We start from the raw sequence: 56479 nt of genomic DNA, 5'->3' as shown, positions 1-56479 counted from the left end.
CGGCTTGAGCGGGGTCTTCACCGCCGCGTAGGCGTCGACGATCCCGTAGCCGTAGAAGCCGTTGAAGTTGACCCCACCGGCGCAGTACGCGTCGTAGGTCTCGTCCCGGCCCTCGTTGCGGTACTGCTGGAGGCGCGGCTCCGGGCACGCGTGCTCGGCGGCCGTGCGGTAGAGGTGCTGCTCGACCTGGTCCGGCGACATCCCGAAGCCAGTCCGACCCTGCGCCTTGCCGTACCGGCTGACGATCAGCGCGGCGACACCAGCGGCGTGCGGGGACGCCATCGAGGTGCCCTGAAGGTACGTGTAGTAGCCGCACTCACCGTTGGCCTTGCACTGCTTGAAGACAGAATTCTCGAAGCCGGCGACGATGTTGCCGTCGGCGTCGACCGATTCCTCCTCCTGAAGCACGTGCTTCGGGTACGAGGAGAGGATCATGTTGGCGTCGGTACGGTAGGTGTCGGTGCCGAAGCCGTCCCGGAACCAACCTCCCGGCGCGGCGACCGAGATCTGCTCGGTGCCGTAGTTGGAGAAGTCCGACTTCTTGCCGGACGGGCCAACCGACGACACACCGATCACGTGCGGGCCCTCCGTGGGCAGGTCCCAGCAGCTCTCGTTGTCGATCGGTCGGGGGTACGGGTCGGCGCCGTAGTCGGGGCTCGTGACGTCGGTGCGCGGGGCGCCCAGGTCCTCGTTGTTGTTGCCGAGCGCACCGACGAGGGTGACGCCCTTGTTGTGCGCGAAGATCAGCGCGCGCTTCATCGCCTTGATGATGGCCCGCTGCTCGGCCTGGTCCTCGGGCGAGTCGGCCGGGTTGGCAGTGCAGTTGTACAGCCACGGGTCGACGTAGAACGACATGTTGACCACGTCGATCCCGGACCGGCCGGCGTAGACCAGGGCGTTGACGACCGGGTCGAGGAAGAAGTAGCCGGAGTCCTGGCCACCCTTGAGCTCGACCAGCGAGACGTTCGGGGCGACGCCGGAGAGGCCGAAGCCGTTGGCCGCGGCGCCGATGGTGCCGGCCACGTGGGTGCCGTGCCCGCCGTCGTCGGTGCCGACGGGGTCGAGGCAGCTCTGCACCTCGCAGGGGCCGTCCACGTCGGTCAGGTCGGGGGCGAAGTTGCGCGACAGCGACCAGTTGAAGTTCGGCGCGATGTCCGGGTTGCTGGCGTCGACGCCAGTGTCCAGTACGCCGACGGTCACCCGACGGTCACCCGGTTCGATCTTGCGGGCCTTGTCGGCCCGGATCATCTCCAGGCCCCACAGCTTGTCGTCGAGCGGGTCGAGCTTGGCGCCCTTCTTGGCAGCACCGGCAGCACCGGCACGAGCACCGGCAGCGGCCAGGAGGTGCTCCTGCTCAACCCGGTCCAGCTTCGGCTTGCGGCCGATGGCCTTCTGCTCGGCGGCGCCGATCAGCGTCGGCGCGGCGGTCGCCCTGGCCGCGAAGTCGGCCCGGTCGCTGCTGACCTGGAACATGCCGACCTCGTCGGACCGGGACACCACAGTGCCGCCAGCTGCCCGGATCGCGGCGACGGCCGTGTCGGTGGCGACGCCATCCTCGGCGACGACCGTGAAGGTGCGGGAGTCGCTCGGCGCGGCGTTCGCCGGCACACCCAACCCCGTAGCCGTGAGTGCCAGCACAGCCGCGGTCGCGACAGTGCGGGCGGTGAAGCGCTTGCTCACCACATCGGATCCTCTCGTTGAGGGACGTGGCAGCCATCACACAACAACGATCCGGATTACGCCAGCTGAGCGCCCGTTATGGCAGTGAATCCCGCCAGTTCGAGCCGCCCCTCGGCCGCTCACACACAGGCCACACGGAGACGGGCCGCGCAGAAACAGGGCGGCCCGACACCGACAGCACAGACACACGCACCGGTCGCGTCGACTCACACACCTACCGCGTCGACACCCAGATTCGCCAGCGCGGCCGGCAGCTCGGCCAAGCTGGAAACCTCGGCGTCGGGCGGGCAGCCGAGGGGGCGTGGCAGGCCGAGCCGGTTCAGCCACACCGACCGCAGGCCGGCCCGCTGGGGCGCCACCACGTCGTGCTCCCACGAGTCGCCGACGTACACGATCTGCTCGGCTGGCACCCCGGCCGCCGTGACCACAGCGGCGTAGAACTCCGGGGCAGGCTTCTTGGGCAGGCCGTTCTCGTGCGCGTACAGCTCGAAGGTGAACCCGCCGGCGAGCCCGCACCGTTCGGCGCGGCTGTTGCCATTGGTGGCGAAGCCCAGCGTGTACCGGCTGCGAAGCGTGGCCAGCGCCGGTGCTACGTCCGGAAACGGTCGGGTGAGAGCGAAGCGCTGGGCGAAGAAGATGTCCGCGATCTCGTCCAGGTGGTCGACCAGCGCGGCGCGGGCCAGCGACCGGGCCAGTGCGGCGCGCCGGATCTCCACCACCGGGGCGGCCTTCAGCTCGCCGAAGACCACGCCCCAGTCCGACTCCAGTTCGGCGAGCGTCACCCCGGCCGCCGCAGATGTGCGTCGCCGCATCTCGTCGAGCACCGCCACCAGCCCGCCCGTGACCGCTGGACGCAGGTCCAACAGCGTTTCGTCAGCGTCGAACACCACAGTGGTCAGCACGACACCCACTCTCTCACCGACCGCCGAACCTCACCGACCGTCGAAGTCGCCGACCATCGGGGGCACAACGACCGCCGAACCTCACCGACCGTCGAGCGCCAACTCGGGCTCGGGCGTGACCGGCGCGGGCGTCGAGGGCGACCCGCGCAGTTCGTCGAGGCGTACCAGGGCGACGCCGGCGACGATCAGCGCACCGCCGAACAACTGCCAGCCGGTGGGCAGCTCGTTCAGGAACAGCCAGGCGATCAGCACCGCGAAGAGCACTTCGGTCAGCCCGACGAACGACGACAGGCGGGGTCCGAGGATCCGGGTGCCGGCGATGCCAGCGAGATACGCGATGACGGCGGCCACCAGCGACAGCCCGGCGATGGGCACTAACCAGCTGGTGGGCTGCCCGGCGAAGGTGACCTCGCCGAAGGTGGCGTGCAGCGGCAGCAGGCCGGTCAGCCCGATGAGGAGCAGCACTGCGGCGCCGACGGCCATTCCACCGCTGGCCATGGCGACCGAGGGCAGTCGGGGGTCGACCCGACCGGCGAGCACGAAATATCCGGCCAGGCCGAACGCCGCGCCCAACCCCCAGACCACGCCCACCGGGTGGAAGTCGGCGGTGCCGGCGAGGTCGAGCACGAACGCCAGCCCGGCCAACGCGGCCACCGACCCGGCGACGGTGAGCCGGCGGGGCGGCTGCCCGTGCCGCAGCCACATCCAGACCACGACGAGGATGATGCCCAGGTATTCCAGCAGCAGCGCGACACCGACCGGCAGGTAGCGCACGGCGTTGAAGAAGCAGACCTGGGCCAGCGCCACCCCGAGGAGCCCGAACAGCCCGATGGCCGTGGCGTTGCTACGCAGCACGTGCCATTTGCCCCGCAGTGACAGCAGGGCGGGGATCGCCAGCACCAGGGCGGCCACGCCGACGCGGGCGATCACCGCGGACTCGGCTGACCAGCCGGCCTCGATGAGCGATCGCGCGAAGGTGCCGGAGGTGGCGAAGGTGACTGCGGAGAGCAGCGCCAACCCGACGCCGGCAGCAGGTCGTGAGTGCATGTCGCGCTCCTCGCAATGGGCACCGTGTCATGGGCAAACTATCCTTGTGCTGATGACGCTAGGCGGAAGCCATGACAGGAGTCAAGTTGCTATTCGCTCATGACACCGAGTGTTCGCTGATCGCCGCCGCGGCGCTGGTCAACACCGCAGGTCGGGACGGCGAGTTGCTGCCCGACATCGCGGCGCTGGACGCGTTCTTCGTCCGCTACTCCTACAGCGGCCGGCACGAGCACACCGACGCCGAGCTGCACGCCGTCCGGGAGCTTCGCCCCCAACTGCGCCGCATCTGGTACGCCGAGCCACCCGAGATCGTCGCGGTGGTCAACGGCCTGCTGCTGGAACACAAGGCGCTGCCCCAGCTCATCGAGCACGACGACGAGCCGTACCACCTGCACGCCGTGCCCCGCGACGCGCCGCTGGCCACCCGGATCGCTGTCGAGGCCGCCATGGCGATGGCCGACCTGGTCCGCACCGGCGAGCTGAGCCGGCTGCGGATCTGCGAATACCCGGACTGCGACAACGTGGTCGTCGACCTGTCCCGCAACCGGTCCCGACGGTTCTGCGAGGCCGGCTGCGGCAACCGCGCGGCGGTGACCGCCTACCGCGCCCGCCGGGCCGCCGGCCAGTCCTGACCGACGATCGCCCACTCCTCGGCCCGCACCTCGTACTCCACCTCGCCCTGCTCGGTGCCCGGAATCGGGTGGTCCCACTGGAGGTGGAAGGTCCGCACGTGGTGCAGCCCGGCCTTCACCATCACCCGCTGGGAGCGCTCGTTGACCGTCATCGTCTCGGCCCAGACCCGACGCACCCCGACGATGTCGAAGGCGTACCGGACCAGCGAACGCGATCCCTCGGTGGCCAACCCTCGCCCCCACGTCGAGCGGCGCAGCCGGTAGCCCAACTCGGCCTCCGTCCCGTCCGCCGACGGGTCCAACGCGAACCAGCCCAGGAACTCGCCGGACTCCCGATCATGCGCCGCCCACCGACCCAGCCCGGGATGCCTGTCGTACTGGGCCAGCAGCCTCGGCAACTGCTCGTCGCGCACTGTGGCCGGCGGAGTCGCCACGCCACCGTTGAGGAAACGCATCACCTCGGGGTCGCTGTCCAACTCGACCAGCGCGTCCACGTCGGCCATGGTCAGCCGCCGCAACCGCAGCCGCTCGGTCCCCGCCGGCACACCCGCGCCATCGTCACCCATAGCCCGGATCATCCGTCCTGCTCAAGACCCCGTCGAGCTGTTATCCGGGCCAGGTGCGCGGAACCCCGACCGCCGTCGCGGGCGAGGCGGTCGCGTCAGCGCGGGGGCGCGACCACGAAGAGCCGCCAGGAGTACGCGTCGACAACGAGCACGGGCCCGTCCGAGTCCTTGCTGTCTCGCACCCCGACGACCTCGCCAAGATTCGTCGCCACCTCGACGCACTGATCGTTGGAACCACTCCGACTGCTTTTACGCCACCGGGCACGGGTCAACTCCACGACTCTGCCACTTCCCTCAGCAACTCGATCGACTCCTGCGGTGGCAACGCCTGCCCGAGGGTAGCTTCCCAGGTCCGTTGTAGACGTAACAGATCCGCAGGCCGATCGAGTTCCTGACCGCCGATCTGGCCACCAAGGTAGGCGAGATCGCTATGGTCGGCCACGGTGGCGAGAATGAATGGCCCGTTCAAGCCGGGATACTCCTCGGCCGAGCGAGGCACCACATGGAGCTGGACCCGCGGATGCTCGGTCGCCAAGCGCGCCAGGTGCAGAGACTGCTCGCACATGACCTTCCGGCCGCCGACGCGTCGCCTCAGCACCGACTCGTCAAGGACCGCGACTACGTGCGGCGGGCGATCCCCGTAGAGGACCCGCTGGCTGTCCATCCGGTCCGTCAGCCGACGCTCGACCTCATCGGTGTCGAGCAGTCGGTCCGACTCGAAGATGGCACGGGCATAGCCTTCGGTTTGCAGCAGCCCGGGGACGTGTAACGGGTCGAACCATCGCAGCGCCCGCGCCTCAGCGAGAATCGCACGCCAGCCGCGCAGCCAGACCTGGGCCTTGTCCAGGCTGACCAGTTCGGTGGACATCCGACCGAAGAGGCCGCCGGTGTCCAGGGCGCGGTCGACGAGTTCCAGGTACTTGGCGGTGGGCGGCTGCTGACCCAGCTCGACGGCGCTGACCATCGACGCCGAGTAGTTGACCGCCTTGGCCAGCTCGTCCTGACTCCAGCCGCGCCGAGCCCGTGCCCGCCGTAGCTCAGCGATCAGGAACGCCGCCGCCGTCATCTGTCCATCGGCCATGCCGTGCCCGCCCTCCACCCCGCCGACGATCATCTCCAGCCGGCCGCCAGCGGCAGTGCCACCCAGAACAGGGCGACTATGACGACGCGGCCAAACCCTTCCGACCGTAGTCGCCTGATCACCAGACTGTGAAGCGCGGCGCCCCACCACTCTCAGCCCTCGCCGGGATCTGCCGGCACCACACAAATCGCCCATCCCCGCGAGCTCCCGCGCGCCGCCCCGCCGATCATGGAGTCGTGGTGGGCAACAGAACGCCCGAAAGATGCCAAGCCGGGCACCACAAATCCATGATCGCCGAAACCAGGCCGTCTTCACTCCGCGATCTTGCACTTTCTGCGCCGACACAAGGGACATCGCACCCATGTCAGCAACCACAACTGCAAGATCGACGCAGCCCAGCCTGGCGCAGCCCGGCCCAGCGCAGCCCAGCCCGGCCCAGCCCGGCCCAGCCCGGCCCAGCCCGGCCCGGCCCGGCCCGGCCCGGCCTCTCACGGAAGGCCTCAGCATGTCCCGGATCGCCCCGGACAACCGCGCGACGACGCCACGTCGACAGCACCTGCCGCTGCGCCCGCTCTGGCTCTGCCGGGTCTGCGCCGCGCCCTGGCCCTGCCCGGTCGCCCGACTCACACTGTGCCAGGAGTACGCGCACGACCGGATCGGGTTGAGCGTCTATCTGTGCGCGGTACTGCACGAGGCCGCTGCCGACCTGTACCGACTCAACCCGCACGACGGCCCGGACCCCGCCGCGCTCTTCACCCGCTTCCTCGGCTGGGCGAGACCACGACACCTACCCTGACCAGGGAAGACCGCAGCAGGACGAGGCCGGTCGGCGCCGAGCAGGTCGGGGCGAGTCGGGTCAGGGGTGGGTCATCCGCAGCAGGTCCAACGTCTCGTCGAGCTGAGTCTCGGTGAGCTTGCCGGAGTCGACGTGGCCCCGGGAGATGACCACCTCGCGGATCGAGGTCTGCTTGGCCAGCGCCTCCTTGGCGATCGACGCGGCCTCGTCGTACCCCAGGTAGCGGTTGAGTGGGGTGACGATCGACGGTGAGCCCTCGGCGTACGCCAGACAGACCTCGGCGTCCGCGACCAGGCCGACCACCAGCCGGTCGGCGAAGAGCCGGCTCACCGCGGAGAGCAGCCGGATCGACTCCAGCAGGTTGCGGCCCATCACCGGGAGCATCACGTTCAGCTCGAAGTCGCCCTGTGAACCGGCGAACCCGACGGTCGCGTCGTTGCCGATCACCTGGGCGCAGACCTGCCGCATCGCCTCGGCGACCACCGGGTTGACCTTGCCCGGCATGATCGACGAGCCGGGCTGGAGGTCCGGGATGCGCAGTTCGCGCAGACCGGCGCGAGGGCCGGAACCCATCCAGCGGATGTCGTTGGCGATCTTGTAGAGGCCGATCGCCACGGTCCGCAGCTGCCCCGAGGTCTCCACCAGCGCGTCCCGCGCGCCCTGCGCCTCGAAGTGGTTACGCGCCTCGCTCAGCGGCAACCCGGTCGATTCACACAGCTTGTCGATCACGGCGGCGGCGAAGCCGAGCGGGGTGTTGATTCCGGTGCCGACGGCGGTGCCGCCCAGCGGCAGCTCAGCCAGTCGGGGCAGCGCGCCCTCCAGCCGTTCGATCCCGTATCGGACCTGGGCGGCGTACCCGCCGAACTCCTGGCCGAGGGTGACCGGGGTGGCGTCCATCAGGTGGGTACGCCCGGCCTTGACCACCGTCTCGAACTCGGTGGCCTTGGCCTCCAATGCCGACGCCAGGTGCGCCAGCGACGGCAGCAGGTCTTCGACGATGAACTGGGTGGCCGCCAGATGGATCGAGGACGGGAAGACGTCGTTGCTCGACTGGGAGGCGTTGACGTGGTCGTTCGGGTGCACCGGCGAGCCCAGCTCACGGCTCGCCAGTGTCGCGATCACCTCGTTGGTGTTCATGTTCGACGAGGTGCCCGAGCCGGTCTGGAACACGTCCACCGGGAACTGGTCGTCGTAACCACCGTCGGCCACGTGCGCGGCGGCGGCGGCGATGGCGGCGGCCACGTTGGCGTCGATCACGCCCAGCTCGCCGTTGACCTCGGCAGCCGCGCCCTTGATCTGCGCGAGGGCCTTGATCTGGGCCGGTTCGAGGCCCCGGCCGGAAATCGGGAAATTCTGCACCGCACGCTGGGTCTGCGCCCGCCACAGCGCCTCGGCGGGCACCTCCACCTCGCCCATCGAGTCGCGTTCGATGCGGTAACCGGTCGCCTCTGGAGTCGTCACGCGTACCATCCTGCCGCGCCCGTGGCCGACTCGCAGATGATCCGTCAGCCCAACTCGGTGAGCAGCCGTTCCACCTCGTGCTGGTCCGGCGACTCGATCTGCCGGAACAGCGCCAGCGCCTGCTCCAGGTGCGCGCGGGCCGCCGCCGGATCGGTGGCCCGTACGCAGCGGGCGATGCCCTCCAACGCCCGGGCCTTCTCGTAGCGGGCGCCGAGCCGGATGGCGGCGGCGAGCACCCGACGGTGCAGGTCGAGCGCGCTAACGGCGTCACCCTGCTCCAGCATCGCCCGGGCCAGCAGATTCCGGGAGGCACACTGTCCGATCCGGTCGCCGGCGTCCACCATCGCCACCAGCGCTTCCCGGTGCAGGGCTGCGGCACGATCCGGCTGTCCGGCGACGCGTTCCATCACGGCGATCTCGTTGAGCACCTCGCCCTCGCCGAACCGATTTCCACCCAGCCGTTTGAGGTACAGCGCCGACCGCAGCAGACGGCGGGCCGGGCCCAGGTCACCCATCCGGTGCCGGACCATGGCGAGGTGCCCCATCGCGTTGTTGGTCTGCCGGAGGTCCTTTGTCTGCCGGGCCAGCAGGAGGTGCAGCCGGGCCAGGCGCAACGCCTCGTCGTACCGACCCCAGCCGATCAACGTGTAGGACCGGTTGTTCAACAGATTGGTCAGCGCGTCTGCGTCCTCCGGACCCCGGATCAGGCCGAACGCCTCGTCGAACTTCACCTCAGCCTGCCGCAGGTCGCCGTTCGCGGCGTACGAGACGCCCAGGTTCCAGAGTGTGGTGAGCAGATCGCCGCGTAGCCCGATGCGGCGGCGCAGACTGAGCGCCACCTCCATCGCTCTGATCGCCTCCGGAAGCCGGGCCAGTCGGAAGTACGCCGAGGAGACGTAGTTCAACATGGTGGCGATGGCCGCCTCGTCGCCCAGCCGCTCGGCGACACGAAGCCCGATCGTGTGGGTCTCGATCAGCTCATCGAGGTGCCCACCGTCGAAGTTGAGCCGCCAGCAGGCCCGGGCCAACTGCCAGCACTGAACCGGAAAGTCCTCCTCCTCGGCCACCCGGACCAGGGCGGTGAGACCGGCGTGGTTCTCCTCGAACCACGCCCGCCCCTCGAACACCGGGGCGGCCAGCAGATCGGGTCGGCCGGGCGTGTGCGCGGGGATGCTGCGGCGACTGCCCGCCGCCTCGAGCATCCGGGCGATCGCCAACGTGACGGACAGGTGATGGTCCAGCAGCCGCTCCAGGGCGGCGCGGCGCTCCGGCTGCCGTTCCGGCGCGGCGAGCAGCAGCCGGGCGTACTCCCGGAGTAGATCGTGTAACCGGTACCGACCGGGCTGCACCTCCTCCACCAGGTGGACGTCGACCAGCTCGTCCAACAGTTCCTGGGTGTCGGTCAGGGGCAGCCCGGCGAGGGCCGCGGCCACCCGACTGTCCAGGCGTCCGCTCGGGTACAGGCCGAGCAGCGGGAACAGCCGCTGCGCCGACGGTGAGATCTGCGCGTACGACAGGGCGAACGCCTGCCCGACCGAACGTTGCCCCGCGGTCAGCTCGGCCAGCGGGCCCGCCCCGGCGACCAGCCGCTCGGCGAGGTCGGCGACCTGCCAGCGAGGCCGGTGTGCCAGCCGCGCGCCGGCCAGACGGATGGCGAGGGGTAGGTGGCCGCAGCGGCGCGCCACCTCGGCCGCGGCTTCCGGTTCGGCGGCGATCCGCTCCATGCCGGCCACCCGACCGAGCAGTTCGATCGCCTCGTCGGCGTCGAGGACCGGCAGCGACGACGGCCGGCCCTCGTCGAGCCCGACCAGCCGACGACGACTGGTGATGAGCACCAGGCAGTGCGAGCCGTTGGGCAGCAGGGGCGCCACCTGGTCGGCGCTGGCCGCGTTGTCCAGCACCACCAGAGCCCGCCGGCCGGCCAGCTCGATTCGCCAGAGCGCCAGCCGGTCGTCCAGGTTTTCCGGCACCCGTTCGGCCGGCACACCGAGCTGACGGAGCAGGGCCGCCACAGCGGTCGCGGGTGTCAACGGCCGACGTTCGCTGTGCCCGTGCAGGTCGATGAAGAGCTGGGCGTCGGGATAGCGGTCGGCGAGCGCGCTGGCGACGTGTACGGCAAGCGTGGTCTTGCCGCTTCCCGGCATCCCGTCGACCACCTGGATGCGGGTGCCGTCCTCCTCGATCTCCTTGACCAGGCGGGCCACGGTCTCCTGCCGACCGACGAAGTCCCCGATCGCTCGAGGCAGCGAGCGGACCGCTCCGGCGGGTCCGGCCGGTCGGCCGGCCATGGCCAGGTCACCGGCGAGCACCCGCTGGTGCAGCTCCTGCAACTCGACGCCCGGCTCGATGCCCAACTCGTCGGCGTAGAACCGCCGGCCCTCCCGGTAGACGGCGAGCGCGTCGGCCTGCCGCCCGACAGCGGACAGCGCCAGCATCAGTTGGCCGCGCAGCCGCTCCCGCAACGGGTGCCGGTCGACGCTCTCCGCCAACTCCTCGATGAGCTCCGCAGCCTGCCCGATGCGCAGCTCGACGTCGACGCACTCCTCCAGGGCGGTGAGGCGCTGCTCGTCGAGTGCCTGGGCACGACGGCGGACGCTCCGGCTCGGGATCCCGCCGAGCGCCGGCCCGCGCCACAACGCCAGGGCAGCGCGGAATTCGGCACGGGCGTCGACGAGGCGACCGGCCGTGGCGGCGGCTCGGGCCGCCTCCACGCCCCGGGTGAAGACCTCGGCGTCCAGGTCGGTTGTTCCGGTACGCACGCCGTACCCGGCCGGGTCGGTGACGATGAGGTCCGGTGCCAGTCCCAGCTCGGTGAACCGGCGGCGCAACCGCGACACGCAGGTCTGTAGCTGGGCCCGGGCGGTGGCCGGCGGGCGGTCCTCCCAGACCGCGTCGACCAACTCCTCGACGGGCACCAGCCGGCCGGCCCGCAGCAACAGCATGGCGAGCACGATCCGGTCGCGCCCGGCGGTGACAGTGGACTCGCCACCGCCCACCCGCAGGGGCCCCAGGATCCCGAACCGCATCTGCTCTCCCGCTTCAATGGTGCAACTTCCAGCAGAGTAGTCCGGTGGTAACAGATCGCCTCGGTCAGGCGATAGTGATCTGAGAGCGGATCGACAGCGGTGCGCAGCACACTCATTCCGGGTTGTCGGTGACGGCATCCGACGGGGGCGGTGCGCCCGTCCCACCCCAGCGGGGCGGGCGTACCGATGTCGGCAGAGCACGGACGACAGGACGGGCGTCGGGCGAGTTCGCCCGACGCCCGTTCGCGTACCTGTCGCGTCAGCGGCGGCCGACGGTGAGCACCGGCTTGGTGACCTCGGCGAAGAAGTCGTTGCCCTTGTCGTCGACCACGATGAAGGCGGGGAAGTCCTCCACCTCGATCTTCCAGACCGCCTCCATGCCCAGCTCCGCGTATTCGAGCACCTCGACGTGCTTGATGCAGTCCTGGGCGAGGCGGGCCGCGGGGCCGCCGATCGAGCCGAGGTAGAAGCCGCCGTGCTGCTGGCAGGAGCGGGTGACCTGACCCGACCGGTTGCCCTTGGCCAGCATCACCTGGGAGCCGCCGGCGGCCTGGAACTTCTCCACGTAGGCGTCCATCCGGCCGGCGGTGGTCGGGCCGAACGAGCCGGACGCGTACCCCTCGGGGGTCTTCGCCGGGCCGGCGTAGTAGACCGCGTGGTCCCGCAGGTACTGCGGCATCGGCTCACCGGCGTCCAACCGCTCGGCGATCTTGGCGTGGGCGATGTCCCGGGCGACCACGAGCGGCCCGGAGAGCGAGAGGCGCGTCTTCACCGGGTACTTCGACAGCTCGGCGCGGATCTCGTCCATCGGCCGGTTCAGGTCGACCCGGACCACCAGCTCGGCGTCGAGCGAATTGTCGGTGACGTCGGGCAGGAACCGCGCCGGGTCGGTTTCGAGGCGCTCCAGCCACACGCCCGACGGGGTGATCTTGGCGACGGCCTGGCGGTCCGCCGAGCAGGAGACGGCGATCGCCACCGGGCAGGACGCGCCGTGCCGGGGCAACCGGACCACCCGTACGTCGTGGCAGAAGTACCGCCCACCGAACTGCGCGCCGATGCCGAAGTTGCGGGTCAGCTCCAGCACCTCCGCCTCCAGCTCCAGGTCGCGGAAGCCGTGCGCGCTCATCGAACCCGCGGTCGGCAGCGCGTCGAGGTACTTGGCGCTGGCGTACTTCGCGGTCTTCAACGCGTACTCGGCGGAGGTGCCGCCGATGACGATGGCCAGGTGGTACGGCGGGCAGGCGGCGGTGCCGATCAGCCGCAGCTTCTCCTCCAGGAACTGCATCATCCGCGTTGGGTTGAGCAGCGCCTTCGTCTCCTGGTAGAGGTACGACTTGTTGGCCGAGCCACCGCCCTTGGCCATGAAGAGGAACTTGTACGCGTCGGGGTGCCCGTCCGGGTCCTCGGCGTACAGGTCCACCTGGGCGGGCAGGTTGCTGCCGGTGTTCCGTTCGTCCCACATGGTCAGCGGGGCGAGCTGGGAGTAGCGCAGGTTGAGCTTGGTGTACGCCTGGTAGACGCCCCGGGAGATGGCCTCCGCGTCGGCACCGTCGGTCAGCACGTGCCGGCCGCGTTTGCCCATCACGATGGCGGTGCCGGTGTCCTGGCACATGGGCAGGACACCGCCGGCGGCGATGTTGGCGTTGCGCAGCAGATCCAGCGCGACGAACCGGTCGTTCGGCGAGGCGGCCGGATCGTCGATGATCGCCCGGAGCTGCGCCAGGTGCGCGGGGCGCAGGAAGTGCGCGATGTCGTGCATCGCCTCGGCGGTCAGCGCGGTGAGCGCGGCCGGCTCCACGGTGAGGAACCGGCGGCCTCCCGGGCCGTGTACGACGTCCACGCCCTCGTCGGTGACCAGGCGATAGTCCGTCTGGTCCGGGCCGGTCGGCAGCAGAGGGGCGTACGAGAATGCGGCGGCACTGCTCATGAGCGGCAAGCCTAGGGCAGACCGGTCGATCACTCCCACCCGCCGGGCGGGTCCTGGGACGCCGCTCTCATCCACCAGGTGTGCCGGGCCCGGCCGTCCTCCGGATCATGAGGCGAACCGCCGGCTCAGCCGTCCTTGCCGCCGCCCGGGTCGGGGCAGAGTTCGCCCTTCGGCCCGCAGTCGCCGTTGTTCGGCCCGCCGGGGCCGGGGCCGCCCGGCCCGGGATTCCCACCGTCGCCGGGCGGTCGGGTGGGCGAGCTTCCGGACGCGCCGAAGCGGACGTACCCGATCTCCCGCCCCTCGCCGATGATCATGCCCTGCGAGCCGACGGCGAGGGCGTTCGCCGAGGTACGCAGGGCGGCCAGCTCCCGGCCGGTGCGCGGGTCCAGTGCCGCCAGCCGGGACGGCTTCTCGTCGGCCACCACGGCCGCGTACGGGGTGAGCGCCGCCCCGGCCTTGCCGCTGGCCTGTCGTGTCCAGAGCACCTTCTCGGTGCCCAGCTCACGGGCGATGACCGAGCGTTTGTCGGCAGCCCGGAACACCGCGTAACGGTCGTCCACAGCGATCAGCTTGGTGCCCGGCTCGCCGACCCAGAGCAGCCGTCCGTCGTACCCGTCGATGACCGTCTCGCGGCCGTCCGGGGCGACGCCGATCAGCACGTTCCGCGCACCCTGCGGGTCCTCGCGTTGCACGCAGCCGGCGGAGTCGGCGGTACGCAGGTTGATGCCGGCCCGCTGCCATGCCTCCTGCCCGGTCGCCGAGTCCCGGGCGGAGATGGCGAAGTAACAGGTGCCGTCCTGGGAGCGGGCGTTGATTCGCAGCAGCCGACCACCCACCACGGAGAGCCGCTCCTCCCGGCCGGGCTCGACGTTCTGCAACACCCGGCCGGTGGCGGTGTCGACCACGTGGACCCGACCGTCGACCGGGAAGCCGAGCAGCGGTGGCGCGGCCTCCGCCCCGGCCACGCCGTCGTCGATCCGGGTGGCGGTGAGCCGGCGGGTGCCGCGCAGACCCGGGTTGTCGGCGAGCAGGCCGCTGTGCACCCCGGGCAGGAAGGCCGTCCAGAGCGGCGCGGTGCCACGCGGGTCCCAGGCGCTCAGGGTGCAGTCGGTGGCGTCCGTGCACCGGGCGTCGAGGAGCAGGTTGCGATACGTCCAGACAGCTACCGCGTCATCGTCGCGTCGCCGGGTCACCCCGGTCGTCGGGTCGAGCAGCTCGTACCCCTTGACCAGGAGCTTGCCCACCGCCACCACCGGGTCGCGGTCGCCGCCGGCGACCGCCGCCCAGTCCGCCTTGCGCTCCCAGAGCTGGGTGCCGGTGGCCAGGCTGCGAGCCTCGACCCGGGTGCGCTGCTCGACCACGACGGCGTCGCCGGCGATGGTCACGCTGCGCGGGGTGCCGCCGATCCGTTGCTGCCAGACCACGTCGGGCTCGGAGATGGGATCACTGCGGTCCACCCAGTCCCACAGGCCGGGGAACGGGTTCCACACGCCGGTCGCGGCGAGCGCGACGACCACGGCGAGACCGAGCAGCAGCCCACCGCGCACGCTCCCCTTCGCCACCCGCACACCGTAGCCACGATCACGGATCTTCCGTACGCCCGCGCCGCCGTGTCGCCGCGCTTTCTGGGCTCGGAGGTGTTACAGCGCCCTTCCCTCGGCCCGAACAGCGCTGCGCACCAACGGAAGCGTGCGGTAGGGGATCTGCTCGGCCAGCGCGATGATCGTCGAGGCACGGGTGATGCCGGCGGACGAGACGATCTGGTCGATGACCCGTTGCAGGTCGGTGTTGGAGCGGGCCACGATCCGGCAGAGCAGGTCGCTGGAGCCGGTGATGGTGTGCGCCTCCAGCACCTCGGGGATGGCGGCGAGGTGAGCGGTGACCGGGTCGTGGCCGTGCCGCTGACTGATCTCCAGGGTCACGAAGCTGGTCACCCCGAACCCGATCGCGGCCGGCGCGATCTCGGGGCCGAAGCCCTCGATGACCCGCCGCTCGACGAGCTTGTCCAGCCTCGCCTGCACTGTGCCCCGGGCCACCCCGAGCCGCCGGGAGCACTCCAGCACCCCGATCCTCGGCTCCTCGGCGAGCAGTTCGATCAAGCGCACGTCGAGCGCGTCGAGCTGTACATTCTGCTCACCATTCATGAGTGAACACCATACCAAATGCGCAACCTGACCAGCATTTCTGCCAACAGTTGCCCAGCCGGTGCCGGGGCAGCGATCCTCGCCACAAGAACCGACCACGGCGGCCCACAAGGCCGGCCGGTACGCGAGGGAGCCCACCATGACCCAGGCGATCGACCGACCCCAGTCGACCGAGGACGTCGACGTCGACCGGCTCGTCGGAGCTGTCGACCACGACATCAGCCACGACCCGTTCCCGGTCCGGGGCCTCGACCACGTGCACTTCCTGGTCGGCAACGCCAAGCAGGCCGCCCACTACTACTCCACCGCCTTCGGCATGACCTGCGTGGCGTACCGCGGCCCCGAGCAGGGCTACCGGGACCACGCCCAGTACGTGCTGACCAGCGGCTCGGCCCGGTTCGTGCTCACCGGCGCGGTGCGCCCGGACGCCGAGGGCGCCGAGCACGTGGCCCGGCACAGCGACGGGATCAGCGACATCGCGCTGGAGGTCCCGAACGTGGACGCCGCGTACGCGCACGCCATCGCGCAGGGCGCCGCCAGCGTCGTCGAGCCGCACGAGGTGACCGACGAGCACGGCACCGTCCGGATGGCCGCCATCGCCGCGTACGGCGACACCCGGCACACGCTTGTCGACAGGTCCCGCTACACCGGCCCGTTCCTGCCCGGCTTCGTGGCCCGGGGCCCGATCGTGGACCGGCAGCCGATGATCGACGCCGGCATCCAGCCGAAGCGCTTCTTCCAGGCCGTCGACCACGTGGTCGGCAACGTGGAGCTGGGCCGGATGGACGAGTGGGTCGAGTTCTACAAGCGGGTGATGGGCTTCTCCAACATGGCGGAGTTCGTCGGAGACGACATCGCCACCGACTACTCGGCGCTGATGAGCAAGGTCGTGGCGAACGGCACCCGCAAGGTGAAGTTCCCGCTCAACGAGCCGGCGATCGCCCGCAAGAAGTCCCAGATCGACGAGTACCTGGAGTTCTACCAGGGCCCCGGCGCGCAGCACATCGCCGTCGCCACCAACGACATCCTGGCCAGCGTCGACGCGATGCGCGCCGCCGGTGTCGACTTCCTCGACACCCCGGACTCGTACTACGACGACCCGGAGCTGCGCGAGCGGATCGGCAAGGTGCGGGTGTCGATCGAGGAGCTGAAGTCCCGCAAGATCCTGGTCGACCGGGACGAGGACGGCTACCTGCTCCAGATCTTCACCAAGCCGGTGCAGGACCGTCCCACCGTCTTCTTCGAGCTGATCGAGCGGCACGGCTCGCTGGGCTTCGGCAAGGGCAACTTCAAGGCGCTCTTCCAGGCGATCGAGCGGGAGCAGGAAGCCCGCGGCAACCTGTAACACTTGCGAGCGTGACGCAACCTTCGTCGTACCCGATGCCGCCGGCCGGTGGGCCCCCACCCACCGCCGGCGGCATCGCGCCGCAACCCGGCCCACACCCGCAGGGGTACGCCCCGCAGCACCGCCATACCGAGTTCGCGGCAACAGTCGTCGTTAAGGTGTCCCCGTGAGCAAGCGAAGCGGAGCGACGGCGTGAGCGTTCAACCTGGTTGGTACGTCGACCCCGCCGACACCGAGACCCGGCGTTACTGGGACGGCGAGGGCTGGCTCGGTGCGCCCATTTCCGTCGACGCGACTCCGCCGGACGGCCCGCCGCCGGCCGAGCCACCGCCCGCGCCGGTCACCCCGGCCGCGCCCGCGGCGTCCACGACCCCCGACTCGGCGACCGGGGCACCGGGCTGGTCGCCGCAGCAGGGCCCGCCCCCGGGGCACGGCCCGCAACCGGGACACGGCCCGGGCTGGGGACCACAGGCCGGCCCTCCCGGCTGGGGCCCGCAGGGCGGCCCGCCGGGCTGGACCCCGCCGGGTGCCCCTCCCGGCTGGGCGCCGTCGGCCGGCCACCCCGGCTGGCCCGGACGACCGCCCGAGCCGCGACCGCACGGTCTCAGGCTGGCCGGCTACGGCCGCCGGTTCGTCGCCCGGCTGATCGACTTCGGCCTGCTCTTCGCACTGAACGTGGTCGTCAACGGCTGGTTCGTCTGGCGCTGGGCGCAGGAGTGGGCGCCGTACTGGCAGGAGGTCTTCCGGCGCGCGTCGCGCGGCGACACCTCCGCCGACGGCCTTCCGATCCCCAGTGAGCAGGCAAGTTCTCTGCTGGTGGCGATCCTGCTGATCGCCACCGCGCTCTGGCTGGCCTACGAGGTGCCGACCATGGCCTCCGGCGGGCAGACCGTCGGCAAGCGGGTGATGCGGATCCGGGCGGTGCCGATGGCCGCCGACCAGCCGCTGGGCGTGCGCCGGGCGCTGAGCCGGTGGAGCACGATGGGCCTGCCGACTCTGCTCTGGTACTGCGCCGGGCTCGGCCTGGTGCTGCAACTGGTCGACGCTCTCTCCCCCCTCTTCGACCACCCCCTGCGTCAGGCGCTGCACGACAGGCGCGCGCAGACGGTGGTCGTCGAAGTCCCCCACCACACCGATACCGCCCCCTCGAACGACAGTAACCAGCCCCCGGGAGACACCCCATGACCGACTCCGGACGTCACCAGCCGGCGCTGCGGCTGACCCGCGTCGACCTGGACGCGCTGCCCAGCTACGTGCCGGGGCGCAGCCCCGCCGACCTGGCCCGGGAGTTGGGCCTGCCGGAGGCCATCAAGCTGGCCAGCAACGAGGTGCCGTACGGGCCGTTGCCCGGCGTGGTCGAGGCGGTCACCGAGGCGATCACCACCTCGCACCGCTACCCGGACATGGGCGTGGTCGCGCTGCGGGACGCGCTGGCCGAGCGGTACGGGGTGGACGCCGACCGGATCGCCACCGGATGCGGGTCGGTGGCGCTCGCCGAGCACCTGGTGCGGGCCACCTGCCTGCCGGGCGACGAGGTGCTCTACTCGTGGCGGTCCTTCGAGGCGTACCCGATCATCGTGGCGACCAGCGGCGCGACCAGCGTGCGGGTGCCCAACGACGCCGGGCACGGGCACGACCTGGCGGCGATGGCCGCGGCGGTGACCGACCGCACCCGCGTGATCTTCGTCTGCAACCCGAACAACCCCACGGGTACGGCGCTGCGCCGGGCCGAGTTGGACCGGTTCCTCGACGCGGTGCCGGACGACGTGCTGGTGGTGATCGACGAGGCGTACCGGGAGTTCGTCACCGACGCGAAGGTACCGGACGGTCTCGACTACCTGGACCGGCCCAACGTGGCGGTGTTGCGCACGCTGTCGAAGGCGTGGGGGCTCGCCGGGCTGCGGATGGGCTGGCTGGTTGCCCAGCCGGTGGTGGCCGCCGCCATCCGCAAGGTGGCGACCCCGTTCTCCAGCAGCACGGCAGCCCAGGCCGGGGCGCTCGCCGCGCTGACCCAGGTGACGGAGATGGAGCGCCGCTGCGCCCTGGTCGTCGCCGAGCGGGACCGGGTCACCGAGTCGCTGCGCAAGTTCGTGCCCGAGGTGCCGACGAGCCAGGCCAACTTCGTCTGGCTGCCGCTGGGCGAGCGGGCCGTGGCGTTCGGCAGGGCGTGCGAGGCGCGCGGCGTGATCGTGCGGCCGTTCGCCGGGGACGGGGTCCGGGTCACCATCGGCACCCCGGCCGAGAACGACGCGTTCCTGTCAGCGGCCGAGGCCGCGCTGGCCTGAGCACGACGCCGAGCCCGTTCAGCTCGGCCGGCTCCGGCGGGCGGCGAACCACCCGGCGACGATCAGGGCTGCGCCCAGCACGGCGAGGAGCAGCGCCGACCCGCCCGCCCCGGTGACCGGCAACTCGCCACCGTGGCTGGGTGTGGGTTGGGGCGGTGCCGTCGGTGTGGACGTGGGTGGCGGCTGGGTTGGGGGCGGGGTCGGCGACGCCGGCAGGATCTCGAAGGTGACGCCGGTGTCCGCCGACGGCTCGGCCCGGACGGCGCTGAACCCGCGCGCCGAGGCGGGGTCGGCGGCCAGCACCGGCGACACCGCCAACGCCAGACTCGCGGTGGCGGCGAGCGCGCCGCCCACGAGGTAGTTGGCTGCTGTCCTGGCCATGCGCCGACCCCTTCCACCGGAAACCTGAACCGTGAAAAACGTACCCTTTTGCGACAAAGGGAATGGAACGGTTCGGTGTTCCGCTGTCGAAGACGCCACGATCAGGTGGCGGCGAGGATCACCGTCTCTCCGGTGTAGTAGTAGCGCCGGTCGTCGCCGGTGGGATCCACCGGCTTGCGGAGCCGCTCGACAGCGACGAACCCGTCCTCGGCCGTCACCGCCCCGGGTGCCCAGCCGGTCCCGTCCGAGCCGACGTTGAGCGCGAAGCGGGACACCTGCCTACCGGTCACCGGATCCAGCGTCACCAGATCGTTCGCCTCGGTCAGCAGGTGCACCCGGCCAGGCTGCCCGGCCAGCACCCGGGCCGCGCCCAGGCTCGTGGACCGCCACAGCTCGCTGCCCGTACGCGCCGATCGACCCACCACGACCCCGTCGAGCACGGCGACGGACTGCTCACCGACCAGCGCGGCGCCGGCCGGGTCCAGCGCGGGGGCGGCGATCGGCGAACCGGGAGCCAACAGCCAACCCCGACCGCCCTCGTCGCCCGGCCCGGCGGTCCGCAGCCCCAGACAGTCCGACCCGCCGGTACGACAGCCGAGCGGGGTCACGACCAACCCGTCCGGGCCGCCCGGCGGGCGCCAACGCTCACGCACGGCACCCGTCGCCGCGTCGCGGAACTCGACGGTGGCCGCCCCGGCGCAGGTGTCCAGACCGATCAGCAGGCCGGTGGCGCTGGTGCCGACATCGCTACGGCACCTACCGGGCAGGTCGACCCGCCACAGCTCCCGGCCGCCGCTCAGCTCGACCCCACGCGCCTGGGAATCCCCGGTCACCACCAGCACGATCCGCCCGTCGGGGAGGTCGGTGAGCTGGAGCCCGGGCGCATCCCAGACGGCCGCCGCCCAGGTACGACGCGCCGGCGCCGTGCTCTCGACGGGCTCCGGGCCGTCGGTTCGCCAGAGCACCCCGCCGGTCCGGGCGTCGAGTGCGACGAGTTGCCCGTCGGACCAGCGGCTGACCACAGTGCTGCCGCTGGCCACCACCCCTGCCAGCTCCGCCGGCCACCGCCGGTACGACCAGTACGGGCTGGTCCGGTACCGCCCGTCGACCGGCCGGTCGGCGTAGACCTGGCGGTGTGCGGCGTACACCCGCAGTCTCCCGTCGACGATCAACGGGGCGACCGGCAACCGACCGATCACTCCGGCGGCCGGCCGGGCCGGGGCCGGATAGTCGGCCCGCGCCACAGTGCTCACCTCTGCCGGTGCGAGGACCCGGTGGACGATGACCGCGACGACCGCCGTCGCGAGCAGCGCCGCGACCGCGATCACGAGCCGTCGCCGGCCTCTCGGGAACCTCATGCCGCACCTCCGCCCGGCACCCTACCCAGCGGATTGGGGCCGACCCCCGTCAGGTCACGGCGAGGGCTGGCCGCCTGACGCTCAGGCGGCTTCGACGGAGCCGGTGGCGCCGGCCGCGACGGCAAGATCGGCGAGATCACGCCAGAGCGCCGCCTCGACCGCCCGTGCGGCGAGCCCGCCGAGCAGTAGCGCCACCACCCGACCGTACGGAGCGGTCGGCACCGCCTCCTGGGTCACGGTGATCGCCGTGCAGCCCCGACGACGGCGGCGGACCGGCCGCAGGCTCCAGGTGATCCGGTAGTCCGCGCCGGTGCCGGAGGAACAGAGCACCAGTCGCTGCGGTGCGAGGGCCTCGACCACCAGGAACTCTTCGGTCAGCGTGCCGCCGCCCGGCTGGACCCGTTCCTCGCGCCAGGAGGTGCCCGGCCCGAACGACCCCGGGGTGAGCACCTCGATGGGGCCGGCTGCGGTCAGCCTGGCCGCGCGGCCGGGCAGGTCGGTCAGCAGACGCCAGACGTCGACAGCGTGCGCCTCGATGATCCCGGTAATCGCCACCGTCGACATGCCACCCTCCCGTGTCCCCGACGGTACGCGGGGTGAGGGCCGGACGGGGCCCCCGGGACGGAATTCCCACCACCCGGGGGCCACGCTGTCCGATTGGCCGGTCGCTCCGGCACCAGTTGTCGTCGACCGGCGCCGAAGCGCCGGTCAGCGCTCGAAGCGACCGGCCCGAATCGCGCCGATGAACGCTGTCCACCCCGGCGGGCTGACCGCCAGTGTGGGACCGGACTGGTCCTTGGAGTCGCGGACTCCGACCAGACCGTGGACGTCGACCAGGTTGTCCGCCACCTCCACGCAGAGCCCCTGGTCGTTTGAACGGCTGCTGGTACGCCAGACCGCGCCCGCAAGATCGTGCATCGTCGTTACCTCCGTGTGCGTCGGGTTGTCCCACAGCTGCGGCCGGGCGTGAGCCCGGCCCGTGTGGGACGACTTGATCCGCGTGACCAACGGCGCAACGAGGGCTCTTGATCGCACCCGCTGTGCGATCAAGAGTCCCGTGGACGAGACGAATGGCGAGTGCCCGCTCAGCGGGCCGGACGAACCGTGCCGGACACCTCACCGAGGGCGATGGTGGTGCCGTCCGGGCCGGGGGCGGTGGCCGTGATGGTCACCGTGTCGCCGTCGTCGAGGAAGGTACGGCTCTCGTCGCCCACAGTGACCGGCTCGGCCCCGCCCCAGCTCAGTTCCAGGAAGGACCCGACCTGCCCGCGGTCCGGGCCGGAGACGGTCCCGGAGGCGTACAGGTCACCGGTACGCAGTGAAGCCCCGTTGACGGTGAGGTGCGCCAACTGCTGCGCGGGGGTCCAGTACATGGTGGCGAACGGGGGCTCGCTGACCTGGTCACCGTTCCACTCGACCGCCAGGCGCAGATCCAGGCCCAGGTGCGGCACGTCCCGCAGGTAGTCCACCACCGGCGGGTCCTGGTCGGGGGCTGGCACGAAGGCGTCGGCGAGGGCGTCCAGCGGCGTCACCCAGGCCGAGACCGAGGTGGCGAACGACTTGCCAAGGAAAGGGCCGAGCGGCTGGTACTCCCATGCCTGGATGTCCCGGGCCGACCAGTCGTTGACCAGCACCACCCCGAAGACGTGCTCGGCGAAGTCGTCCACGGAGACCCGATCGCCCAACGCGCTCGGTACCCCCACCACGAAGCCCACCTCGGCCTCAATGTCGAGGCGTACCGATGGGCCGGTGACCGGGCCCTCGGCGGAGGCCCGCTGCCCGGTCGGCCGGGTCACCGGCGTGCCGGAGACGACAACGGTGCCGGCCCGCCCGTGGTAGCCGATCGGCAGGTGCTTCCAGTTGGGCAGCAGCGGCGGCTGGCCGGGGCGGAAGATCTGCCCGACGTTCGCCGCGTGGTGAACGGATGAGTAGAAGTCGACGTAATCGGCCACCTTGATGGGGAGCAGCAGCTCCACGTCGGCGAGGGGCACCAGCAGCGGCTCCGCCGCGGCCCGGTGCGCCGGGTCGGTCAGCAGCTCGGTGAGCCGCTGCCGCACCGCCGTCCACTGCGGACGACCCAGGGCCATGAAGTCGTTGAGCACGGGCCGGCACAGCGTGCCGGCGGCCAGCACCAGCTCGGCGGCCTCCGCCGCCGCGAGGTCGAAGACCCAGGACCCGATGCGTACGCCGATCCGCGACGGACCCCCGTTCTGCCTGAACACCCCGTACGGCAGGTTCGTCACCCCGTACGGCGAACCGTCGGCGCCGGTTACCCAGGTCATGCGTCGTAGCCCCCGTTCACCAGCCCAAGCCGGATCAGATCGGTCAGTGGTTCCAGGATGCTGCACGAGCCGAAGCCCACCCACAGGGGGCGAGGCCCGTCCAGCCGCGCCGTCGTGCGCTGCACCAGGGGACGCGGGTCGACAACTGTCAGCAACTCGGCGACCGAGCGCACACCGTCACCGTCGGCGGCGGCCAGGGTCGCGGCCAGCACGTTGGCGTAGCCGTGGTGGGTGAACCCGGTCTCCGGGTCCAGGTGTCGGATCGCCTGGTGCAGCCCGGCGGTGAGCTTGAACGGCAGGACCCGGTCCCGGCAGGCGCAGATCACCGTGGCCAGCTCGGTCGGGGTGGGGAAGAGTTCGGCGGCCAGGCCACCGGTGCGGAACTTGGCAGCGATCGGCATCCCGTCGGCCCGGGCGGCGACGAGCGCGTCCAGTGCGGCCATCAGCCCGAAGGTCAGCGGCAGTTCCGCGTAGACGGCCTCCACGCCCGGCAGCTCGTCGGTCAGCCGCAGCAACTCGGCGATGCCGGGCAGCGGGTCCTCGCCGCGCTTGGCGACCGCCACCTCGACCTGACGCGCGGTGACGCCGTCGGGGGCGAGGAACGACAGCGCGAACGGCAGGTTCCCGATCCCGGTGTCACCGATCACGCCGACCACCAGGCCCTCGCCCGGGTCGACGAGACCGCTGAGCTCACCGGCGGCCACGTCCGACGCGGGGATCAGCAGCGGGCCGACCAGGTCGGTGTACCAGGCGGCGCGGTGCTGGCGGTGGGCGGCCAGGGCGTCGGGCAGCGCGGCGCTGCCCGGTGGGAAGACGGCGGCGTCGTCCACCAGGCCGTCCAGGAGTGCGGGCACCTGCGTTGACACGGAACAAGAATGTACGGGACGCTACGAGGAACGGACAACAGCGTCCGACTATCGGACGCCTTCGGCCGGTGAACGGGACCTATCGGGAGGCGAGATGCCGTATTACCGCAGCGTCGGCGAGGTGCCGCGCAAGCGCCACACCCAGTTCCGGCAGCCCGACGGCAGCCTCTACGCCGAGGAGCTGATGGGCCAGGAGGGCTTCTCCTCCGACTCGTCCCTGCTCTACCACCGGCACGCGCCCACAGCGATCCTGGCCGCCGACGAGTTCACCCCGCCCGCGTTCACCCGGGCGCCGAACCTGCCGCTCAAGCCTCGCCACCTGCGCACCCACAAACTGGACACCGGCGGTTCCGACCCCATCCTCGGCCGGCAGTACCTGCTCGCCAACGACGACGTACGGATCGGCTACGTCCTCGCCGACCGGCCCTCACCGTTGTTCCGCGACGCCACCGGCGACCACTGCCTCTACGTCGAGTCCGGCACCCTGCGGGTCGAGTCCCCGTTCGGGGTGCTGGACGCGGTCGCCGGCGACTACGTCGTCATTCCCACGTCGACCATCCACCGGCTGGTGCCCACCGGCGACCAGCCCGTCCGGCTGCTCGCCGTCGAGGCCTCCGGGCACATCGGCCCGCCCAAGCGCTACCTCTCCGTACGCGGCCAGTTCCTGGAGCACTCGCCGTACTGCGAGCGGGACGTCCGCGGCCCCGACGCTCCGCTGCTGGTCGACGGCGAGGAGGTCGAGGTGCTGGTCCGGCACCGGCGCGGATGGACTCGCTACGTCTACGCCCACCATCCGTTCGGCGTGGTCGGCTGGGACGGGCACCTCTACCCGTGGGCGTTCTCCATCCACGACTTCGAGCCGATCACCGGCCGCATCCACCAGCCCCCACCGGTGCACCAGACCTTCCAGGGGCCCAACTTCGTGATCTGCTCGTTCGTGCCCCGCAAGGTCGACTACCACCCGCAGTCGATCCCGGTGCCGTACAACCACCACAACGTCGACTCCGACGAGATGCTCTTCTACACCGGGGGCAACTACGAGGCGCGGCGCGGCTCCGGCATCGAGCAGGGCTCGATCTCCCTGCACCCGTCCGGTTTCACCCACGGCCCCCAGCCGGGTGCCGCCGAGCGTTCCATCGGCGTTGACTACTTCGACGAACTGGCCGTCATGGTCGACACCTTCCGCCCACTGGATCTCTGCGACGCAGCCGGCGCCTGCGAAGACGAGGGGTACGCCTGGACCTGGGCGCGTTCTGTCTAGCGGATGGCGGTTCTGGTGAAGACGGCGAATTCGGCCACCGCCGTGACGGCGATGGCCAGCACCAGGGGCCACGGGGAGCCGACCATGGCGTACACCAGCAGCAGCAGCGGCGCGGCGGCCACGGCGTAGATGGCCAGGGCCATCGCCCGGTCCGAGTGCAGCAGGGTGGGCAGGACGGTCCGGGTCAGCCCGGGCAGCCGGGCCGCGAGCTGCCAGACGACGACCCCGCCGGTGAGCGCGGCGAGCACCGCCAGGACGCGGGAGAACCCGTCGCTCGCCGACGCCGCGAACGCGACCAGCACCGCCGCGACCAGCGACCAGCCCGCGCCGTAGAGCACCAGGCGGTGCAGCCCGTACGCGAGGGTTCGTGGTGAGTCGATCCGGCTCGGGCTGACCGTCACCGCCTCGGCGACGTGCTCCAACGCCTCCGACCAACGGCGCTGCTCCAGCCGCATGACACCCACGTCGTGGCCGGCCCCGCCGATCCGCGGATCGAGCCGCAGCGCCTCGCGGTAGGCCCGCTCGGCCAGGTCGAACAGGTCCAGGCGGGCGGCGACCAGGCTGAGCACCAGGTGCGCCTGCGGCTCCCGCGGGGCCAACTCGACACCGCGCCAGGCCGCGTTCAGAGCCGGCTGACCATTGCGGGCGCCGGCCAGGATCGCCGCCGCGCTCCGCTGGGCGTACGCGTCGGCCGGGCCGAGGGCGAGGATCCGGTCGGCGGTGGCCGCCGACTCGCTGTAGCGCTCCAGGTCGGCCAGGGCCATGCCCCTGGCGACCAGCGGCGGCAGAGCCTCCGGCGCGGCGGCCACTGCCGTGTCGGCGGCGGTGAGCGCCTCGGCGGGGCGGTCGGCGGCCAGGTGCACCCGGGCCAGCATGGTGAGCGCGTCCACGTCTTCCGGCTGAAGGGCCAACCCGTAGGCCAACTCCCCGGCCGCCTCGTCGTAGCGGCCGAGTTCGGCGAGGAGTTGGGCCCGCTGGACGTAGCCGTCGGCGGCGGACTGGTCGGGGGTGGGGTCGCTGGACATCGCGGCGAGCTTAGGCGGCCGGCGCGTCGTACACCAGGGCCACAGCGACCCCGGCCAAGCCTTCCTCACGGCCGGCGAAGCCGAGCCCGTCGGTGGTCGCCGCCGAGACGGTGACCGGGGCGCCGACCGCGGCGGAGAGGACGTCCTGCGCCTCCGCACGGCGCCGGCCGATCTTGGGGCGGTTGCCGATGACCTGGACGGACACGTTGCCGATCTCCAGGCCGGCGGCCCGCACCCGGCGGGCCGTCTCGGTCAGCAGCGCCACCCCGGACGCGCCGGCCCACTCCGGCTGGCCCACCCCGAAGGCGGAACCGAGATCACCGAGACCGGCGGCGGAGAGCAGCGCGTTGCAGGCGGCGTGCGCGGCCACGTCGGCGTCCGAGTGCCCGGCGAGACCGTCCTGGTCGGGCCAGAGCAGCCCGGCCACCCAGCAGGGCCGGCCCGGCGCGAACGCGTGCACGTCGGTGCCGATGGCCACCCGGGGAACGATCATGATCAGAGGGTACGCGTCACCCGGCCGCGGCAAGCAGATGCTCGGCCAGAGCCAGGTCGAACGGTCGGGTGATTTTCACTGCGTACTCCGAGCCGGGCACGCAGCTCACCGCGACGCCCTGCTTCTCGACCAGCCCGGCGTCGTCGGTGAGGGAGTCACCGGCGGCGGCGTGGGCGGCGCTGAGCACGGCCCGACGGAAACCCTGCGGGGTCTGCACCGCACGCAGGGCGGACCGGTCGACGGTGCCGAGCACCACCTCGTCGGCGCCGACTTCCTTGATCGTGTCGACGACCGGCAGGACCGGGATCACCGCGTCACGCCCGCCACGGACCGCCGCCGCGACGGATTCGACCAGCTCGGGTGGGGTGAGCGCCCGGGCGGCATCGTGCACCAGGACGATCGTCGGGCCGGCGGGCACCGCGGCCAGCGCTGCGGCCACCGACGCCTGTCGTTCCGCTCCGCCGGGCACCACGGTCACCGGTGCGACCGGAGCCAACATCTCGCGGACGGCCTGCACCTCGGCGGCCGGCGCGGCCACCACGATCGTGTGCACGGACGGCGCGGCGGCCAGTCGACGCACTGCGTGCACCAACAGCGGTTCACCGGCGAGCAGGCGCAGCGCCTTGGGTCGGCCGGGGCCGAGCCGTACGCCGGCACCCGCCGCAGGCACAAGGACCGCGACGTCACCGCGCGGGTTGAGCTGCGCGGTCACGTCGCGGTCCTTGGTGGTTTCTTCACAATGAAGTGGGTACGACGATGCTGTGCGGACTAGGCCTCGGTGAGGACCTTGTCGAGCAGCGACTCCGCCTCGTCCTTGGTGCTCTTCTCGGCCAGCGCGACCTCGCCGACGAGAATGTCACGGGCCTTGGCGAGCATCCGCTTCTCGCCCGCAGAGAGGCCCCGCTCCCGCTCCCGGCGCCACAGGTCACGCACGACCTCGGCGACCTTCAGCGGGTTGCCGGAAGCCAACTTTTCCAAATTGGCCTTGTAACGCCGCGACCAGTTGGTCGGCTCCTCGGTGTGCGGAGCCCGGAGAACGTCGAAGACCAGGCCGAGGCCTTCTTCGCCGACCACCTCGCGCACGCCCACGATCTCGGCGTTCTCGGCCGGCACCCGGACCGTCAGGTCACCCTGCGCAACCCTCAGGACGAGGTATTTCTTAGGCTCGCCCTTGATGATCCGAGTCTCGATTGCCTCGATGAGTGCGGCCCCGTGGTGGGGGTAGACAACGGTCTCGCCGACACTGAAAACCATAGGTTCGAAACCCCTTTCGCTGTGTCTAGGGTAACACGGTCAGGCACTGATGTCTCTCCGATGTCCTGACCATTGGCGCAGCTCAGGGGCCCTGTGAGAGGTCTTGCTTCAGCTTGACAGGCGGTCAAACCAATGGTTCGAACACGCTCCGTAACGCACAAATGACTGCCCGGTACGGGTGAACAGAACGTCGAGATCAAGGGCTATGCGCTCCTCCCATGGTAGCCCGGCCAGCGGAACCGCGCCCAGATGTAGCGGGAGGAGCCCCTGGTGCGCGACCCTGGAGACCGAGCCGCACTCCGCTCTCGAGACGCTTCCAGGAGGTCCGATGGGCAAGCCGGACGCAGAGGGTCACGGGTCGGCCGACGGCCTGCCCGGCCTTCCGCCCGAATGGGGCCGCGTGGTGGTTCCCGACGACGCTTCCGCGCTGGCCGCCGAGGCCAGCCAGGTCCGCCGTGAGCTGCGCCGGACCCGCGGACTCCCGGGCGGTCACCGGGCTCTGGGCCTGCCGCTGCTGGTCCTGCTGGTAGCGGTCCTCACCACGCTGGCCGGCCTGCTGGTGGTCACCTGGCCCCGCGCCAACCGCGGCACCGACCGGCCGGCCCCGGCCCCCTACGCGCCACCCGCGACCCTCGTCGGTCAGGCGCTGCCCGCACTGGACCTGGTCGACGCGGACGACGCGACAGTGCCACTGCGCGGCCTGCTACCCGCCATGATCATCCTGTTGGACGGCTGCCCCTGCCCGGACCGGGTCACCGACGCCCTTGCGGCAGCCCCTGCCGGCGTCTCAGTGGTCACCGTCACCGGGGGGCGGACGGCCCCGGCCGGGCCCACCATCGGGCGGCAGGCCCGCGCCCTGGCCGACCCCGCCGGAGGGCTCCGCTCGTTCCTCGGTCAACCGGCCCGCCCCGGCGCCGCCACCGCCCTGCTGGTCGATCGAGCCGGCATCGTGACCCGGGTGCTGCCCGCGCTGGGCACCAGCGACTCCTACCGGGGCGACCTGAGCGCCCTGGCCGCCTGACCCGCCGCGCCTAGCGGGGCAGCGCGACGAGCTGCGCCTGGATGTCGATGGGCCGGTCGACGGCCGTCAGCGACACCCGGAACGGCCCGCCACCGGGCAGCACCTCGGCAGTGGCGATCGTGCCGTCGCAGTCGATGCGCGGCCGGCCGACGATCTCGGCCCCGGTGCTCGTCACCGCCATCGTGCCGGGACGGGTGCACCGGTACTGGAGCAGGTAGCGGGCACCGTCGTTGCCGGCCTGCCGGGTCAGCCCCTGGCCGGGAGCGAGCTCACGCTCCTCCCGCCAGATCGTCTCGTTGAACGGGGGCAGGTCACCTGCGGGGAAGAGAACCGCGGGATCGCCCTCGATGTCGCTGATCGAGCCCGTCGCCGGGTCGACCACCGCCCACGGGCGGCTCTCCACCCGGATGACCGCGCCGGTTTTGGGGTCCATCCGCGCCGTGATCCGCTCGTCAGGCTCCTCCGGCAGGAGAAAACGTTCAATTGGGGTGCTGCCGCTCGGCCCGACCGATGGCACCGCCGCCGCCGAAGGGACAGCCGCCCAGGCCGTCGACGCGGGCGCGGCAGCACGCCACCACCAGCCACCGACGGCCAGGACGACCGCCGCAGCACCAAACAGCACCACCGAGCGCAGCCGGTCGTCCGCCGTCGCATCCACCCCGCGAGCGTACCGGCCGGGCCGACGCGGTTCAGTCCTGTCGATCGAGCAGGGCGGCGTACAGGGTGAGGCCTGGGCCGAAGGCCAGCATGACGATGCGCCGGGCCGCCGGTGTCGCCCGACCCAACCGGTCCAGGATCAGCAGCACTGTCGGCGACGAGCAGTTGCCGTGCTCGTCCAGCGTCGCCCGGGACGCCGCCAGCCCCAGCGGGGGCAACGCCAGCTCCCGCTCGACCACGTTGAGGATCCGCGGCCCGCCCGGGTGCACCGCCCAACCGTCCACCTCGGAACTGGAGACACCGTGCCGGGCCAAGAGATCGTCGACCAGCCCGCGGACGTGCCTCGACAGCACCTGCGGCACCTTCGGCGACAGCCCCATCCGGAACCCCGTGTCGGTGACGTCCCAGCTCATGTGGTCGGCGGTCGAGGTGTCGGTGACGGCGGTGACCTCGCGCACCGCGTACCCCGAGCCGCCCGGCACGACCACGGCGGCGACCGCCGCGTCCGAGAAGAGCGCGTGGGAGACGATCTGCTGGGTGTCCACCCGGGCGCTGGACGGCTGGATGTGCAGGCTGGTCAGCTCCGCGCAGAGCAGTAGCGCCGGCCGCCCCCGGGCGGTGACGAAATCACTTGCCGCGCCGAGGCCGGGCAACGCCGCGTAACAGCCCATGTGGCCGATGAACATCCGCTGGGTGTCCGCAGCCATGCCCAGGTCCCGGGCGAGCAGGATGTCCAGTCCGGGGGTGGCGTACCCGGTGCAGGAGCAGACGACGAACAGCCCGATGTCGCCGGCGCTCAGCCCGGCCGCTGTCAACGCCCGGCCCACCGCCTCCTTGCCCAGCGGCAGCGCCTCCACCTGGTAGCGGCGCATCCGGCGCTCGGTCGGCCAGTCCGAGACGTCCTCCAGCAGCGGGTTGACCGCGGCCTGCCGCCGGGTCACCCCCGAGTTGGCGAAGATTCGCTGGGCCAACGACCGGGTGGTTCCGGTGAAGTGCCGGGAGAAGAAGCCCTCCCACAAATCGTCCTGCGAAGCGGACGGCGGCTGCGCTGTCCCGAGCCCCGCGATCACTGGTACGGACACGATCCCCACCTCTCGTCAGATGCTGTCCTCCCCCTGGCCGTCCCACCAGCCACCTCGGCTGGTCGTCCTTCCGTGCGCGCCCGGTGCGGCGGGCTCACCAACGCGGTGCCGATCCGTCACGATCCGGGTCGCCGCCCAGCGTGGCAATGCCGAGCCAGTCGGCGCAGACATCCGACGTGGCCGGATGAAGTGAGCCGCAGCGGGCGTCGCGGTAGAGCCGCTCCAACGGATGACCACGGCGGGTTGCCGAGGTGCCCGCCGCCTCCAGCACCGACGCCGCCACCTCGGCGGCAGTGGTGCCGGCGAGCAGCTTCGCCCGCCACACCCAGCGGTTGGTCTCCTCGTCACCGGGCGCCTCGTCCACCCGGCGGGCCGCCTCGGCCACCACCAGCTGCGCGGCGGCCGTCGCCGCGTCCGCCCGACCCAGCCGGGCCCGCACCGCCGGCAGACCGGCCAGGTTGCGGGCGTTGAGGTGCTCGGCCGCCGCGTCGATCGCCGCGCGAGCCACCCCCACGTAGACGGCCGCGTAGCTGGCGACCAGCCAGTGCGGCATCAGCTGGGCCACCACCAGCGCCAGCCCCTCCACCCCACCCAGCAGCCGGTCGGCGGGCACTGTGACGTCCAGGTGCAGGTCGTGCGAGGAGGTGGCGCGCATGCCGAGCGAGTCCCAGGTCGGCTCCACAGTCAACCCGTCGCCGGCCGGCACCAGGAACTGTGAGACCACCGACTGGTCGGCCGCGCTGCGCGCCGCCACCAGATAGCCGTCCGCGTGCCCGGCGCCGGAGCAGAAGGTCTTGCTGCCCTTGAGATGCCAGCCGCCGTCGATCGGCTCGTACGCCGTGGTCAGCTGGGACAGCCGCGCGCCCGCGCCACGCTCGCTCATCGCGACCGCGTACCAGGAGCCCTGGGCCGCCGCGCTGAGCAGCCGGTCGCGGGCGACCAGCGCCTCGTCCGGTACGCCCAGCGCCTCGGCCAGCTCCTCGGTGACCGCCCCCAGCGCGCCGGTCACCGAGGCGTGCATGTTGAACACCAGGGCGGTAGCACCGTTGCCCCGGGCAAGCTCAGTGGCCACCGCGGCGTACTCGGCGAACGTGGCGCCCAGACCGCCGAGCGCCCTGGGCACCATCAGCCCGAACAGGCCGGCCTCACGCAGGTCGGCGAAGTCGTCCACGGGGAAGGAACCATCCCGGTCGTGCTCGGCCGCCCGCGCGGCGAACCGCGGCGCCAACCGGCGTGCTGCCTCAAGCGCGTGCACCGTCATCTCGTTCCTCCTCGGCGTTCCATACCCCGCCACGGCCGGACTATCCTTTGCGGACCCCCCGGCCCTGGTAGAGCACGGCGGTGGAGCGGGTCGGCACGATGCGCGGCGCGCGACCGGCGGGCACCGCACCGGCCGATCGGCTCGCGCGGGCGCGGCGCAGCAGCCAGGCGAGCATGCCGCCGACCTGCGGGCGGATGCCCCGCAGACTCAGGTCGACCCCGTGTCGGGCGCACTCGGCCACCAGCGCCCGCGCGTCCACGAACAACTGCGGATCGTGGATGCCACGGGGCACCGTCGGCAGCCGCTCGGCGATCCGGACCGCGACGAGCCGGGCCACCGCCGTGTCGTTGAGGGTGTCCAGCACCAGCACGCCGCCGGGGCGCAGCAGCCGACACGCCTCGGCCACCGCGCGCGGCCAGGCCGGCACGTGCTCCAGCAACTCGCCCGCCGAGACGACGTCGGCGCAGCCGTCGGGCAGCGGGACCGCTGTGGCGTCGCCCTGGACCACCCGCACCCCGTGCTCGGCCGCCTGGACCAGCGCCGAGCGGGTCAGATCAACGCCGACGTGGCGGTAGCCCTTGCCGGCCAGGTGTGGCGCGAGCAGGCCGGCGCCGCATCCCAGATCGGCGAGCAACGCGTCCGGACGGGTGGCCGGCGGCACCAGCGCGGCACGGGCCTCGGCCAGCCAGTGCAGCATCGCGAACGCGCCATCGGGCCGCCACCACTCACCGGCCAGATCGTCGTACTGACGCGGATCGTTTCGCGGCAGCACCCTCGGACCGGTCGGCGCCCCGGCCGCAGCCACGTCTCGCATGGAACCGAGCGTGGCACGACTGCTCGGTAACGACCAGACTTCCCTTATGTCGTCGAGGGTGTTAGGGCTGGTCAGAGCGAGCCATCCGGAACCGGCCGCAGCGGTGACCACGGTGGCCGGTCTGCTGGCCTGGGGAGTGGGCCACCGGCCGGCCGGAATCGTCTCGGTGGTGCTCGCCGTGCTGGCCAGCCAGCTCGCCGTCGGCTGGACCAACGACGCGCTGGACGCCGAGCGGGACGCCACTGTGGGGCGTACCGACAAACCGGTCGCCAGTGGCGCGGTCGGTCGACGCGTCACGGCCTGGGCCGCCGCGGCGGCCGCGGTGGCCTGCCCGCTGCTGGCGCTGACCACGAACCCGGTGGCGGCGTTCTGGCTGACACTCGCCCTGGTCTCCGCCCTGCTCTACGACTGGCCGCTCAAGGCGACCGCGTTCTCGGTGCTGCCCTACGCCGTGTCGTTCGGCGCGCTGCCCGCCTTCGTGGTGCTGGCGCTGCCCGGCCAGCCGGCCCCGCCGGTCTGGCTGGTGACGGCGGCGGCCTGCCTGGGCGCCGGCGCGCACTTCGCCAACGTGCTGCCCGACCTGGCCGACGACGCCCGCACCGGTGTGCGCGGCCTGCCGCACCGGCTGGGCGCCGCCGGCAGCCGGGTGGCCGCGGCGGGTCTCCTCCTCGCGGCGACCGCGACCCTGGTCCTCGGACCACAGGGGCCGCCGTCGGCGATCGGCTGGGCGGCGGTCGGCACGGCCGCCGTGGTGCCGCCGCTGAGCTGGTACGCCGGGCGCTCGGCGATCCGGGCCGGCCGGCGACCGGTGGCGGCCTTCCGGGCGGTGATGCTGGTGGCCCTGATCGACGTGGTTCTGCTGGTGGCGAGCGGCCGGGTGGTGTGAACGCCACCCGGGCAGGTGGCATTGCCGGGTCCGTGTGCGGGCCTCGATCAGTCCCAACTACCCTGGAGCGCGGTCTGCGCGGGTATGGCCACCGTGCCCGGCGTACGGCCCGGGTGGGGATTGTGACGAGGAGGACCGACGTGACGCGCTCGATCAGGGGATCCCGGCGGGCGGCCCTGTTGCTGTCCGGGATTGCGGCGGCCAGCCTGCTGGCTTCCGGATGCGGCACCGGTCAGATCGCCGAGACCGCCTTGAAGGAGCCGTCGGTCCAGGGCGTCAGCCTCACGACCAGCAACGGTTCCTTCTCGGTGCGAGGCCTGCTCGTGGACTTTCCGGGCACCGAGGGTTACAAGGCCGGCCAGGACGCCGGGCTCGGCGCGGTGATCTACAACGACTCCAAGGAGACGGTGACTGTCACCGTCACCACGGAGAGCGCCCGCGAGGTGGTGATCAGCGGCGGCTCGGCGAGCCCGTCGCCGTCCGCCTCGGAGTCCGCCTCCATGAGCCCGTCGCCGTCCGGCTCGGCCAGCCCGTCGAACTCGACGTCCGGATCGCCGACCCCGTCGGTGACGCCCTCCGAGACCGGGTCGTCCTCGGCCACCCCGTCCGCACCGGAGTCGGCGCGGGCGTCCGGTTCGGCCAGCCCCTCCGCCCCGGGTCAGCCGGCCCGGATCGAGCTGGCGCCGCTGAGCTACATCCAGTTCAACTCCGAGGCCACCACGCAGCTCCGGCTGATCGGCCTGACCGAGGCCCTGCGCTCCGGCCAGAACGTCGTCGTGACCTTCGACTTCGGCAACGGCAACACGGTCACCGGCCAGGCGCCGGTCGCGGTGCCGCTCACCCCGGCGGCCCCTCCGTCGCCGATCATCGAGCGCGAGGGCGGCTACGAGGACGAGGGCGGCACCACCCACGAGTGACAGGACCCGCACATCGACAAACGCCCCGGCGTGGTGACCACCACGCCGGGGTGTTTTCGTCGTACGCGAGGGCTAGCGTCCTGATGTGACCACCTCCCGATCGACCCCTCCGCGCGGCGCCACGGCCGGTGCCGCCCGTGGCCGGTCCGCCGCCCGCGATCCGCGTCCGGCCTACCAGTGCGACGCCTGCGGGCACCAGCCGCCCAAATGGGTGGGGCGCTGCCCGGAGTGCGGCGAGTGGGGCGCTGTGGTCGAGAGCACTGTCACCGGCCCGACCGTCGCCGGTCGGGTGGTCAGCTCCCGGATGCCGTCCGAGCCGGCCCGGCCGATCGCCACCATCAGCGCCGCCCCGGCCCGCGCCGTGCCCACCGGGGTGAGCGAGCTCGACCGGGTGCTCGGCGGTGGCCTGGTCCCCGGTGCCGTGGTGTTGCTCGCTGGCGAGCCCGGCGTGGGCAAGTCGACCCTCCTGCTGGATGTGGCGCAGCAGTGGGCGGTCGGTGCCGGCAGCCCTTCGCTGGTGGTCAGCGGCGAAGAGTCGGTCAGTCAGGTGCGCCTGCGCGCCGAGCGGATGGGCACCCTGCACGAGCAGCTCTACCTCGCTGCGGAGAGCGACCTGGGCTCGGTGCTCGGTCACCTCGACGCGGTCAAGCCGGGCCTGTTGGTGCTCGACTCGGTGCAGACCATCTCGACCACCGGCACCGAGGGGGTGCCCGGTGGGGTGACCCAGGTCCGCGCGGTCACCGCCGCGCTGGTCTCGGTCGCCAAGGAACGGGGCATCGCCACCGTGCTGGTCGGGCACGTCACCAAGGACGGCCAGGTGGCCGGGCCTCGGGTGCTGGAGCACCTGGTCGATGTGGTGCTGTACTTCGAGGGCGACAAGCACTCGTCGCTGCGCCTGGTGCGCGGCGTGAAGAACAGGTTCGGCGCGGCCGACGAGGTCGGCTGCTTCGAGATGCACGAGGGCGGCATCAGCAGCCTGGCCGACCCGTCCGGGCTGTTCCTGACCCGCTACGCGGAGCCGGTCCCGGGCACCTGCGTGACAGTGGCCATGGAGGGGCGACGGGCCCTGGTCACCGAGGTGCAGGCGCTGATCGGCGCGACAGTGGCGGGCTCTCCCCGACGCACCGTGTCCGGCCTCGACTCGGCGCGACTGGCGATGGTGCTCGCGGTGCTGCAACGGCGCACCGAGCGGCTGACCCTGCACGACCGGGAGGTCTTCGCCGCCACAGTGGGCGGGATCCGGGTGGTGGAGCCGGCCGCCGACCTGGCGGTGGCGCTGGCGGTCGCCTCCGGCGGGCTCAACCTGGCGATCGCGCCGCACCTGGTGGCGATCGGCGAGGTGGGGCTGACCGGCGAGGTGCGCCGGGTCGGGGCGGTGCCGCGCCGGCTGGCCGAGGCCGCCCGGCTGGGGTTCAAGGTGGCCCTGGTGCCGCCGGGCTGCGGCCCGGCCAGCACCGGCGCCGGTCCCGGGCAGATGCAGGTGACCGAGGTCACCGACGTCCGTTCGGCACTGCACCATGCGGCCCGCGCGTCCGCCGAGTGACCCACCGGGCCGACGAGGGCGGCGAAACCGGACAGCACGTCGCAAGCGGGAAACGCTGGAAAGGGCGGCATCGTGACACATCACAGTAACCACGACAGCACCCACCGCACGGCAGTCCGTAGACTGTGCCCGTGCCGATCGACCGCGATACCACCAAGCCAGCCGGCGCGCCGCCCCAGGCCCGCACCGGCGCCGTGGGCTCGCCCGCCCGCCCGATCAGCGTGAGCGTGACTGCGGGGGCCGCCGGGAGCGCCGGAGATCCGCTACGGGCCAATCTCGCCCTGATGGCCCCGGGCACCGCCCTGCGCGACGGCCTGGAGCGCATCCTGCGGGGTCGCACGGGCGCGCTCATCGTGCTCGGCTACGACAAGGTGGTCGAGGGCCTCTGCACCGGCGGCTTCCCGCTGGACGTGGAGTTCTCCGCGACGCGCGTGCGTGAGCTGTGCAAGATGGACGGCGCTGTCGTGCTCTCCAGTGACGGCACCAGGATCGTCCGGGCGGCCGTGCACCTGATGCCCGACCCGTCCATCCCGACGGAAGAGTCCGGCACCCGGCACCGCACCGCGGAGCGGGTGGCCCGCCAGACCGGCTATCCGGTCATTTCGGTCAGCCAGTCGATGCGGATCATCAGCCTCTACGTCAACGGCCAACGGCACGTGCTCGACGACTCCGCGGCCATCCTCTCCCGCGCCAACCAGGCGCTCGCCACCCTGGAGCGCTACAAGCTGCGGCTGGACGAGGTCTCCGGCACGCTCTCCGCCCTGGAGATCGAGGATCTGGTCACCGTGCGGGACGCGGTGGCCGTGGTGCAGCGGCTGGAGATGGTTCGCCGGATCGCCGACGAGATCGCCGGCTACGTGGTGGAGCTGGGCACCGACGGCCGCCTGCTCGCCCTGCAACTCGACGAGCTGATGGCCGGCGTGGACGCCGACCGCACACTGGTCATCCGGGACTACCTCCCCGTCGGCCGCAAGTCGCGCACCTTGGACGAGGCCCTCGTCGAGCTGGACCTGCTCGGTGCCACCGAACTGATCGACCTGGTAGCGGTGGCCAAGGCGATCGGCTACCCGGCCGCGTCCGACGCGCTCGACGCCGCCGTCAGCCCGCGCGGCTTCCGACTGCTGGCCAAGGTGCCCCGGCTACCGGTGGCGGTGGTCGATCGCCTGGTGCTGCACTTCGGCAGCCTCCAGCGTCTGCTCGGCGCGACGGTGGAAGACCTGCAAGCCGTTGAAGGGGTCGGCGACGCCCGGGCCCGCGGCGTCCGTGAGGGGCTGTCCCGGCTCGCCGAGGCATCCATCCTGGAACGCTACGTCTGACAGGGCTCAGCCGGTGACGGTGAGCTTCACCGGGTCGCTGAGCTTCGTGCCGACCCGAGCGAACACCTGGTACGACCCGACCGGCGGGAACGGCCCGGCGGCCAGCGCGCCGTCACAGCGGCTGGTGTCCCGCCCGTTCCACGGCACCTGGTAGGAGCGCTCGAAGTTCGGCGTGAAGGACTGCACGTCCGAGCCCTCGACCTTGCCGCAGGTGTCCGACGACCAGACCTTCTCGGCCCCGGACTTGATGAAGATCTCCTGAAGGTCGGCGCCGACGTTGCGACTGCACGTACGGTCCGACGTGTTCTTGATCCTCAGTTGCAGCTCGACCACCGCACCCCGCTGCACCGAGGTCGGGCTCGCCGACGAGACGACGCTGATCTCCCCGTCGGTGCAGGTGCCGTCGTCCTCCGAGCCGGCCGCCGTGCCCAGCGGTGGCGTGTTGCTGGTGATCGCCGGGCTCGGATTCGTCGGACCCGAATCAGCGGAGGCTGACGACGACGGACCGCCGGTCTGCGGTGTCAGCACCGGGCCAACGGGACCAGACGTCGCGGCGGACGTCGCCGACGGCGAACCTCCCGCCTTCGGCTCCTTATCGCCGGAACGACCCGAGCCGGTGCAGGAGTAGAGCAGGACAATCAGGAACAGAAACCCCGCTCCGAGTACGACGGCGCGACGCCGCCAGTACACAGCGGGTGGCAGGGGGCCGACCGTCAGACGCATGATGCCCTCCACCGTAGCCGCGCCGTACCCGGCAGTGCCGCGCGACGCGCCGGAGCCACTCCGAGGCGCCCGCACCACCGTCCACTGGGGACGGTTTGGCACCCGATCACAGGTAGACCCTGCGCTGATAGACCGCGTGCGCACCGGCCACCCGGTCCAGGAAGAGTAGCCCCGCGCAGTGGTCGATCTCGTGCTGCAACGCCCGAGCCTCGAAGCCGTCGGTCACCAGCCGGACCGGCTCGCCGCTGCCCGGCAGGTCACCCTCCACCACCAGCCGGCTGGCCCGCTTCACGTCCCCGGTCAGGTCCGGCACCGACATGCAGCCCTCCCGGCCCGGCTTCCACCGCGTCGCCTCGACCACGCGCGCGTTGCACAACACGAAGACGCCGTGCACAGTCACCGCCTTCGGGTGCCCCGTCACGTCGACGGCGAAGACCCGAGCGCCCACCCCGACCTGCGGCGCGGCCAACCCGACGCAGCCCGGCGAGACCTTCATCGTGGCTATCAGGTCGGCCGCGAGTTGGACCGTCTCCTTCGCCGTGGGGTCGACCTCGTCCGCGGCCCGACTCAACACCGGATGCGGGGCGGACACCACAGCCCGCACCTCGCCCGGCACGTCCAGCGACTCCGGTGTCCAGTCCCCCAGGCCGACGTCCGGCCCGCGCTCCTCGCCGGTCACAACAGATCCGGGTCCGCCGGCCGGAGGGTGACCTCCACGCCCAGCTCGGCAGCCGTCCGGTGCAGCCGGTCGATCAGAGTGGCCGCCACACCGGCCGGCAACTCGACCTCCGCCAGGACCACGTACAGCGCACCGGTCAACCGGGTACTCAGGTCGGTGACATTCCCCCCGGCGTCCACCAGCACCCGCGTCATCGCCGCGACGATCCCCATCCGGTCCGAACCGTGCACCGCCATCACGTACGGCTCACCCGCCGGAGGAACATCGCCGTCCGGGGTGACCGCGCGTACCGTCGCCAGCAGCTGACCCTCGGCGGCCAGCGACGCCAGCGCGGCCTCGACCTCGGCGGCGGCCGGACCGGTGCAGATGAGGGTCATCGCGAAATGCCCCCGCAGCCGCGTCATCGTGCTGTCGGTGAGGTTCGCGCCCAGTCGGGCCAGCACCTCCGCGACGTCGGCCACGATGCCCGGCCGGTCCCGACCGATGACGGTGATCGCGAGCTCGTTCATCCGCGCATTCTCCCCCGTCCGCCGAACGACGACGTGGCACCCCGCCCGAGCCGCCCACCCAACGGGAACGCCGGGCGTGACATCATCGACGACGCCATGACTCAACCCGACTTCGCCACACTGGTCAGCCGGTGGTTCCAGCAGCACGCCCGTGACCTGCCATGGCGCGAGCCCACGGTCACCCCGTGGGCCATCCTGGTCAGCGAGGTCATGCTCCAGCAGACACCAGTGGTCCGGGTGGTGCCGGCCTGGCAGGCATGGCTGGCCCGCTGGCCCGAGCCGGCCGCGTTGGCGGCGGACACCCCGGCCGAGGCGATCCGGATGTGGGGGCGCCTCGGCTACCCCCGTCGGGCGATCCGGCTGCGCGAATGCGCCGTCGCGATCGTCGACCGGCACGGCGGCCAGGTGCCGGACCGGCTGGAGCAACTGCTCGCACTGCCCGGCGTCGGCACCTACACCGCGCGGGCCGTGGCCGCCTTCGCGTACGGGCAGCGGCACCCGGTCGTCGACACCAACGTACGCCGGGTCGTGTGCCGGGCGGTGGCCGGCGAACCGGACGCCGGGCACGTCACCCGACCAGCCGACCTCGTCGCCACCGAAGAGCTGCTCCCGACGGAGCCGGCCGCAGCGGCACTGGCCAGCGCCGCGTTCATGGAACTGGGCGCGGTGATCTGCACAGCCCGGTCACCGCGCTGCACGGCCTGCCCCGTCGAGTCGGTCTGCGCCTGGCGGGCGTCCGGCCAGGAGGCGCCGGCCGGGCCAACCCGCCGACCCCAGCGGTACGCGGGCACCGACCGACAGGTCCGCGGTCTGCTGCTCGGAGTGCTCCGGGACAGCACCGGGCCAGTCCCGCACCAGCGGCTGGACCAGGTCTGGACCGACGACGTGCAACGCGCCCGCGCCCTCGCAGGCCTGGTGCAGGACGGGCTGGTCGAACCGGCCGGCGACGACTCCTTCCGCCTGGTCGGTGACGGCCCGTCCCTCCCCACCGCCGACCTCACCACCTGACCCGCCCGACAGTGCGCGTCCTGCGCGCCGGCCCATCCTGCGCGCCGGCCCCACGCCGAACGCCCGAACGCGGCGCGCGAAGGCCCGGCGACCGGCGCATTCCGCCCCGAGATCGTGCTCGATCCTGGATGTCGTGGTGTCGGGCGCGCCGGAGGCACTACATCCAGGACAACACCGTTGCGTAAGGCGAGCGGTTGCTTGGGGCAAGGGGCGATTGTGCACTCCAAAACCCAGGTTCGGACTTCAGGAACGCCCCACCCGCGCCGATCTTGCACTTTCGGTCGCCGAAAAGTAATGGAATGCCCCTTACGTCGGGACAGTAAGTGCAAGATCGCGGCATCAGGACAGCCCGGCTTCGTCGATCATGGGGTTGTGGTGCCCGATTTGGTGCTGTGCGGACCGTTTTGTCACCCACCACAACTCCATGATCGACGGGGCGGGGCGGGGCGGGGCGGGGCGGGGCGGGGCGGGGTTGAACGAACAGCCACTCCGCCTGACGCGGGGCGCAAAAAGGCGGGGCCCCGGTGGCTTGCGCCACCGGGGCCCCGCCCCTTGCTGATTGTGTTACTCGTCCACGCCTGCGGCGGCGGTGCCAGCGGCAGTGCCACCGAGGTCGGCCGGGACGGCGTCCGGAACTTCGACCGGCTTCTCCGCACCCCGGAAGACGAGCTTGGAGTTGTCGATGTCGTCCGGGTCGCCCTCGCAGTCCACCACGACGATCTGACCCGGGGTCAGCTCGTTGAACAGGATCCGCTCGGAGAGGTTGTCCTCGATGTCGCGCTGGATCGTGCGACGAAGCGGACGGGCGCCGAGCACCGGGTCGAAGCCCTTCGCGGCCAGGTACTTCTTGGCGTTGTCGGTCAGCTCCAGACCCATGTCCTTGTTCCGCAGCTGGCCCTCGATCCGCTGGATCATGATGTCCACGATCGAGAGGATCTCGGTCTGGCGCAGCTGGTGGAAGACGATGGTGTCGTCGATCCGGTTCAGGAACTCAGGCCGGAAGTGCTGCTTGAGCTCGTCGTTGACCTTCTGCTTCATCCGGTCGTAGTTGGACTCGGAGTCCTCCGACTGCTGGAAGCCCAGCGACACCGCCTTGGCGACGTCACGGGTGCCCAGGTTGGTGGTCAGGATGATGACCGTGTTCTTGAAGTCCACGATCCGACCCTGACCGTCGGTGAGCCGACCGTCTTCGAGGATCTGCAGGAGCGTGTTGAACACGTCCGGGTGGGCCTTCTCGATCTCGTCGAAGAGGACCACCGAGAACGGCCGACGCCGCACCTTCTCGGTCAGCTGCCCGCCCTCGTCGTAGCCGACGTAGCCGGGAGGGGCACCCACGAGCCGGGAGACGGTGTAACGGTCGTGGAACTCGGACATGTCCAGCTGGATGAGGGAATCCTCGCTGCCGAAGAGGAACTCGGCGAGCGCCTTGGACAGCTCGGTCTTACCGACACCGGACGGACCGGCGAAGATGAACGAGCCCGACGGGCGCTTCGGGTCCTTCAGGCCGGCCCGGGTACGCCGGATCGCCTTCGAGACCGCCTTGACCGCGTCCTCCTGGCCGATGACGCGCTTGTGCAGCTCGTCCTCCATGCGCAGCAGGCGCGAGGTCTCCTCCTCGGTCAGCTTGTAGACCGGGATGCCGGTCCAGTTGCCGAGAACCTCGGCGATCTGCTCGTCGTCAACCTCGCTGACGACGTCCAGGTCACCGGCCTTCCACTCCTTCTCCCGCTGAGCCTTCTGGCCGAGGAGCTGCTTCTCCTTGTCGCGCAGCTGGGCGGCGCGCTCGAAGTCCTGCGCGTCGATCGCGGACTCCTTGTCGCGACGCACCTGGGCGATGCGCTCGTCGAAGTCACGCAGGTCTGGCGGCGCGGTCATCCGACGGATCCGCATCCGGGCACCGGCCTCGTCGATCAGGTCGATCGCCTTGTCCGGAAGGAAGCGGTCGGAGATGTATCTGTCGGCCAGAGTTGCGGCAGCCACGAGAGCTGCGTCGGTGATGCTCACCCGGTGGTGAGCCTCGTAGCGGTCCCGCAGGCCCTTGAGGATCTCGATGGTGTGGGCCAGCGACGGCTCACCCACCTGGATCGGCTGGAAGCGGCGCTCGAGAGCGGCGTCCTTCTCCAGGTGCTTGCGGTATTCATCCAGCGTGGTGGCACCGATGGTCTGCAGCTCACCACGGGCCAGCATCGGCTTGAGGATGCTCGCGGCATCGATCGCGCCCTCGGCGGCACCAGCACCCACCAGGGTGTGGATCTCGTCGATGAACAGGATGATGTCGCCGCGGGTGCGGATCTCCTTGAGCACCTTCTTGAGGCGCTCCTCGAAGTCACCGCGGTAGCGGGAACCGGCGACGAGCGCGCCCAGGTCGAGCGTGTAGAGCTGCTTGTCCTTGAGCGTCTCGGGCACCTCGCCCTTGATGATCTTCTGGGACAGGCCCTCCACCACGGCGGTCTTACCGACGCCGGGCTCACCGATCAGGACCGGGTTGTTCTTGGTACGGCGGGAGAGCACCTGCATGACCCGCTCGATTTCCTTCTCGCGCCCGATGACCGGGTCGAGCTTGCCCTCGCGGGCGGCCTGAGTCAGGTTGCGGCCGAACTGGTCCAGCACCAGGCTGGTCGACGGCGCGGCCTCACCCGGCGCGGCGCCCGCCGCGGCGGGCTCCTTGCCCTGGTAGCCGGAGAGCAGCTGGATCACCTGCTGGCGGACCCGGTTGAGGTCGGCGCCGAGCTTGACCAGCACCTGGGCGGCGACGCCCTCGCCCTCACGGATCAGCCCGAGCAGGATGTGCTCAGTGCCGATGTAGTTGTGGCCGAGCTGCAGCGCCTCGCGCAGCGACAGCTCCAGCACCTTCTTGGCCCGCGGCGTGAACGGGATGTGCCCGCTCGGCGCCTGCTGGCCCTGGCCGATGATCTCCTCGACCTGCTGGCGGACGCCCTCCAGGGAGATGCCGAGGCTCTCCAGGGCCTTTGCCGCGACGCCTTCACCTTCGTGGATCAGGCCCAGCAGGATGTGTTCCGTACCGATGTAGTTGTGGTTGAGCATCCGGGCCTCTTCTTGGGCCAGGACGACAACCCGTCGCGCTCGGTCGGTGAACCGCTCGAACATGCCCTCGTGCTCCTCACGTGCCGTGCGCCTTGATGGTCAAGATCTTGGCGGGGCCGGTGCACGAACGTCCAGGACGGGCGTCCGTGCCTCCTTACTCTATCGTCGCTGACCGACTCAGCTGAGGTCGTGTGTCTCTGCTCTGGGTCGGTTGCACGTCGTTTTGAACAACCGTCCGCGCTCAGGAGGTGTTCCGGTAGCCCTGTCGCTACGCGCAGAGCGAAATCCGACTGGCTCGACGGAAGCCCGATCCGGGGTCCGGAAGCGCTCCGGGAGGCCCGGGAGGGCCGACCGGTGGTCGCGGCGAGCGCCGCGCCGAGCCCTGGGGGAGGTTGTCCACAGGCTGTGGACAGCTCTTCCACTGGTTGTGGACAACGCCGGTCGGCCCGGAATGCTTCCCAGCCCGGAACGGGCACAACGGCGCCGCCCCGAACGGGCACGGCGACGCCGCCCGGACACGGCGACGCCGGCCCGGAGAACTCCTCCGGCCCGGCGTCGGTGTCGCCTGCGGTGGCGGCTGGCCACCAGGTCGCTGACGGATCAGCGCTTCGCGTGGAACTCGTCCACGATCTCCTGCGGGATACGACCCCGGTCCGAGATGTCCTTGCCGGCCTTCTTGGCCCACTCCCGGATCGCCTTGTTCTGTTCCCGATCGGCGGTCGCGCCACCCCGACCGCGGGCAGCCCGCCCACCGATCACGACACCGCCCCGGCCGACCTTGGTGCCGGCACCTACGTACGACGCAAATGCATCGCGCAATTTCGCGGCGTTGGCGCTCGACAGGTCGATCTCGTACTGAACGCCGTCGAGGGCGAACTTGACGGTCTCGTCCGCGTCCCCGCCGTCCAGGTCATCGACCAGCTTGTGAATGATCTGCTTGGCCACGTCCCACATTCCTTTCGAGCAGGGTGCTCCTGCTAACGAGAGCACAATAACCCGCGCGCCGCTCGTCGCGTCAATAGGATCCGGTTACGACTCGGCGTGAACCCGGACGGGACTACTCCTGGCGGACCAACGGGAAGAGGATCGTTTCCCGAATTCCGAGGCCGGTCAGGGCCATCAACAGCCGGTCGATTCCCATTCCCATACCGCCGGCCGGGGGCATTCCATACTCCATCGCCCGAAGAAAGTCCTCGTCGAGACGCATCGCCTCGTCGTCGCCACGGGCGGCCAACTGCGCCTGGGCGACCAGCCGTTCCCGCTGCACGACCGGGTCGACCAGCTCGGAGTACCCGGTGCCCAGCTCGAAACCGAGCACGTAGAGGTCCCACTTCTCGGCCAGCCCAGGCTCGCTGCGGTGCGCCCGGGTGAGCGGGCTCGTCTCCTCCGGGTAGTCCCGCACGAAGGTGGGGGCCACCAGGCCGGGAACGACAAGTTCCTCGAACAACTCCTCGGCCAGCTTGCCCGGGCCCCACTTCGGGTCCACGGCCAATCCCACCTTGTCCGCGTACTCCACCAGGCGGGTTCGGTCGGTGCGGACCGTGACCTCCTCGCCCAGCGCTTCGGAAAGCACACCGAACAACGTCACCGACCGCCACTCGCCACCCAGGTCGAACTCGTGCCCGTCGGCGTGGGTCACCATCGTCGAACCGCTCACCGCGATCGCCGCCTGTTGCACGAGATTACGGGTCAGCTCGCCGATCGTGTCGTAGTCGCCGTACGCCTGGTACGTCTCCAGCATCGCGAACTCCGGCGAGTGCGAAGAGTCGACACCCTCATTACGGAAGTTGCGGTTGATCTCGAAGACGCGGTCGACACCGCCGACCACAGCGCGCTTGAGAAACAGTTCCGGAGCGATTCGCAGATACAGATCGGTGTTCAGCGCATTGCTGTGGGTCACGAACGGTCGAGCTGCCGCGCCGCCATGCAGCAGTTGCAACATCGGCGTTTCCACCTCGATGAAGCCCTGCCCGTGCAGTGAATCGCGAAGACTGCGTACCGCGGCGGCCCGGGTGCGCACCATCTCCCGAGCCTGCGGCCGGACAATCAGGTCGACGTAACGCTGCCGGACGCGCGCCTCCTCGGAGAGCGGCTTGTGGGCCACCGGCAACGGTCGCAGCGCCTTGGCGGTCATCTCCCACTGCTGAGCCAGGACCGACAGCTCACCCCGACGGCTGGTGATCACCTCGCCGGTGACGCCGACGTGGTCGCCGAGGTCGACGAGGCGCTTCCACGCCTCCAGCCGCTCCGGCCCGACCCGGTCCAGGGAGAGCATCGCCTGCAACTCGGTGCCGTCGCCGTCCCGCAGGGTCGCGAAGCAGAGCTTGCCCGTGTTGCGCACGAAGATCACCCGGCCGGTGACCGCGACCTGGTCGCCGGTAGCGGTGTCGGTGGGCAGGTCGGCGTAGCCCGCCCGGACCTGCGCCAGGGTGGTGGTGCGGGGGAAGCCGACCGGGTAGGGCTCGACGCCCTCGGCGAGCATCCGGTCCCGCTTCTCCCGGCGGACCTTCATCTGCTCGGGAAGGTCATCGGCGGGGTCCACTGGCACGGGGTTCTGCTCGGTCACGGCACGCTTCCTCGTCACGGAGATACAGGGGGTCAGGCCCGAGCGTACTCAAGCGGTCCGGAGGCCGTTACGGGATAACCTGCCCGTCATGGTCGATCACACTCACGCCCTGTCGTTCGGTGCCGCCGCGAATGATTACGACCGGTTTCGGCCACGTTATCCCGAGGCAGCGGTCCGCTGGGCACTCGACGGGCTGAGCGAAGCCCGGGTGGTCGATCTCGCGGCGGGCACCGGCATCCTGACCCGCTGTGTGCTGGCCCTGGGCCACGAGGTCGTACCGGTCGAGCCCGATTCGGGGATGCGGACGCAGCTGGCCGCCAGCACCCCGGACACGACGGCCCTGGCGGGCAGCGCCGAGGCAATGCCGCTGCCTGACTCCGCGGCGGACGCGGTGCTGGTCGGCACGGCGTACCACTGGTTCGACCGGGAGCCCGCGCACGCCGAGATCGCCCGGGTACTCCGTCCCGGCGGCATCTTCGCCCCCATCTGGAACATCCGGGACGGCAGCGTCGACTGGGTGGCCGAGCTGGGCCGCATCGCCCACTTCGGGGACACGTCGACCAGCCGGATCTTCGGCGAGCACCCCGACTTCGGCCCCACGTTCGACGCCGTCGAGAAGCGCGAGTTCACACACCGCACCACGCTCACGCCGGACGAGTTGCTCGGCATGGTCCGCACCCGCTCGTACTGGCTCACCGCCTCCACCGACGATCAGCGGCGGGTCGAGCGGGAACTGACCGAACTCCTGAACACCCACCCCGCCCTGGTCGGCCGGGACACCATCGAGCTGCCGTACCGGACGCTGGTGCTGCGCGCCCGGCGGCGCTGACGCCCGCACGAAGGCCGGCCCCGACGGCGGCCGGGGTCACAGGTTGCGGTCGTAGACCATCCGCAGGCCGATCAGCGTGATCATCGGCTCGTGGTGGGTGATGCTGCGGCACTCGTTGATCACCAGGGAGGCGAGGCCGCCGGTGGCGATCACCGCCCGCACCTCGCCCAGTTCCTCGGTCATCCGCTCGACGATCCGGTCCACCTGCCCGGCGAAGCCGAAGTACAGGCCGGCCTGGAGGCACTCCACGGTGTTCTTGCCGATCACCGAACGAGGCTTGGTGGCCTCGACCTTGCGCAGCTGCGCCGCCCGGGCGGCCAGCGCGTCGAAGGAGATCTCGATGCCCGGGGCGAACGCGCCGCCGAGGAACTCACCGCGCTCGCTGATCACGTCGAAGTTGGTGGTGGTGCCGAAGTCCACAACGATCGACGGGCCGCCGTAGAGGGTGTACGCGGCCAGGGTGTTCACCACCCGGTCGGCGCCGACCTCCTTCGGGTTGTCGATCGCCAACTGCACCCCGGTCCGCACTCCCGGCTCGACCACGACGCTCGGCACTTCGGCGTAGTAACGACTGAGCATGGTGCGCAGCGACCGCAGCGCGGCCGGCACCGTGGAACAGGCGGCCACACCGGTGATCTCGACGTTGTCCCCGGCGAGCAGACCCCGGAACATCAGGCCCAGCTCGTCCGCCGTCGAGCGGGCATCGGTCTTGATCCGCCAGGAGTGCACCAGCTTGTCGCCGTCGAAGGTCGCCAGCACGGTGTTGGTGTTTCCGATGTCGATGCAGAGCAGCACGCACGCAGCCTAGACAACTAGTTGGCGCGCAGGTCCAGCGCGATGTCCAGGATCGGCGACGAGTGCGTCAGCGCGCCCACCGAGAGGAAGTCCACGCCGGTGGCCGCGTACCGGCCGGCAACCTCCAGGGTCAGCCCGCCGGTCGCCTCCAGCTCCGCCCGGTCGCCCACCGCGGCCACCGCCTCGGCCAGCACCTCCGGCGTCATGTTGTCGCAGAGCAGGAAGTCCGCCCCGGCCTCCACCGCCTCCACCGCCTCGTCGACTCCTGTGACCTCGACCTGCACCGGCACCTCCGGGAACGCCTCCCGGACCCGCCGATAGGCAGCAGTGATGCCGCCGGCCGCCAGCTTGTGGTTGTCCTTGATCATGGCCACGTCGTAGAGGCCCATCCGCTTGTTCGTGCCGCCGCCGGCCCGCACCGCGTACTTCTCCAGCGCCCGCAGGCCCGGCGTCGTCTTGCGGGTGTCCAGCACCATCGCCTTCGTGCCGGCCAGCGCGTCCGCCCAGGCGCGGGTGTGGGTGGCCACCCCGGACATCCGGCAGAGCAGGTTGAGCGCCGTCCGCTCGGCCGTCAACAGCAGCCGGGTGGGGCCGGTCACCGTCGCCAGCACGGCGCCGCGGGCCACCCGCTCGCCGTCGCGGGCCAGCACCGACACCTCGACGGTACGACCGAAGCCCGTCACCTCTCCCACCAGCTCGAACACGGCGGCGGCCACCGCCATCCCGGCCAACACCCCGTCCGCGCGGGCCACCAGGTCGGCGGTGTCGGTCTGCTCCGCCGGGATGGTGGCCACGCTGGTGACGTCCAGGAAATCCGGGCCCAGATCCTCGACCAGCGCGCTCTCGATCACCTGCCGTACGTACGCGGGATCCAACCCGGCCGCCCGCAACGCCGTCTCCGTCGACTCCGTCGACTCCGTCATCGTCGCCTCCTTCGCTCCCGACTGCGGGGCTCGCAAGATCGGCTCACTCCTCGCGCTCACTGGGTCCCCTCCCACTGTTGCGTCACCCGGCCCTGCGCCCCGACCGCCCCGACCAGATGGCCCAGCCACCGTTCGTCGGCCGTGGGGAAGTCCTCCCGCCAGTGGCAACCCCGGGTCTCACCACGGGCGTACGCGGCGGCAACCAGCGTCGACGCCACTGTGAGCAGGTTCGTCGCCTCCCAGTCGGCGGTCCGTGGCCGGCCCCGGGCGACGCCCAGCTCGGTCAACGTCCCGGCCGTCCCGGCCAGCGTCGTCGCGGATCGGAGCACCCCGGCCCCCCGGGTCATCGCCCGTTGCAGGGTCGGCGTCACCTCCGCGGGCAGCACCCAGCCCGTCCCGCCGCGCCAGGCGCCGGTCTCCGCCGGCTGGGCCTGCTCGGGCAGGCCGGCCGCGATGTCCTCGGCGATCCGGCGGGAGAAGACCAGACCCTCCAGCAGCGAGTTGCTGGCCAGCCGGTTCGCGCCGTGCACGCCCGTGCAGGCCACCTCGCCGCAGGCGTACAGGCCGGGGATGGAGGTCCGGCCGCGCAGATCCGTGCGGACCCCGCCGGAGGCGTAGTGGGCGGCCGGCGCCACCGGGATCAGGTCGGTCGCCGGGTCCACGCCGATCGCCAGGCAGGACGCCACGATGGTGGGGAACCGACCGGCCAGGAAGTCGCCGCCCAGGTGCCGTGCGTCGAGGAAGACGTGGTCCGCGCCGGTGGCCAGCAGCACCCGGTAAATGCCCTTGGCCACCACGTCCCGGGGTGCCAGCTCGGCCAACTCGTGCTGGCCCACCATGAACCTCTTGCCGTCCGCGTCCACCAGGTACGCGCCCTCGCCGCGCAACGCCTCCGAGACCAGCGGCTGCTGTGCGTGCCCCGCTCCGGGCATCCCCACCCCGGCCGGGGTGATCAGGGCTGTCGGGTGGAACTGCACGAACTCCACGTCGGTCACCGCCGCGCCGGCCCGCAGCGCCAGCGCCACCCCGTCCCCGGTGGAGACCGCCGGGTTGGTGGTGGCCGAGAAGATCTGCCCCATGCCGCCGGTGGCGAGCACCACGGCACGGGCCAGCAGCGCGCCGACGCCGTCCTCGCTGCCCTCACCCAACACGTGCAGGGTGATCCCGCAGGCCGGGCCGAGCCCGTCCGGGCCGTCGCCGGGCGCGCGCAGCAGATCCAGCACGAGAGCGTGCTCGACCAGCCGGATCCACGGGTCGCGCTGCACCGCAGCGTGCAGGGCCCGCTGCACCTCCGCGCCGGTGGCGTCCCCGCCGGCGTGCACGATCCGGTCCGCCCGGTGCCCGCCCTCGCGGGTCAGCATCAGCGAGCCGTCCGGGTGACGATCGAACTCGGCGCCGATCCGCATCAGCTCACGGAGCCGGGTCGGGCCCTCCTCGACCAGCACCCGAACCGCCGCCGGGTCGCAGAGCCCGACCCCGGCGACCTCGGTGTCCCGGGCATGCGCCGCCGGGGTGTCGGCCGGGTCGAGCACGGCGGCGATGCCGCCCTGCGCCCACCGGGTCGAGCCGTCGTCAATGTTGACCTTGGTGACCACCGTGACGTGCAGACCCGCCTCACGCAGGTGCAGCGCCGCGGTCAACCCCGCCACGCCGGAACCCACCACGATCACGTCGGTGGTCTCCACCCAGCCGGGCGCGGGCGCGGCCAGCAGCGCGGGCAGGGCAGGCAGGTCGACGGTCGGGAGGTCCATCCCCCCAGTCAACCCGAAGCATCCTCGACCGGGGCGGCGGGGGCGGGACGAGTGTTTTGGGCGACCTCGTCCGGCGCACGCCGACCGTCAGGCCGTGGTCACTTCGTCCGGACCGGTAGACCAGCCGGGCCCGCGCCCTTCAGCGTGGCGGTCACCGTACGGTCGCTGAGCCACAGATAGCAGCGGACGCCCCGATCACCGACCTTCCAGCGCCCAGCCCCCGGCGGACGGACCACCACACCGCTGCGGAAGCGCAGCTTGGCGTCGTCCGGCACGCCCGCGTACCGGGCCAGGACGCTGCGACAACCCGTGTAGAGCGGCAGCCAGTCGGCGTCCCGGGTCGGGTACGCCTTATCCGGTGCGCGCCACACCCCGACGAACTCGGCGTCGTGCTGTTTGCCGCACTCCACCGGGGTCAGCGTCTGCACACCCCGCCCGGCGCCACCGCGGGTCTGCTGGCAACCGAGGCGCAGGGCGGTGGCGCCCTTCAACGCGTCCCGCAGACTGCCCGACCGGACCACAACTGTGGCCGCCGCCTCGACAGTCGTCAGCTCGGTGAGGTCGCAGCGGAACCACCGGGAACCCGCCGCCCAGCCCGGCCCGTTGGGCAGCGCCACGGACAGCCGCAGTCGACCGGACCGCCAGTCGTCACCCACGTAGCCGGTCGCCCGGGTGTCGCACTCGGCGAACGCACCCCGCAGCTCGGCCGAACCACCAGCCGGAGCTGTCGTCCGCCCGGCCGGAAACGCCCCGACGTGCACGGTCTCCAGGCGGTGCGGCCCGGCGCAGTCCACCGGTTCATAGCTGGCCAGGCTGACCAGGTCGGTGAAGTCGGCGGCGTGACACACACCGGCGGCCGGGGTGAACGCCGACGGCGCCGGCAACGCCGCCCAGTCGTCGGTCAGATCACCGTCCAGGCCGCCGGACGCGGCACAGCCCACCAGCAGCACTGCCGACACGGCAGCGGCGAACACTGTCGTCATGGCACGGCTCATCGCGGCCTCCCCCAGCCACCAACCGGCTTCCGCCAGCGTGCCCAGGGTAACCGGAAATGACCTTCCGGTAACAGACCGGAATCGCGGTACGCGGGATCAGACTCCGGACACGGCCAACGGGCTGGGTATCGGGTTCCCTGCCGTGCCGGGTGCCGCCGCAGCCGGGTCGGCACCCAACTCGATCACCCGGTTGTCGGCGTCGACGTGCACGACACGTGGCCGGTAGGTCCGGGCCTCGGCGTCGTCCATCTGCCCGTACGAGATCAGGATGACCAGGTCACCGGGGTGCACCAGGTGTGCTGCGGCGCCGTTGATGCCGATCACGCCGCTGCCCCGCTCACCCGGGATCACGTACGTCTCCAGGCGGGCGCCATTGGTGATGTCCACGATCGCCACCTGCTCGCCGGGGAGCAGGTCGGCGGCGTCGAGCAGATCCTCGTCCACAGTCACCGAACCGACGTAGTGCAGGTCGGCCTGGGTGACCGTGGCTCGGTGGATCTTCGACTTGAGCATGGTCCGCAACATCTTCAGTGGCCTTTCGCGGTATCGGTGGAGGGTGGTGCGACCGGGTCAGGGGCGCGGGGCGAGGTGGATCGCCGCGTTGTCGATCAACCGGGTGGCGCCCACCCAGGCGGCGATCACCAGCCGGGCCGGCCCGGCCACCGGCCCCGGTTCCAACTCGGGATCGGTGAGCACCAGGTAGTCGAGGCGGGCACCCGGCGTACCGGCGCCGAACGCGGCGTGCGCGGCGGTCAGCACCGCCCCCGCGTCCAAGCCGTCGTCGGCGGCCCGCGCGCCGGCTCGCAGCGCCGCCGACAGACTCAGCGCGGCGGCCCGCTCCGGCTCGCTCAGGTAACGGTTGCGGCTGGACAGCGCCAGCCCATCCGGCTCCCGGACGGTCGGCACGCCGACCACCTCGACCGGCACGTCCAGATCGCGGGCCATCCGCCGGACCAGGGTGAGCTGCTGGTAGTCCTTCTCGCCGAAGAACACCAGATCCGGCCGGGTGAGCTGGAGCAGCTTCAGCACCACTGTGAGCACGCCATGGAAGAAGCCCTGGCGACTCGCCCCCTCCAACTCGGCGCCGAGCGGGCCCGGATCGAGGCGTACGCGGGGCTGCCCGTCCGGGTACATGTCCGCCACCGACGGGGCGAAGACCAGATCGGCGCCCGCCCGCCGGCACACCTCCAGGTCGGCGTCGAGGGTGCGCGGGTAGCGGTCGAAGTCCTCGTTCGGCCCGAACTGCAACGGGTTCACGAAGACCGTAACCAGCACGTGGTCGGCCTGTTCCCGGGCCGCGCGCAGCAACGTCTCGTGCCCGGAGTGCAGCGCACCCATGGTCATCACCACCCCGACCGTGCCCTTCAGCCCAACCCGGGCCTCGGCCAACTCGGCGCGCGTGTGCACCACCTGGGTCACAGCGACACCTCGGTTCGCGACTGCGGGGCTCGCAAGATCGGCTCACTCCTCACGCTCACAGCGACACCTCGGTTCGCGACTGCGGGGCTCGCAAGATCGGCTCACTCCTCACACTCACAGCGACACCTCGGTTCGCGACTGCGGGGCTCGCAAGATCGGCTCACTCCTCACGCTCACGCGGCCACCTCCCGACCGCTGTCGGCCAGCACACCGAGCAGCGACTGTGCGTCCACCGGCCGCAGCCGGCCGGCGGCGATCGCCCGGTCGGCGGTACGACGGGCCAGCGCCAGGTACGCGGGGACGGACTCCGGCGCGGTGGCCGCCAACCGGGCCAGGTGCCGCTGCACGGTGCCCGCGTCGCCACGGGAGACCGGGCCGGTCAACGCGTCGTCGCCGAGCCGCAACGCGTTCTCCAGGGCGGCCCGCAGCAGCGGGGCGAGCACCTTCTCGGGTCGGGACACCCCGGCGTCCCGCAACCGGTCGGTCGCCTCGTTGACCAGGGTCACCAGGTGGTTCGCGCCGTGGGCCAGCGCGGCGTGGTAGAGCGGGCGGTCCGACTCGGCCACCCACTCGGGCACGCCACCGAGGTCGGCGACCAGCCGGGCAGCCAGCGGGCGCAACTCGGCCGGGGCGGTCACTCCGTACGAGATGCCGTCCAGCCGGGCCAGGTCGTCCGGCGTACCGGTGAAGGTCATCGCGGGGTGCAGGGCGAGCGGCCGGGCGCCGGCCGCGACGGCCGGCCCCAGCACGGCCAGGCCGTGCGCTCCCGAGGTGTGCGCGACGATCTGGCCCGGGCGCAGCGCGCCCCGCTGCGCGAGGTCGGTCACCACGCCGGCCAGCTTGTCGTCCGGTACCGCGATCAGCAGCAGGTCGGCGGCAGCGTGGGCCACGGCGGCGACCGGGCGACGGGGCACCTCGGGCAACAGCAGGGCGAGGCGGGCACCACTGGCTCCGGAGCTGCCGGACACGGCAACCACCCGGTGCCCGGCGGCGGCGAGCGCGGCGCCCAGCACGGCACCGACCCGACCGGCGCCAACGACACCGACGGTGAGCAGACGGGGGGTGGCGCGGGCGCCGGGAACGGCGCTATCCCACGAGGCGGCGGGCCCGGATGGGCCGGCCGGACGCGGGCGCAACGGTGCGCTCATGACGACGATCCAGTCCTCGAGAAGGGGTACCGGTCGATCGCAAGTATGCGCCCGGCCTGCCGAACCCGGACAAGCATGTGTGAAAACCTTCACCACCGACGGAGGGGCTCTCGGCTCCACCTTGATCAAATGATGAAAAGTAGGTGCCGGAGCCGTATCTGACCTACTTTCCATCAATTGATCACTGCGCACTCCTCCGGCGCCGAGCGAGCCGGCGCGGGAGATCGTGGCGCCCCTGGACTCGAGGTGAACTGCATGTCGATTGCCTGGCGGGACGCGATGCGCCGGGCCCTCTACGGGCCGGACGGCTTCTTCGTCGCCGGCACCGGGCCGGCCGACCACTTCCGCACCAGCGTGCACGCCTCCCCGGCCTTCGCCACCGCCCTGCTGCGCCTCGTCACGGAGGTTGACGCTGCCCTCGGCCACCCTGACCGACTCGACGTGGTCGACGTCGGGGCTGGGCGTGGGGAACTGCTCCACGCTCTGCTGGCGTCCGTCGGGGTTGCGGTGGCTGTTTCCGCCCGTCCACTGAGCGAGGAGCCGTCGTTGGTCACCGCCCGTCCCTCGCTCGCGGAGCGGGTCCGCTTCACAGCCGTCGAGTACGCGGGCCGCCCCGAGAACCTGCCCGAAGAGATCGACTGGACCTCCGAGATCCCCACCGGAATCACCGGAGTGCTGCTGGCCACCGAGTGGCTGGACAACGTCCCGCTGGACGTAGCGGTGCACACCGAAGACGGCTGGCGATATGTACTGGTCGACCCCGAAACCGGTGCCGAATCGGTTGGCGAGCCGGTCAGCCCCGCTGATCTCGACTGGCTGACCAAGTGGTGGCCCAGCCCCGAAACCCCCCACCGCAACCAACAGCGGGCCGAGATCGGACGAACCAGGGACGAGGCCTGGGCCGACGCGGTGCGGAAAATCGAGCAGGGCCTGGCGGTGGCTGTCGACTACGGGCACCTGCGGGAGGCACGACCGGTCGACGGGACGTTGACCGGGTATCGGGGTGGGCGGCAGGTGCCTGCGGTGCTCGACGGGTCGAGTGATGTCACAGCGCACGTGGCCATGGACTCGGTCGCCTCCGCTGGTGCGGCGGTCGCCCGGTGCGCGTACTCCCTGGTCCTGCAGCGGGAGGCGCTGCGAGCGCTCGGGGCCGACGGCCGGCGACCGCCGCTCAGCCTGGCCGGCACCGACCCGGCCGGCTACGTGCGGGCGCTGACCGCCGCGTCGGCGGTGGCCGAGCTGACCGACCCGGCCGGGCTCGGCGGGCACTGGTGGTTGCGCCAGCCGGTCGGCATCCCGCTCGGGCCGCCCGTGGCACGATGACGGGCATGACCACCGACGCCGGGGACCTCCGTGAACTGACCGTCGGCACCGGGGCCGGGCTGATCGCCGGCACCGGTGATCAGCAACTCGGCACCGACATGGTGTTGAACATCGGCCCGCAGCACCCCTCCACCCATGGTGTGCTGCGGTTGAAGCTGGTGCTCGACGGCGAGCGCGTGGTCGCCTGCGAACCGATCGTCGGTTACATGCACCGGGGCGCGGAGAAGCTCTTCGAGGTGCGTGACTACCGGCAGATCATCGTGCTGGCCAACCGGCACGACTGGCTCTCGGCGTTCTCCAACGAGCTGGGTGTGGTGCTCGCTGTGGAGCGCCTGATGGGCATGGAGGTGCCGGAGCGCGCAACCTGGCTGCGGATGGCCCTCGCGGAGCTGAACCGGGTGCTGAACCACCTGATGTTCCTCGGCTCGTACCCGTTGGAGATCGGGGCGATCACGCCGATCTTCTACGCCTTCCGGGAACGCGAGACCATCCAGGCGGTGATGGAGGAGGTCTCCGGCGGCCGGATCCACTACATGTTCAACCGGGTGGGTGGCCTCAAGGAAGAGGTGCCGTACGGGTGGACCGGGCGGGCCCGCGCAGCCATCGGCGAGGTACGCCGCCGCCTGCCCGACCTGGACCACCTGATCCGGCGTAACGACATCTTCCTGGCCCGCACGGTCGGCGTGGGCGTGCTGTCCGCCGCGGACGCCGCCGCGTTCGGCGCGTCCGGGCCGGTGGCCCGGGCCTCCGGGCTCGATCTGGACCTGCGCCGCGACGACCCCTACCTGGCGTACGACGAGCTGGACGTGCCGGTGGTCACCAAGACCGCCGGGGACTGCCACGCCCGTTTCGAGGTGCTGCTCGACCAGGTGTACGCGTCACTGGACCTCGCCGAGCAGTGCCTCGACCGGGTGGACCGTTTGACCGGGCCGATCAACACCCGGCTGCCGAAGGTGCTCAAGGCGCCGGAGGGGCACACGTACGCCTGGACGGAGAACCCGCTCGGCATCAACGGCTACTACCTGGTGTCCCGGGGCGAGAAGACGCCGTGGCGGTTGAAGCTGCGCACCGCCTCGTACGCGAACGTGCAGGCGTTGGCCACCCTGCTCCCCGGCTGCCTGGTCCCGGATCTGATCGCGATCCTCGGCTCGATGTTCTTCGTGGTCGGCGACATCGACAAGTGACAGGGGTCGCCTGACCGGTCAGCGCCGGCGGTCGGCGGGTGGCGCGCCGCCGGCACGCGGTACGTCGTCCTGGGGCGGGTAACCGTAGCGCTCGTCGACCCGCCGCCTGCCGGTCCGTTCCGGCGCGGGTTCCGCCTGGTGGCCGCGTTGGCGCGGTGGGCGCCACTCGTCCGGCACCGGCACACCACCGACCGGCAGCGCCGGCCTTCCCGGCTCGGCCCGCCGGCCCCCGTCGTGGCGGCGCGGCTCCTCATAGCGGCCGGCGTCCTCGTG

55 protein-coding genes (1 of these 55 running past the window's edge) are annotated in these 56479 nt (G+C 71.6%); 16 read left to right on the top strand and 39 right to left on the bottom strand.

What is annotated here, in order from left to right; all coding sequences use genetic code 11:
* From ABZS40_RS00895 to ABZS40_RS00885, 3 genes are all read right to left on the bottom strand, one after another.
* Window positions 1-1680 carry the 5' portion of a S8 family serine peptidase gene (locus ABZS40_RS00895; RefSeq protein WP_354940270.1) on the bottom strand. The gene continues 15 nt to the left of window position 1, outside the view, so the window shows 1680 of its 1695 coding nt (coding positions 1-1680); the start codon lies at window positions 1678-1680; its stop codon lies beyond the left edge, outside the window.
* A 206-nt stretch (window positions 1681-1886) separates the two neighbouring features.
* On the bottom strand, window positions 1887-2582 hold the full coding sequence (locus tag ABZS40_RS00890) for an HAD family hydrolase (protein WP_354940848.1): 696 nt from the start codon (window positions 2580-2582) through the stop codon (window positions 1887-1889).
* Window positions 2583-2663: 81 nt separating this feature from the next.
* Window positions 2664-3629 (bottom strand): DMT family transporter, encoded by a 966-nt coding sequence (locus ABZS40_RS00885; protein WP_354940267.1) that lies wholly within the window; start codon window positions 3627-3629, stop codon window positions 2664-2666.
* A 71-nt stretch (window positions 3630-3700) separates the two neighbouring features.
* Here ABZS40_RS00885 and ABZS40_RS00880 point away from each other — a divergent pair, with 71 nt between their 5' ends.
* Window positions 3701-4261: a CGNR zinc finger domain-containing protein gene (locus tag ABZS40_RS00880; protein WP_354940264.1), complete on the top strand. Its 561-nt coding sequence runs from the start codon at window positions 3701-3703 to the stop codon at window positions 4259-4261.
* Here the strand turns inward: ABZS40_RS00880 and ABZS40_RS00875 are convergent.
* From ABZS40_RS00875 to ABZS40_RS00865, 3 genes are all read right to left on the bottom strand, one after another.
* Window positions 4228-4827, bottom strand: a complete 600-nt coding sequence (locus tag ABZS40_RS00875; RefSeq protein WP_354940261.1) for a GNAT family N-acetyltransferase — start codon at window positions 4825-4827, stop codon at window positions 4228-4230. The genes ABZS40_RS00880 and ABZS40_RS00875 overlap by 34 nt on opposite strands.
* Before the next feature lie 95 nt (window positions 4828-4922).
* Entirely contained in the window at window positions 4923-5105 is a 183-nt protein-coding gene (locus ABZS40_RS00870) for a DUF397 domain-containing protein (protein WP_354940258.1), read from the bottom strand.
* Complete coding sequence (locus ABZS40_RS00865; RefSeq protein WP_354940845.1) at window positions 5096-5908, bottom strand: helix-turn-helix transcriptional regulator; 813 nt, start codon at window positions 5906-5908, stop codon at window positions 5096-5098. Before ABZS40_RS00865 ends, ABZS40_RS00870 begins: the two co-directional genes overlap by 10 nt.
* Before the next feature lie 505 nt (window positions 5909-6413).
* On the opposite strand from ABZS40_RS00865, the gene ABZS40_RS00860 reads away from it, so the two are divergent.
* Window positions 6414-6704, top strand: coding sequence for a hypothetical protein (locus tag ABZS40_RS00860; protein WP_354940256.1), 291 nt, complete (start codon window positions 6414-6416; stop codon window positions 6702-6704).
* Between the two features lie 60 nt (window positions 6705-6764).
* Here the strand turns inward: ABZS40_RS00860 and ABZS40_RS00855 are convergent, their stop codons facing one another.
* From ABZS40_RS00855 to ABZS40_RS00835, 5 genes are all read right to left on the bottom strand, one after another.
* Window positions 6765-8174 (bottom strand): class II fumarate hydratase, encoded by a 1410-nt coding sequence (locus tag ABZS40_RS00855; RefSeq protein WP_354940253.1) that lies wholly within the window; start codon window positions 8172-8174, stop codon window positions 6765-6767.
* 35 nt (window positions 8175-8209) lie between these two features.
* On the bottom strand, window positions 8210-11191 hold the full coding sequence (locus ABZS40_RS00850) for a BTAD domain-containing putative transcriptional regulator (RefSeq protein WP_354940250.1): 2982 nt from the start codon (window positions 11189-11191) through the stop codon (window positions 8210-8212).
* Window positions 11192-11450: 259 nt separating this feature from the next.
* A complete protein-coding gene (locus ABZS40_RS00845) occupies window positions 11451-13118 on the bottom strand; it encodes a fumarate hydratase (protein WP_354940247.1) in 1668 nt (555 codons plus the stop codon).
* A 125-nt stretch (window positions 13119-13243) separates the two neighbouring features.
* Window positions 13244-14653, bottom strand: coding sequence for a PQQ-binding-like beta-propeller repeat protein (locus tag ABZS40_RS00840; protein ID WP_354940842.1), 1410 nt, complete (start codon window positions 14651-14653; stop codon window positions 13244-13246).
* Between the two features lie 105 nt (window positions 14654-14758).
* Window positions 14759-15262 carry an Lrp/AsnC family transcriptional regulator gene (locus ABZS40_RS00835; RefSeq protein WP_210817712.1) on the bottom strand — a complete coding sequence of 168 codons (504 nt, stop codon included), beginning with the start codon at window positions 15260-15262 and terminating at the stop codon, window positions 14759-14761.
* 139 nt (window positions 15263-15401) lie between these two features.
* Between ABZS40_RS00835 and hppD the strand changes: the two genes are divergently transcribed.
* Genes hppD through hisC form a run of 4 tightly spaced genes read left to right on the top strand, consistent with a single transcriptional unit; the run spans window position 15402 to window position 18892 of the window.
* The gene (hppD, locus tag ABZS40_RS00830) at window positions 15402-16607 is read left to right on the top strand and encodes a 4-hydroxyphenylpyruvate dioxygenase (protein ID WP_354940244.1); all 1206 of its coding nucleotides are present in this window, start codon (window positions 15402-15404) and stop codon (window positions 16605-16607) included.
* Between the two features lie 11 nt (window positions 16608-16618).
* Complete coding sequence (locus ABZS40_RS00825; protein ID WP_354940241.1) at window positions 16619-16777, top strand: hypothetical protein; 159 nt, start codon at window positions 16619-16621, stop codon at window positions 16775-16777.
* Between the two features lie 22 nt (window positions 16778-16799).
* Window positions 16800-17792, top strand: coding sequence for an RDD family protein (locus tag ABZS40_RS00820; protein ID WP_354940238.1), 993 nt, complete (start codon window positions 16800-16802; stop codon window positions 17790-17792).
* The gene (gene hisC, locus ABZS40_RS00815; RefSeq protein WP_354940235.1) at window positions 17789-18892 is read left to right on the top strand and encodes a histidinol-phosphate transaminase; all 1104 of its coding nucleotides are present in this window, start codon (window positions 17789-17791) and stop codon (window positions 18890-18892) included. The genes ABZS40_RS00820 and hisC overlap by 4 nt, the downstream gene beginning before the upstream one ends.
* 18 nt (window positions 18893-18910) lie before the next feature.
* Here hisC and ABZS40_RS00810 read toward each other — a convergent pair whose 3' ends face one another.
* From ABZS40_RS00810 to ABZS40_RS00785, 6 genes are all read right to left on the bottom strand, one after another.
* Window positions 18911-19273, bottom strand: coding sequence for an LPXTG cell wall anchor domain-containing protein (locus tag ABZS40_RS00810; protein ID WP_354940232.1), 363 nt, complete (start codon window positions 19271-19273; stop codon window positions 18911-18913).
* Between the two features lie 101 nt (window positions 19274-19374).
* The gene (locus ABZS40_RS00805) at window positions 19375-20631 is read right to left on the bottom strand and encodes a PQQ-binding-like beta-propeller repeat protein (protein ID WP_354940229.1); all 1257 of its coding nucleotides are present in this window, start codon (window positions 20629-20631) and stop codon (window positions 19375-19377) included.
* An 81-nt stretch (window positions 20632-20712) separates the two neighbouring features.
* A complete protein-coding gene (locus ABZS40_RS00800; RefSeq protein ID WP_354940226.1) occupies window positions 20713-21195 on the bottom strand; it encodes an SRPBCC family protein in 483 nt (160 codons plus the stop codon).
* A 144-nt stretch (window positions 21196-21339) separates the two neighbouring features.
* Complete coding sequence (locus ABZS40_RS00795; protein ID WP_354940223.1) at window positions 21340-21549, bottom strand: DUF397 domain-containing protein; 210 nt, start codon at window positions 21547-21549, stop codon at window positions 21340-21342.
* 167 nt (window positions 21550-21716) lie between these two features.
* The gene (gene fahA, locus ABZS40_RS00790) at window positions 21717-22913 is read right to left on the bottom strand and encodes a fumarylacetoacetase (protein ID WP_354940220.1); all 1197 of its coding nucleotides are present in this window, start codon (window positions 22911-22913) and stop codon (window positions 21717-21719) included.
* Window positions 22910-23779, bottom strand: coding sequence for a hypothetical protein (locus ABZS40_RS00785; protein WP_354940217.1), 870 nt, complete (start codon window positions 23777-23779; stop codon window positions 22910-22912). Before ABZS40_RS00785 ends, fahA begins: the two co-directional genes overlap by 4 nt.
* 94 nt (window positions 23780-23873) lie before the next feature.
* On the opposite strand from ABZS40_RS00785, the gene ABZS40_RS00780 reads away from it, so the two are divergent.
* The gene (locus ABZS40_RS00780; protein WP_354940214.1) at window positions 23874-25040 is read left to right on the top strand and encodes a cupin domain-containing protein; all 1167 of its coding nucleotides are present in this window, start codon (window positions 23874-23876) and stop codon (window positions 25038-25040) included.
* On the opposite strand, the gene ABZS40_RS00775 is transcribed toward ABZS40_RS00780, so the two are convergent.
* Genes ABZS40_RS00775 through ABZS40_RS00760 form a run of 4 tightly spaced genes read right to left on the bottom strand, consistent with a single transcriptional unit; the run spans window position 25037 to window position 27812 of the window.
* Window positions 25037-26065, bottom strand: a complete 1029-nt coding sequence (locus ABZS40_RS00775; protein WP_354940211.1) for a tetratricopeptide repeat protein — start codon at window positions 26063-26065, stop codon at window positions 25037-25039. The genes ABZS40_RS00780 and ABZS40_RS00775 overlap by 4 nt on opposite strands.
* 10 nt (window positions 26066-26075) lie before the next feature.
* Window positions 26076-26561 (bottom strand): 2-C-methyl-D-erythritol 2,4-cyclodiphosphate synthase, encoded by a 486-nt coding sequence (gene ispF, locus ABZS40_RS00770; protein ID WP_354940839.1) that lies wholly within the window; start codon window positions 26559-26561, stop codon window positions 26076-26078.
* A 13-nt stretch (window positions 26562-26574) separates the two neighbouring features.
* Window positions 26575-27270, bottom strand: coding sequence for a 2-C-methyl-D-erythritol 4-phosphate cytidylyltransferase (gene ispD, locus ABZS40_RS00765; protein ID WP_354940208.1), 696 nt, complete (start codon window positions 27268-27270; stop codon window positions 26575-26577).
* Between the two features lie 56 nt (window positions 27271-27326).
* Window positions 27327-27812, bottom strand: a complete 486-nt coding sequence (locus ABZS40_RS00760; protein ID WP_354940205.1) for a CarD family transcriptional regulator — start codon at window positions 27810-27812, stop codon at window positions 27327-27329.
* Between the two features lie 328 nt (window positions 27813-28140).
* Between ABZS40_RS00760 and ABZS40_RS00755 the strand changes: the two genes are divergently transcribed.
* Window positions 28141-28833, top strand: coding sequence for a hypothetical protein (locus ABZS40_RS00755; protein WP_354940202.1), 693 nt, complete (start codon window positions 28141-28143; stop codon window positions 28831-28833).
* A gap of 10 nt (window positions 28834-28843) precedes the next feature.
* Here the strand turns inward: ABZS40_RS00755 and ABZS40_RS00750 are convergent, their stop codons facing one another.
* The 4 genes from ABZS40_RS00750 to ABZS40_RS00735 form a co-directional block, all read right to left on the bottom strand.
* The gene (locus ABZS40_RS00750; protein WP_354940199.1) at window positions 28844-29491 is read right to left on the bottom strand and encodes a hypothetical protein; all 648 of its coding nucleotides are present in this window, start codon (window positions 29489-29491) and stop codon (window positions 28844-28846) included.
* Window positions 29492-29522: 31 nt separating this feature from the next.
* Entirely contained in the window at window positions 29523-30572 is a 1050-nt protein-coding gene (locus ABZS40_RS00745; protein WP_354940196.1) for a type III polyketide synthase, read from the bottom strand.
* A gap of 94 nt (window positions 30573-30666) precedes the next feature.
* Entirely contained in the window at window positions 30667-31833 is a 1167-nt protein-coding gene (locus tag ABZS40_RS00740; protein WP_354940193.1) for an acyl-CoA dehydrogenase family protein, read from the bottom strand.
* Between the two features lie 40 nt (window positions 31834-31873).
* A complete protein-coding gene (locus ABZS40_RS00735; protein ID WP_354940190.1) occupies window positions 31874-32647 on the bottom strand; it encodes a methyltransferase domain-containing protein in 774 nt (257 codons plus the stop codon).
* Here ABZS40_RS00735 and ABZS40_RS00730 point away from each other — a divergent pair.
* From ABZS40_RS00730 to disA, 4 genes are all read left to right on the top strand, one after another.
* Complete coding sequence (locus tag ABZS40_RS00730; RefSeq protein WP_354940187.1) at window positions 32646-33533, top strand: UbiA family prenyltransferase; 888 nt, start codon at window positions 32646-32648, stop codon at window positions 33531-33533. The two genes, ABZS40_RS00735 and ABZS40_RS00730, sit on opposite strands and share 2 nt — an antisense overlap.
* Window positions 33534-33673: 140 nt before the next feature.
* Window positions 33674-34450, top strand: coding sequence for a hypothetical protein (locus tag ABZS40_RS00725; protein WP_354940184.1), 777 nt, complete (start codon window positions 33674-33676; stop codon window positions 34448-34450).
* 85 nt (window positions 34451-34535) lie between these two features.
* Window positions 34536-35993, top strand: coding sequence for a DNA repair protein RadA (gene radA / locus ABZS40_RS00720; RefSeq protein WP_354940181.1), 1458 nt, complete (start codon window positions 34536-34538; stop codon window positions 35991-35993).
* A 131-nt stretch (window positions 35994-36124) separates the two neighbouring features.
* On the top strand, window positions 36125-37309 hold the full coding sequence (gene disA / locus ABZS40_RS00715; RefSeq protein ID WP_238676544.1) for a DNA integrity scanning diadenylate cyclase DisA: 1185 nt from the start codon (window positions 36125-36127) through the stop codon (window positions 37307-37309).
* Between the two features lie 6 nt (window positions 37310-37315).
* Here disA and ABZS40_RS00710 read toward each other — a convergent pair whose 3' ends face one another.
* The 3 genes from ABZS40_RS00710 to ABZS40_RS00700 all read right to left on the bottom strand — a co-directional run bounded on the left by ABZS40_RS00710 (window position 37316) and on the right by ABZS40_RS00700 (window position 39220).
* A complete protein-coding gene (locus ABZS40_RS00710) occupies window positions 37316-38032 on the bottom strand; it encodes a hypothetical protein (RefSeq protein ID WP_354940178.1) in 717 nt (238 codons plus the stop codon).
* A gap of 106 nt (window positions 38033-38138) precedes the next feature.
* Entirely contained in the window at window positions 38139-38711 is a 573-nt protein-coding gene (locus ABZS40_RS00705; RefSeq protein WP_354940175.1) for a peptide deformylase, read from the bottom strand.
* Window positions 38708-39220: an ACT domain-containing protein gene (locus ABZS40_RS00700; protein ID WP_354940172.1), complete on the bottom strand. Its 513-nt coding sequence runs from the start codon at window positions 39218-39220 to the stop codon at window positions 38708-38710. Before ABZS40_RS00700 ends, ABZS40_RS00705 begins: the two co-directional genes overlap by 4 nt.
* Before the next feature lie 96 nt (window positions 39221-39316).
* Here ABZS40_RS00700 and ABZS40_RS00695 point away from each other — a divergent pair, with 96 nt between their 5' ends.
* Window positions 39317-40228, top strand: a complete 912-nt coding sequence (locus ABZS40_RS00695) for an A/G-specific adenine glycosylase (RefSeq protein WP_354940169.1) — start codon at window positions 39317-39319, stop codon at window positions 40226-40228.
* A 564-nt stretch (window positions 40229-40792) separates the two neighbouring features.
* Here ABZS40_RS00695 and ABZS40_RS00690 read toward each other — a convergent pair.
* The 3 genes from ABZS40_RS00690 to lysS form a co-directional block, all read right to left on the bottom strand.
* Window positions 40793-43336, bottom strand: a complete 2544-nt coding sequence (locus ABZS40_RS00690; protein WP_354940166.1) for an ATP-dependent Clp protease ATP-binding subunit — start codon at window positions 43334-43336, stop codon at window positions 40793-40795.
* Window positions 43337-43873: 537 nt separating this feature from the next.
* Entirely contained in the window at window positions 43874-44218 is a 345-nt protein-coding gene (locus ABZS40_RS00685; RefSeq protein WP_036392792.1) for an Lsr2 family protein, read from the bottom strand.
* A gap of 112 nt (window positions 44219-44330) precedes the next feature.
* Entirely contained in the window at window positions 44331-45839 is a 1509-nt protein-coding gene (gene lysS, locus ABZS40_RS00680) for a lysine--tRNA ligase (RefSeq protein WP_354940163.1), read from the bottom strand.
* 88 nt (window positions 45840-45927) lie between these two features.
* Between lysS and ABZS40_RS00675 the strand changes: the two genes are divergently transcribed.
* A complete protein-coding gene (locus ABZS40_RS00675; protein ID WP_354940160.1) occupies window positions 45928-46668 on the top strand; it encodes a class I SAM-dependent methyltransferase in 741 nt (246 codons plus the stop codon).
* Between the two features lie 36 nt (window positions 46669-46704).
* On the opposite strand, the gene ABZS40_RS00670 is transcribed toward ABZS40_RS00675, so the two are convergent.
* The 7 genes from ABZS40_RS00670 to ABZS40_RS00640 form a co-directional block, all read right to left on the bottom strand.
* Window positions 46705-47463, bottom strand: coding sequence for a type III pantothenate kinase (locus tag ABZS40_RS00670; RefSeq protein ID WP_354940157.1), 759 nt, complete (start codon window positions 47461-47463; stop codon window positions 46705-46707).
* 17 nt (window positions 47464-47480) lie between these two features.
* Window positions 47481-48386, bottom strand: coding sequence for a carboxylating nicotinate-nucleotide diphosphorylase (gene nadC, locus ABZS40_RS00665; protein ID WP_354940154.1), 906 nt, complete (start codon window positions 48384-48386; stop codon window positions 47481-47483).
* Between the two features lie 56 nt (window positions 48387-48442).
* Window positions 48443-50137 carry an L-aspartate oxidase gene (locus ABZS40_RS00660; protein ID WP_354940151.1) on the bottom strand — a complete coding sequence of 565 codons (1695 nt, stop codon included), beginning with the start codon at window positions 50135-50137 and terminating at the stop codon, window positions 48443-48445.
* Window positions 50138-50235: 98 nt separating this feature from the next.
* The gene (locus ABZS40_RS00655; RefSeq protein WP_354940149.1) at window positions 50236-51132 is read right to left on the bottom strand and encodes a septum formation family protein; all 897 of its coding nucleotides are present in this window, start codon (window positions 51130-51132) and stop codon (window positions 50236-50238) included.
* Between the two features lie 96 nt (window positions 51133-51228).
* Entirely contained in the window at window positions 51229-51657 is a 429-nt protein-coding gene (gene panD / locus ABZS40_RS00650) for an aspartate 1-decarboxylase (protein ID WP_354940146.1), read from the bottom strand.
* Between the two features lie 45 nt (window positions 51658-51702).
* Window positions 51703-52551 carry a pantoate--beta-alanine ligase gene (gene panC, locus ABZS40_RS00645; RefSeq protein ID WP_354940143.1) on the bottom strand — a complete coding sequence of 283 codons (849 nt, stop codon included), beginning with the start codon at window positions 52549-52551 and terminating at the stop codon, window positions 51703-51705.
* 173 nt (window positions 52552-52724) lie between these two features.
* Entirely contained in the window at window positions 52725-53699 is a 975-nt protein-coding gene (locus ABZS40_RS00640; RefSeq protein ID WP_354940140.1) for a Rossmann-like and DUF2520 domain-containing protein, read from the bottom strand.
* 255 nt (window positions 53700-53954) lie between these two features.
* Here ABZS40_RS00640 and ABZS40_RS00635 point away from each other — a divergent pair, with 255 nt between their 5' ends.
* Window positions 53955-55022 (top strand): SAM-dependent methyltransferase, encoded by a 1068-nt coding sequence (locus ABZS40_RS00635; RefSeq protein WP_354940137.1) that lies wholly within the window; start codon window positions 53955-53957, stop codon window positions 55020-55022.
* Window positions 55019-56206, top strand: a complete 1188-nt coding sequence (locus tag ABZS40_RS00630; RefSeq protein ID WP_196920100.1) for an NADH-quinone oxidoreductase subunit D — start codon at window positions 55019-55021, stop codon at window positions 56204-56206. Before ABZS40_RS00635 ends, ABZS40_RS00630 begins: the two co-directional genes overlap by 4 nt.
* A gap of 18 nt (window positions 56207-56224) precedes the next feature.
* Here ABZS40_RS00630 and ABZS40_RS00625 read toward each other — a convergent pair.
* The coding region (locus ABZS40_RS00625; protein ID WP_354940134.1) for a hypothetical protein at window positions 56225-56479 on the bottom strand (255 nt) is incomplete at its 5' end.

The sequence above is a fragment of the Micromonospora sp. NPDC005324 genome, assembly GCF_040607155.1.
Lineage (GTDB): Bacteria > Actinomycetota > Actinomycetes > Mycobacteriales > Micromonosporaceae > Micromonospora > Micromonospora trifolii.
Note: the sequence above shows the minus strand (reverse complement) of the source record. Positions and strands in the feature narration are given on the sequence as shown.

Coding starts and splice junctions, on each gene's coding strand:
- ABZS40_RS00885 (WP_354940267.1), bottom strand. CDS start 3,629: ATGCACTCACGACCTGCTGCCGGCGTCGGGTTGGCGCTGCTCTCCGCA.
- ABZS40_RS00880 (WP_354940264.1), top strand. CDS start 3,701: ATGACAGGAGTCAAGTTGCTATTCGCTCATGACACCGAGTGTTCGCTG.
- ABZS40_RS00875 (WP_354940261.1), bottom strand. CDS start 4,827: ATGGGTGACGATGGCGCGGGTGTGCCGGCGGGGACCGAGCGGCTGCGG.
- ABZS40_RS00865 (WP_354940845.1), bottom strand. CDS start 5,908: ATGGCCGATGGACAGATGACGGCGGCGGCGTTCCTGATCGCTGAGCTA.
- ABZS40_RS00860 (WP_354940256.1), top strand. CDS start 6,414: ATGTCCCGGATCGCCCCGGACAACCGCGCGACGACGCCACGTCGACAG.
- ABZS40_RS00855 (WP_354940253.1), bottom strand. CDS start 8,174: ATGGTACGCGTGACGACTCCAGAGGCGACCGGTTACCGCATCGAACGC.
- ABZS40_RS00850 (WP_354940250.1), bottom strand. CDS start 11,191: ATGCGGTTCGGGATCCTGGGGCCCCTGCGGGTGGGCGGTGGCGAGTCC.
- ABZS40_RS00845 (WP_354940247.1), bottom strand. CDS start 13,118: ATGAGCAGTGCCGCCGCATTCTCGTACGCCCCTCTGCTGCCGACCGGC.
- ABZS40_RS00835 (WP_210817712.1), bottom strand. CDS start 15,262: ATGAATGGTGAGCAGAATGTACAGCTCGACGCGCTCGACGTGCGCTTG.
- hppD (WP_354940244.1), top strand. CDS start 15,402: ATGACCCAGGCGATCGACCGACCCCAGTCGACCGAGGACGTCGACGTC.
- hisC (WP_354940235.1), top strand. CDS start 17,789: ATGACCGACTCCGGACGTCACCAGCCGGCGCTGCGGCTGACCCGCGTC.
- ABZS40_RS00810 (WP_354940232.1), bottom strand. CDS start 19,273: ATGGCCAGGACAGCAGCCAACTACCTCGTGGGCGGCGCGCTCGCCGCC.
- ABZS40_RS00805 (WP_354940229.1), bottom strand. CDS start 20,631: ATGAGGTTCCCGAGAGGCCGGCGACGGCTCGTGATCGCGGTCGCGGCG.
- ABZS40_RS00800 (WP_354940226.1), bottom strand. CDS start 21,195: ATGTCGACGGTGGCGATTACCGGGATCATCGAGGCGCACGCTGTCGAC.
- ABZS40_RS00795 (WP_354940223.1), bottom strand. CDS start 21,549: ATGCACGATCTTGCGGGCGCGGTCTGGCGTACCAGCAGCCGTTCAAAC.
- fahA (WP_354940220.1), bottom strand. CDS start 22,913: ATGACCTGGGTAACCGGCGCCGACGGTTCGCCGTACGGGGTGACGAAC.
- ABZS40_RS00780 (WP_354940214.1), top strand. CDS start 23,874: ATGCCGTATTACCGCAGCGTCGGCGAGGTGCCGCGCAAGCGCCACACC.
- ABZS40_RS00775 (WP_354940211.1), bottom strand. CDS start 26,065: ATGTCCAGCGACCCCACCCCCGACCAGTCCGCCGCCGACGGCTACGTC.
- ABZS40_RS00760 (WP_354940205.1), bottom strand. CDS start 27,812: ATGGTTTTCAGTGTCGGCGAGACCGTTGTCTACCCCCACCACGGGGCC.
- ABZS40_RS00755 (WP_354940202.1), top strand. CDS start 28,141: ATGGGCAAGCCGGACGCAGAGGGTCACGGGTCGGCCGACGGCCTGCCC.
- ABZS40_RS00740 (WP_354940193.1), bottom strand. CDS start 31,833: ATGACGGTGCACGCGCTTGAGGCAGCACGCCGGTTGGCGCCGCGGTTC.
- ABZS40_RS00730 (WP_354940187.1), top strand. CDS start 32,646: ATGGAACCGAGCGTGGCACGACTGCTCGGTAACGACCAGACTTCCCTT.
- ABZS40_RS00735 (WP_354940190.1), bottom strand. CDS start 32,647: ATGCGAGACGTGGCTGCGGCCGGGGCGCCGACCGGTCCGAGGGTGCTG.
- ABZS40_RS00710 (WP_354940178.1), bottom strand. CDS start 38,032: ATGCGTCTGACGGTCGGCCCCCTGCCACCCGCTGTGTACTGGCGGCGT.
- ABZS40_RS00700 (WP_354940172.1), bottom strand. CDS start 39,220: ATGAACGAGCTCGCGATCACCGTCATCGGTCGGGACCGGCCGGGCATC.
- ABZS40_RS00695 (WP_354940169.1), top strand. CDS start 39,317: ATGACTCAACCCGACTTCGCCACACTGGTCAGCCGGTGGTTCCAGCAG.
- ABZS40_RS00690 (WP_354940166.1), bottom strand. CDS start 43,336: ATGTTCGAGCGGTTCACCGACCGAGCGCGACGGGTTGTCGTCCTGGCC.
- ABZS40_RS00675 (WP_354940160.1), top strand. CDS start 45,928: ATGGTCGATCACACTCACGCCCTGTCGTTCGGTGCCGCCGCGAATGAT.
- nadC (WP_354940154.1), bottom strand. CDS start 48,386: ATGACGGAGTCGACGGAGTCGACGGAGACGGCGTTGCGGGCGGCCGGG.
- ABZS40_RS00660 (WP_354940151.1), bottom strand. CDS start 50,137: ATGGACCTCCCGACCGTCGACCTGCCTGCCCTGCCCGCGCTGCTGGCC.
- ABZS40_RS00655 (WP_354940149.1), bottom strand. CDS start 51,132: ATGAGCCGTGCCATGACGACAGTGTTCGCCGCTGCCGTGTCGGCAGTG.
- panD (WP_354940146.1), bottom strand. CDS start 51,657: ATGTTGCGGACCATGCTCAAGTCGAAGATCCACCGAGCCACGGTCACC.
- ABZS40_RS00640 (WP_354940140.1), bottom strand. CDS start 53,699: ATGAGCGCACCGTTGCGCCCGCGTCCGGCCGGCCCATCCGGGCCCGCC.
- ABZS40_RS00635 (WP_354940137.1), top strand. CDS start 53,955: ATGTCGATTGCCTGGCGGGACGCGATGCGCCGGGCCCTCTACGGGCCG.
- ABZS40_RS00630 (WP_196920100.1), top strand. CDS start 55,019: ATGACGGGCATGACCACCGACGCCGGGGACCTCCGTGAACTGACCGTC.